We start from the raw sequence: 55,524 nt of genomic DNA, 5'->3' as shown, positions 1-55,524 counted from the left end.
CCCGCCTTCGAGCTCACGAAGCCGACGCCGCCGGGTGAGCCACCCACCTCGCCGCACTCCGAACTGCTCCGCAACCGTGCCGTCGGAATCGGACAGCAACGGAAAGTCGAAGGACCGCTGCAGAGCGAAGTGCTGATTCTTGTCGCGGGTGTCGGTGCTGATCCCTACCCGTTGCGCACCGAATCTGTTGAATTCTGTTCCTAGGTCCCGGAAATGGCAGGCCTCGGCGGTACAGATGGGGCTGTTTGCCGCAGGATAGAAGAACAGCACCACCGGGCCCGATGCCGTCAGCTCGGTGAGCGCACGGGTTTCACCCGAATGATCGGGGAGCTCGAAATCCGGGGCCGTCTGTCCGATTCGCATGACGCAGAGGGTACCGCTCAGTCCTGAACCAATTCGGCGACGAGCCGTCCGCGCAGATGTTCATCGATACCGAGGTGACTCAGGTACGCCTCGAACGATCCGTGATTCGACGTCACAGCCGCCATGCCGCGCTCCAGATAGGACGCGCGGACTCCCAACAACGCTTCCCCGGGCACTCCGGCGTCATCGATACCCGCCCACGTCCGGCGCACGTGGGCGAGCAGAGGCTCCACCGCAGCATTGCTGGCGAGGTAGTCGGCGAGGATCTCGTCCTCGCTCACTCCGACTGCCCGCAGTACAGTCGCGACGGTCCACCCGGCTCGGTCCTTACCTGCGGCGCAGTGCACCAGAACTCCGCCTCGGCCGGCGGCGATGGCCTCGGCCACTTGCTTGATCGCGTACGCAGCCCCGTCCAGCACCGGAAACGACGCGTACGCGCGCAGGAGGTAGTCGACCTGACTCTGTTCTTCGTGGGTCGGAGCCTCGTGCGGAGCGCGCTCACCGCTGTCGTTGTGGAACGGCACCGAGATCGACTGCACGCCGTCCGGAACTCTGTCGACACCACTTCGTGAGATCTCGGAGTCACTGCGAAAATCGAACACCGTGCGTATCCCGAGATCGACGACGGCACGTTGTCCGCTCTCGGTGAGAGCACTCAATTCCGATGCGCGATAGAACTTTCCGGGCCGAATGTTCGAGCCGTCGACAGTGCGAACACCGCCGAGGTCTCGAAAGTTCCAGGCTCCGTCGAGAGCGAACTGGTTGTGCACAGGGGCGTCGGGCATGATCTCGACTGTATAGGCGAGAGGCGGCCTTCAGGCGCGCGGTACGAGCCACTTCCGCAGACGCGAGGTGACGAACGGCATCACCACGTAGACCATCAACGGCGTGCACATCATCACCACGACCGCCGTTCGAAGGGCCACGTTCAACCCTGTCAGATGTGGTGTGAGAACGATGTTGACCAGCAAGCTGACGGCATAGAACGCCACACCGATCGAGATCGCCTGCTTCCACCGGGGTGGCGGTCCGCCGATCACTCGAACTGCGTCGGTCAGGTTGGATTGCGGCTCGAACCATCCCTCCACTCCGGAAAGACGATGTGTTGCAACGTCGTCGGCGATGGGCCGGCCGCTGCTGAGCCAGCGGCGTCGAGAGTCCGAGTGCAGCCATGCGTCGAGGTTGTCGTGGGTCTCGAACCGGTACACCACGTGATAGTCGTTGGATCCGCCGGAACTGCGCAGCCAGCCGCCACCGAGAAAGCCGGGGAAAGTTCGGACGAGATCGATACCACGATCGGTCCATTCGACGAAATCTGCTTCGTATCCCTCGCGAACGCGCCGTGCGACCGAGGTCGTGACGTGATCGAGAGTGTCCGTCGTGGTCATGCGGTACCCCTTCTGCACGTGTTCGTCTCGGCTTCCTGTTCTACACAGAGTGCGGTCCAATAGACCAGCTTTCAAATCAGAGGTAAGAATGTAGATGTATGGCCCCAAGATGTGCCGAATGTGGCATTCTGTCCATACAGACCTCTCGTGAACGACCTGGAGTGGACGGATGGCACAGACCGAGTACGAGCTCGACGACGTCGATCGGCGCATCGTCACCGAGCTGAGCCGCGACGGCCGAATGTCCATGCGCGCCTTGGCCGAGGCAACCCATATCTCCCGGGCACACGCCTACGTACGCGTCGACCGACTCCTCGACGAAGGCGTCATCGAGGGGTTCACCGCACGCATCGCCTACGAGAAGGCCGGAGTCGGCGCATCCGCCTATGTGGCTCTGTCCATCCGGCAGGATTCGTGGCGTGCCGTCGCCGACGACCTGAGTACCTTCCCGTTCGTCGAGCACGTCAGCTTGATGGGCGGTGATTTCGATGCGCTCGTTCTGGTCCGTGCTCCCGACACATCGGCGCTACGACATCTGGTGCTCGACAAGTTGCAGGGACTGGACGGGATACTGTCGACGCGAACCTGGCTGATCTTCGACGAGGCGGTCGGCCCCGGCGCTCAATGGACCGCCCAGCCGACAATGACCCAGCCGAAGAACGGGAGAACTCGATGAGCACGTCTGCTCGCGACACGCCTACCACCGATGTCATAGTTGTCGGCGGCGGAATCGGGGGTGTCTCGCTCGGATACGAACTCGCGAGCGATCACCGAGTCACCCTGCTCGAGCGCGAGAAGACCCTGGCCTTCCACACCACCGGACGCTCGGCCGCTCTGTTTCTGGAAACCTACGGCAACAACACGATTCGTGCGCTGACGACGGCCAGCCGAGACTTCCTGGAGAACCCGCCGGAGCACTTTCGATCCGAACTGCTCGCCCCGCGCCCCCTGCTGCAGTTCGCGTCCACCGGACGAGGCGACGCGCTCGAGGCGATGTACGCCGACGTCAGCCGATTGACGCCCGACGCGCAACTGGTCTCGCCTGCCGACGCGCGCACGTTCTTTCCGCCACTGCGCCCCGAACTGATCGATTGCGCTCTGTACGAGCCGCATTCGATGGAAGTCGACGTACACGCACTGCATCAGGGCTACGTGCGAGGGCTCCGTGCGCGGGGCGGGCGTGTCCACACAGGGACCGGGGTGAGGTCACTGAGGCGCATCGACGGCCTGTGGCACGCGCACACCACCGATGGGTCGACACACACTGCTCCACTCGTCGTCGACGCCGCGGGCGCATGGGCGGATGTTCTCGGTGCGATGGCGGGTGCCGAGCCCATCGGACTCGTGCCCATGCGTCGCTCGGTGTTCATGGTGGCCGCACCCGAGGACCTCGATACCGCGCACCTGGCGACGTTGAGCGACATCGACGAGAAGTTCTACATCAAACCCGAAGGCGCGCAACTATTGTGTTCGCCTGCGGACGAGACACCCATCGAGCCGAGTGATGCCCGCCCGGACGAGTTGGAGATTGCCCGAGCATTCGACGACATTGCCGAGGCAACGACGTTGACAGCGCGGCACGTGCGGTCGTCCTGGGCCGGCCTGCGCAGCTTCGTGCCCGACCGCACTCCGGTCGTCGGGTTCGATCCGAACATCGAGGGTTTTTTCTGGTGCGCCGGTCAGGGTGGGTACGGAATACAGACGTGCGCGGCGCTGGCCCGGGTCGGCGCGTCTCTGGTACGGCAGCAACCACTTCCGGTCGATGTCACCGAGCGCGGACTACGGGCAAGCGACGTGGCTCCGCACCGCTTCGGGTGAGAGGCGCTTCGCGCCACGTGCACGAAAACTCCTCCCCCGCTACGAAGTTCCGTGCACGACGAGACGCTCAGCCGGCGACGACGCGTCGCAGATCGATGAGCGTCGTTCGGTAAATATCCACCAGATCGGCGTCCTGTCCGGCATCTATGCGCTCAGCCCAGTCGTCGAAGGCGATTCGCATGGCCATACCGGCCCCCTCGACCAACAACCGTGCATATGAACGTGATTCGTGACCAGCTAGCTTGGCGGCCACCGAATCGGTGACGCGACACAGCGTCATGGCGTCGGCCGCGAAAGCGGCGGCCCGCAGATGGTCGTCGCGACCGATCAACCGCCGGGTACGCAGGAGACGATCTCTCGCTTCGTAGGGTGCAGCGGAAAATCGTTCGACGGATCGCTCGTACAGTGCTTCGATCGCGGTGAGGGTGATGCCGTCCGGTGCCGTCGATGTCAGCCAGGCGTCGATGTCGAACTCGAACTCCGGGGCGAGGCCGAGAACCGATTCTTCCTTGGATGTAAAACTACGAAAGAACGTACTGGGCGATACGCCGGCCCGGCGGGCGATCTGGTCGACTGTCGTCGCAACGCAGCCTTGTGTCTCGAACAGATCGAGCGCAGCACGGGTGATCTCGAGAAGGGTTTCTCGACGACGTCGCTCTCGCAGATCCGGTACCCGGTCGCTCATCGTCCTCCATCCATCGGTAGCCCGCTTGTTTCGCTGTCAACATACCAGCAAAGTTCAAGTTGACAGTAGCTGTCACCATGATTCAAGCTGTCTTTATAAAAGTCAGCTCCACACCTTGAACCCATACGCGAAAGTTCTCGACACATGACCACACCTGAGACCGACCACGCATCCGACGCGCAGCTCGCGCCGGGCAGCAAGTTACTGATCGGCATTCTTGTCATCGCGGCGTTCGTCATGATCCTGAACGAGACGATCATGAGCGTGGCGCTGCCCACCCTGATGGTCGACCTCGACATCTCCGCGACGACGGCGCAGTGGCTCACCACCGGATTTCTGCTGACGATGGCGGTGGTCATTCCCGTCACCGGCTTCCTGTTCCAGCGCTTCACTCTGCGTCAGGTGTTCGTGGCGGCCATGACACTGTTCACCGTCGGCACTCTGTTCGCTGCCTCCGCCCCGGGATTCGAGCTGCTCCTGCTCGGACGCGTCACCCAGGCCAGCGGCACGGCGATCATGTTGCCGCTGTTGATGACAACGGTGCTCACCGTGGTTCCGGCGCACAAGCGCGGAGCGATGATGGGCGTGATCTCCATCGTCATCGCTGTGGCACCCGCGATCGGTCCGACGATCTCGGGGATCATCCTCGATTCGCTGGACTGGCGTTGGATGTTCTGGCTCGTTCTTCCGATCGCACTCATCGCGTTCGCCATCGGGACCACTCTGGTGAAGAACGTGACCCAGACCAGTCGGCCGTCGTTCGATCCTGTATCGGTCGTGTTGTCCGCGTTGGCTTTCGGCGGCATCGTCTACGGACTGAGCAGCCTGGGACATTCGGCCGAGGAGTCCGTGGTGCCGGCATGGCTGCCGTTGGTCGTCGGCGCTGTCGCCCTCGTGGTGTTCGTTCTCCGGCAGATCTCGCGTCAGGATCGCGGCGGCGCACTGCTGGACATGCGTCCGTTCCGCACTCCCACCTTCAGTATCGGACTCGGCATGATCGCGATTTCGATGATGGCCCTGTTCGGCGCATTGATCCTGCTACCGATGTATCTGCAGAACGTGCGCGGACTCGACACTCTCGACACCGGACTGATGCTGCTTCCCGGCGGACTCCTGATGGGTCTGCTCGCCCCATTCGCCGGACGCATCTTCGATCGAATCGGGCCGCGCCCGTTGGTCATTCCCGGTGCCGTGGTGGTGAGCGGCGCGCTGTGGTCGATGACCGTGCTGGACGCGCAGACTGCACTGCCGAACGTGATCGGTATCCACATGTTGCTCTCGGCGGGTCTGGCTCTCATCATGACGCCGCTCATGACCTCGTCGCTGGGATCGCTACCCACCCAGCTCTACTCGCACGGCAGTGCCATCTTCAGCACGGTTCAGCAGTTGGCCGGTGCCGCTGGTACCGCACTGTTCGTCACCGTGATGTCCAACACCGCAGCAACCAGAATCGCCGACGGCGCAACTGCCGTGGGCGGCTCGGAGGCCGGAATTCATACCGCCTTCCTCTACGGCGGGGCCGTATCACTGGTCGCGGTGGCGGCGTCGTTCTTCATCCGGGCACCGGCACGCAGCGATAGCGAGGCGCTCGCCCCCGCACAACCGGTTCACTAGGTCACCCGACGTCCATCATCCGCACGGCCGCAGCGACGATCTCGTCTTCCGACAGGAGGACGAGATCCGCCGCGCTGCCGAGGGGGACGAACGAATTCTTGCTCGAGACTCGTGCGACGGCACCGTCGTAGCCGCCCTCGACGAGAGCGGTCACGACGCCCTCACCCACTCCCCCGTCGTGCCGGGTCTCGTCGGCGATCAGCACTCGATCGAAGCGTGCCACCCGGTGCAACAGATCCTCGGCCGGCAGGGGAACTATCCAACGTAGGTCCACGACCGTCACCGCAATCCCGCGTTCGCGCAACGTGGACGCCGCGCGTCGGCTCATCACCACTCCATTACCGAAGGTGACGATGACCAGATCATCTCCGTCGAGATGGTGTGCGACGGTGCCGAAATCGCCCGGCGCTTCGTCAGCGCAGCGCAGTGCGCCGTCGCCGTCGAGCAGATCGGTGCGGTGATAGAGCGCAATGGGCTCCAGAAATACGCACACTCGCCCCTCCTCCACGGCCAGTGCCACACAGGTTCTCAGGAGACCGGCGGCCTCGGCCGCCGAACTCGGAACAGCAACCACGATGCCCGGAATGTCGCGCAGGACGGCGACCGCGTTGTCGTTGTGAAAGTGCCCGCCGAAACCGCGCTGATAGGCCAGACCAGCGATGCGCACCACCATTCCGTTGGTGTACTGGGCGTCGGAGAAGAACTTCAGCGACGCGGCCTCACCGCGCAGCTGATCCTCGGCATTGTGCAAATAGGCCAGGTACTGAATCTCGGGTATCGGAACGAAGCCGGCGAGCGCAGCACCCAGGGCGGTGCCGAGCACCGTCTGCTCGTCGAGCAGAGTGTCGAAAACTCTTGCTGCGCTGAACTTCTTGCGCAAGCCCTTTGTGACGCCGTAGACGCCGCCTTTGACGGCCACGTCCTCGCCGAACACGAGCACGTCCGGTCGCGCCGTCATGATGTCGGTGAGCGTCCTGTTGATCATGGCGGCGAGCGTCAGACGCGGCCCGCCCTCTGCGGGTCTCAGGCTCTGCTCGGTGGCAGCCACCGCGGTCGGTCGCCGATCGGTGAGCGGGGCCATCACCGCCTCGGCAGTCGCCAGTCGCGCCGACGTCCCGGAGCGCAGGGAGTCGACCATCGCTTCGGCCTCGGTCATGACGGTCTTGCGCATCGCCTCGTAGCGGCCTTCGACGTCGGCGGCCGTCAAGATCCCGGCGTCGACCAACGCACGAGCGCTGGCCAGCAACGGATCTCGCTCGTAGTCACCGACGATGTCTGCGCTCGAGCGGTAGGCGAGTTCGGCATCCGATCCGGCGTGGCCCATCAGCCGAACCGTCTCGAGGTGAAGCACTAACGGACGCCGCCGATTCCGCACCGTGGCAACGGCGGCATCGACGGTGCGCATCAGCTCGGCCGGATCGTTGCCGTCGGCCCGCACGTACTCGATCGAGGGGAACCGGCCGAGCGATTGCGCAATCCACCCTCGCGGTGATCGGGTACTGATACCGATTCCGTTGTCCTCGCAGACGAACAGGATCGGCATCGGAACGGACTGATGCGCACAGTAGGCAGCCGAGTTGAGCGCGCCCACCGTCGTGGAATGGTTGGCCGAGGCGTCGCCGAAGCTGCACACCACAACGGCGTTCTCGGGCCACGGGGTTCGATGTCGCAGCGCCTTCGCCCGGCCGAGCGCGAAAGCCAAGCCGACCGCGCGCGGAACCTGGGATCCGATGGTCGACGTCTGCGGGACGATGCCCAGAGCCGGATGCCCGAACACCTTGTGGCGACCGCCGGACATGGGATCGCGAGTCGAGGCGACCAGACTCGCCAGCACGTCCCGGATCGGGGTCGAGTCCGAATACTGTTGTGCACGTGCAGCATAGAAACCACCGGATCGGTAGTGCAGCAGTGCCGGGTCGGTGACCTCGGTCGCGGCCCCGACGGCTGCGTTGGCTTCGTGCCCGGACGATCCGATCGTGTAGTAACCGAAGCCCTCGGACTGCAACCAACGGGCCGCGAAATCGAGATGCCTGCTGGCGAGCTGCGCATCGAAGTACCGAAGCAGTCGATCCGGATCGGCGACGAGCGACCCACCGGGCCGGGCGGAGCGAACCTGCTTCAGGAAGTACTCGTCGATCGCCTCGGCCACGCGCGCACCCTTGTCTCCATCGAGCTGTCTCCATCGAGCCGAGCTGCGGAATCAGCTCAGGGCGATCATATCCATGGGAGTGCTGAGCAACCGACCGACGAGGGCGAGGAATTGTGATCCCTGCTGGCCGTCGACGAGACGGTGATCGAACGACAGGGACAGCGTCGTCACCGAACGCAGTGCGATGGCACCCTCGTATTCCCAGGGCATACGGCGGATCGAACCGAAGCACAGGATGGCCGCTTCGCCGGGATTGAGAATGGGCGTCCCGGCGTCGACTCCGAACACTCCGACGTTGGTGATCGTGATCGTGCCGTCGGCGAGGTCGGCCGGACTGCTCTTGCCTTCCTTCGCGGTACGCGTCAGATCGGCCAGTGCACGCGCGATATCCACCAACGAGAGTTCGTGTGCATCCTTGATGTTCGGCACCATCAGGCCGCGCGGGGTCGCCGCGGCGATACCAAGGTTGACGTAGTGCTTGGTGACGATCTCCTGAGCCGCCTCGTCCCAGGACGAGTTGAGGGACGGATTCGATCTCAGTGCAACGAGAACCGCCTTGGACACCAACGCCAGCGGAGTCAGTCGCACGTCCGCGAAGTGGGTCGAGGACCGGAGGGATTCCAGCAGGGTCAGGGTCTCGGTGACGTCCACGGTCACGAATTCGGTGACGTGCGGAGCCGTGAATGCACTGCGCACCATCGCCTCCGCCGTATGTTTGCGCACTCCCTTGATCGGCGTGCGCTCTTCGCGGCCGGTCCGGTGCGGGGCCCACGTCTCCGTCAGGTCCTCACCCTTCAGGTAGGTCTCGACGTCCTCACGCGTGACGTCGCCGTGGCTCCCCGTTGCGGGCACCTCCGCCAAGTCGACGGCGTTGTCCCTGGCGATCTTTCGCACCGGCGGCGCGGCGAGCGGCTTTCCGTTCTGCCCGTTCGGTGTCGCAGTGACCGGCGGCGTTCCCCGACCGCCGCGTCGACTGGAGCCCTCTTTCGCCACGCCGTAGCCGACGAGAACCGGGACGCGTTCATCGCTTTCCTCGACAGGTGCTGGAGCATCCACATCGGCAGCGGCGTGCTCCGGCTCGGCACCGTCCTCGCCACCGACCCGAATGTCGATGATCGGCACCCCGACCTCGACGGTGTCGCCCTCCGAGACATGCAGCGCAACAATGACTCCCGCGAACGGTGACGGAAGTTCGACGGCAGCCTTGGCTGTTTCGACCTCGGCGATGTTCTGATTCAACTCGATCGTGTCACCGACGGCGACGAGCCAGGTCAGCAGGTCGGCCTCGGTGAGACCCTCCCCGAGGTCGGGCAACGGAAAGCTCTTGATGGTGGGCATCGTCGAATCCTGTTCGGTGTCTGTCGGCGGCAGTGAGCGAAAGGTCAGTGGGAGCGGCAGCGGTCGACCGCGTCGAGGATCCGGTCGACGTCGGGGAGATAGAACTTCTCGAGCTTCGACGCGGGGTACGGGGTCCCGAAGCCGCCGACGCGCAGCACCGGTGCCTCCAGGTTGTAGAAGCACCGTTCCGATATCCGTGCAGCGATCTCGGAGCCGAGGCCCATGAACACCGGAGCCTCGTGTGTGACGACCAGTCGCCCGGTCTTGCGTACCGAGGCCTCGATGGTCTCGAAGTCGATCGGGGACAGCGAGCGCAGATCGATGACCTCGATCGAGATTCCCTCGTGGGCAGCAACTTCGGCGGCCTTGCGAGCGGTGGCGACGAGCGGGCCGTAGGCAATGAGGGTGACATCGGTACCCTCGGTGACCACTCGCGCCCGGTGCAGCGGGTAGGACGCGCCCGGATCGGTGGAGTCCAGGTCGAGCGGGCTCTTCTCCCAGTATCGCCGCTTCGGCTCGAAGAACAAGACGGGGTCGTCGCTGGCAATGGCCTGTTGGATCATCGAGTAGCCATCTGCGGAATTGCTGCAGGTGACGACGCGAAGGCCAGCGGTCTGCGCGAAGTAGCCCTCGGGAGACTCCGAGTGATGCTCGACGGCACCGATTCCGCCGCCGTAGGGCACTCGAATCGTCATCGGGATCTTGACGTTGCCACTCGTGCGGTAGTGCAGCTTGGCGACCTGCGAGACGATCTGGTCGAAGGCCGGGTAGATGAAACCGTCGAATTGGATCTCGCACACCGGCCGGAATCCCCGCATCGCGAGTCCGACTGCGGTGCCGATGATGCCGGATTCGGCCAGCGGCATATCGAGTACGCGACCCGGGCCGAAGTCCTTCTGCAGGCCGTCGGTGATGCGGAAGACACCGCCGAGTTTGCCGATGTCCTCGCCCATGAGGAGAACCTTCGGGTCGTCCTCCATCGCTCGTCGCAGACCTGCATTGATGGCCTTGCCCAGCGGAAGACTGGTAGGCCGCTGCTCGAGGGTAGTCATGACGTAGCTCCTTCGAAACCAGCCTGGTATGAGGCGAACTGAGCCCGCTCGTCGTCCAGGAGGGGGTGTGGATCGGCGTAGACGTTGTCGAACACCGACATCGCTTCCGGCTCGACGGTCTCGAGGCACCCACGGCGGAGTTCCGCAGCGACCTCATCGGCGGTGCGCTTCACCGAGGCGGCGAACGCGTCGTCGTACACGCCGATTCGCCGGAGCAACTTCTCGATTCGATCGATCGGATCCTTCGCACGCCATTCGTCGTCGGTGGCACCCGAGCGATATCGCGTCGGATCGTCGGACGTGGTGTGCGGGCCCATCCGGTAGGTGACGGCCTCGATGAGCGTCGGGCCACTGCCCTCTCGAGCGCGCGCCAGCGCTGCTCTGGTCACCGCCAGCACGGCGAGAACGTCGTTGCCGTCGACGCGTACCGACGGAATACCGAAGCCCTCGCCGCGGGCCGCGATCGTCGTCTTGGTCTGTACCGTCACCGGTTCCGAGATCGCCCATTGATTGTTCTGGCAGAAGAACACCACCGGCGCATGAAAACTGGCGGCGAAACCGAGCGCTTCCGAGATGTCGCCCTGACTGGTCGCGCCATCACCGAAGTAGGTGATGGCCGCACCCTCGGCACCCTCGAGCTGCATACCGATCGCGTACCCGGTCGCGTGCAGACCCTGCGATCCGACGATGATCGCGGGTGTGGTCATGCGGTACTCGTACGGGTCCCAGCCGGACAGCGTCGATCCGCGCCAGAACCGCAGCATCTGGGTGGGGTCTACTCCGCGACAGTAAGCGACACCGTGCTCGCGGTAGCTGGCGAACACGAAGTCCTCGGTGTCGAGCGCACGAGCGGATCCGACCTGCGCCGCTTCCTGGCCGAGCAGCGGTGCCCACAGACCCAGTTCGCCCTGCCGCTGCAACGCGGTGGCCTCGGAATCGATGCGCCGGACGACGACGAGATCGCGATACATCTCCATCATCGCGGCCGTGTCGATATCGGCGACGAGAGGCGAGTAGGTCTCGTTGCGCACCACGGTTCCCGATTCTTTGATCAGCTGAACCAGCGAGTTGGTGTTCATGGTCCTGGCACTCTCCGTCCTGATGTGATGTCCTTCACAAGGACACCACCGACATCCAGACTGCACAAGTGATGACATCGGAACTGCGCAGCGTGCACAATATTGGGTGACTACCGGGCTACAGGAAGTGCGCAATGACCGATTTGGACAAGACCGACGCCAAGCTTCTCCTTGCCCTCTGCTCGAAGCCTCGCGCCACCGGGGTCGAACTCGCCACGACACTGGGCTTGTCGCGAAACACCGTCCAGGCTCGTCTCGGTCGATGGGACGACAAGGGCTCGCTCACTCCGATCGATCACCGCATCCCGCCGAAGTCGCTGGGGCGACCGCTGCAGGCGTTCGTCACCGCGCGAGTCAATCAACACATGCTGGCCGCGGTCACCGAGAATCTCCGCACCATCCCGGAGGTGCTTGAGGTGTTCGGACTGTCCGGGGCTGCAGATATGCACATCCGCATCGCCGCCGTCGACGCCGACGACCTGTATCGCATCGCCGGTTTGATTCTCGAGATACCAGGAGTCGAGCGCACCAACATGTCCATCGCCATGTCGGAACTGATCCAATACCGCACCAAGCCGCTGCTCGAGCAGCTCGCAGACGAGGGCCGACGCTGAGCAGGCAGACCAGCTCTGCCAAACCGATTCAGCCCCTACCGTGCAACATGCACGATCTCGGCGACGGCGGTTGACCAGCGTGCACGTTCACGGCACTCTTCGACGGACATGTTCCGGGTACCACCCATTTCCGGGTACCGCCGCCTCATCACCGAAAGAGACCGCCTGTGTCCGTCGTTGCCGACCGCCCCGCCGCCGTAGCCAGCACCCCGCCCCAATTCCCCTCTACGACGGCTGGCGTGTTCGACCGTCCCGACATGCCGCACGACTCCGCGCACGAACGCGTCGTGTTCTGCCAGGATCGCGACACCGGGCTGCGTGCAATCATCGCCGTCCACTCCACCGTTCTCGGGCCGGCCCTCGGCGGAACTCGCTTCTACCCCTACGCATCCGAGCAGGATGCGTTGACCGATGTACTGCGGCTCTCCCGCGGAATGACCTACAAGGCCGCTGTTGCGGGCGTCGATCTCGGCGGCGGAAAGGCCGTAATCATCGGCGATCCCACCGCCATCAAGACACCGACGCTGCTGAACGCATACGGCCGGTTCGTCGAGTCCCTCGGCGGAACCTACGTCACCGCAGGCGATGTGGGCACCAACAGCAACGACCTCGACATCATCGCCGAAGAGACGACGCACGTCGTCGGCAAGAACACCACGGCGGGCGGAACCGGCGACAGCGGCCCGCAGACCGCACTCGGAGTCTTCCTTTCGCTCCGTGCCGCAGCCGAATCGGTCTGGGGCTCCGATGATCTGACCGGCAAGCGCATCGGCGTCGAGGGTGCAGGCAAAGTCGGCTACAACCTTGTCGCCCTGCTTCGTGAAGCCGGTGCCGACGTGATCGTGAGCGACTCCTACGCACCCGCACTCGATCGCATCGCCCTGGACTTCCCCGGGGTCACCATCGGATCCGACATCATCGGTGCCGACGTCGACGTTTACGCACCGTGCGCCATGGGTGCCACCCTCGACTCCTCCTCGGTGGCCCGATTGACGGCGTCCATCGTCTGCGGCGCGGCCAACAACCAGCTGCTCACACCCGACGTCGAAGCGATGCTGGCGGCGCGCGGAATCGTCTGGGTGCCCGATTACGTCGCCAACGCCGGCGGACTGATTCAGGTGGAAGGCGAACTGCGCGGTAAGGATCCGGCCCAGGTGATGGCCACGATCGGGAAGATCCGCGACACCGTCTCCGGAATCTTCGCCATCGCGCGTGCCGAGGGCATTCTGCTGGGAGCCGCAGCAGATCGTCTGGCCGAAGACCGGATCGCGGCTGCCCAGGGCTGACAACAGGCCGGCACGTATCGCTCCACTCCCGGCCGTCGATCGGGGATTCCCGCGCTGACGGTCGGAGAGTGGAGCGCTACGTGCACCGGCTACTGCAGCGCGATGTACTTGGTCTCGAGGTATTCCTCGATGCCCTCAGTGCCGCCCTCGCGGCCGAAGCCCGATTCCTTGACGCCACCGAACGGGGCGGCCGCATCCGAGATCGCGCCACGATTGACCCCGACCATGCCGGTGTCCAGAGCCGCCGACACGCGCAGGGCTCGGTCGAGGTTCTCGGTGTAGAAGTACGCCACCAACCCGTAGCGGGTGTCGTTCGCGGCGGTCACCGCCTCGTCCTCGGTGTCGAATCCGACGATCGCTGCCACCGGGCCGAATATTTCGTCCCGCAACAGATTCGCGTCAGCTGGTACTCGATCGAGAACCGTTGGCCGATAGAAGAATCCGGGCCCGTCCGGCGTCGTGCCGCCGGTGCGCACCCGGGCACCCTTCGCGACGGCATCGTCGACCAGCGAGATGACCGTTCTGCGTTGCTTGTCGTTGATGAGCGGCCCAATATCGGTACCCTCTCGGTCACCCGGACCAACCGTCAAGGCCTCGATTCGCGCCGTCAACTTCGCGGTGAATTCTTCACGTACCGAGTTCGCGACATACAAGCGGTTGGCCGCAGTGCACGCCTCGCCGCCGTTGCGCATCTTGGCGAGCATCGCCCCGTCCACGGCCGCATCGATATCCGCGTCGTCGAAAACGATGAAGGGGGCATTGCCGCCGAGCTCCATCGACGTCCGTAGCAGTCGGTCGGCTGCGTTGCGTACCAACAGCTTTCCCACTCCGGTCGATCCGGTGAACGTGATCTTCCTCAACCTGGGGTCGTCCATCAGCGGTCCGGTGACCGCCGCGGCGTCGGAGGCCGGAAGGATCGAAAGCACACCATCGGGCAACCCCGCGTCGGCGAACACCTGCCCGAGAAGAAGCATCGTGAGCGGAGTGTCCTCGGCCGGCTTGACGATGACGGTGCACCCGGCAGCCAGAGCGGGCCCGATCTTGCGCGTTCCCATGGCCAACGGAAAGTTCCACGGGGTGATGGCAAGCACCGGGCCGACGGGCATCTTGGTCACCAGGATTCGGCCGTTTCCTGCCGGCGCTGGGGTGAACCGGCCGCCGATCCGAACAGCTTCCTCGCTGAACCAGTGCAGGAATTCGCCGCCGTAGTTCACTTCACCGCGGCTCTCCGCCAACGACTTCCCCATTTCGAGGGTCATCAGCAGGGCGAAATCGGCGGCGCGTGCCTGCAGCAGGTCGAAGGCGCGCCGCAGAATCTCTGCCCGCTCGCGGGCCGGCGTCGCCGCCCATTCCCCCTGTGCCGCAGCCGCGAGATCGAGCGCGGTGATTCCGTCGGCCGCCGTGGCGTCGGCGACGGTGGTCAGTTCCTCGCCGGTCGCCGGGTTCAGTACGGAGAATCGGGCACCCGACGCCGACGGTGACTGCGCACCGCCGAGCCAGAGATCGGTGGGCAGCGAGGAGATCAGATCGTGGACCGACATGTCAGTTCCCCTGTGCCACAGAGCGAAGTGCGTCTTCGAGGACAGTGAGCGCGTCGTCCAACAGCTCGTCGGAGATCACCAGGGGCGGCAGCAGGCGGATCACGTTGCCGTAGGTACCGCACGTCAGCACGATCACCCCGGCCTCGAGTGCCGCAGCCGCAACGGCTTTGGTGGCCTCGGGATTGGGCTCGCGTCCACCGGGTACGACCAGTTCGACGGCCAGCATGGCTCCGCGTCCGCGAATCTCACCAATGATGGATACGTCCGGAGTCAACGCGTGCAGCCGGTCGAGCACGATGCGTTCGATGTCGCGGGCGCGGGCATTGAGGTCGAGCGTCTCCATCTGCTCGATGGATGCCAGTGCGGCAGCGCAGGCGACGGGGTTGCCGCCGTACGTCCCGCCGAGTCCGCCGGGGTGCACGGCATCGATCAGGTCGGCGCGGCCGGTGACTGCGGCCAGCGGCATCCCTCCTGCAATGCCCTTCGCCATGGTGATCAGGTCCGGCACGACGCCCTCGTGCTCACTGGCGAACCACGCGCCGGTTCGGGTGAATCCGGACTGCACCTCGTCGGCGATGAAGACGACGTCGTGCTCGCGCGCCCAGTCGGCCAATGCCGGCAGGAACCCCTCGGCCGGCACGACGAAGCCGCCCTCACCCTGGATCGGCTCGATCAGGATGGCCGCGAGATTGGCTGCACCGACCTGCTTTTCGATGACAGAGATCGCTCGCGCCGCAGCCTGCGCGCCGCTGACCGAGGAACCGTCGGCGTTCAGGCCCTCCCGGAACGGGTAGGACATCGGGGCCCGATAGACCTCGGGAGCGAACGGTCCGAAGCCGCTCTTGTACGGCATCGACTTCGAGGTCAGTGCCATCGTCAGGTTGGTGCGGCCGTGGTAGGCGTGGTCGAACACGGCGACGGCCGAGCGTCCGGTGGCGTGCCGGGCGATCTTGACCGCATTCTCGACTGCCTCGGCACCGCTGTTGAACAGGACGGTGCGCTTGTCGTGATCTCCGGGGGTGAGTTCGGCCAACTTCTCGGCGACTGCGATGTAACCCTCGTAGGGCGCGATCATGAAGCAGGTGTGGGTGAAGTGGGCGACCTGATCCTGCACGGCGGCGACGACAGCCGGATTCGAGGCACCGACGGTGGTCACGGCAATTCCGGCACCGAGATCGATCAGCGAGTTGCCGTCCACATCGACGACGACGCCGCCGTCTGCGTCGCCCACGTAGACCGGAAGGGTCGACGCCACGCCTGCACCGACGACGGCCTTGCGGCGCTCCGCCAATGCCGACGACTTCGGTCCGGGGAACGCGGTGACGATCTTGCGCTCCTGTGGAAGTCGGTACTCGATCGAGGCCATGGTCGCACCTTTCGTCTGGGCTGTTTCAGCAAGTATGCGACTGCTCGATCTCCGGGTCAGTTGCCATTTCGTCCATCCCGCGAGCCGATCACACTCCGTTTCGTCGACCCCAGGATTACAGTGCGACATGTGAGCGTGCAGATGTCCTGGCTGCTGAGGCAGCAACACCTTCGACTGAGTCATCGCGGCGGACCCGAGCGCAGTTCTGCGTCCATCACCTTCGCGCAGGCAACCGAGCTCACCGACCCCAGCCCATGGCTGTCGGGCGGCGAGCTGATTCTGACGACCGGGCTGGGTTTCGACTCCGACGGTCCCGCTCTCGACACCTACGTTCGCACCCTCGCGAACGCCGGTGTTGCCTGCCTCGGATTCGGAATCGGTCTGTCTCACAGCGTAATTCCCCAGCATCTCCTCGATGCCGCAGACGACGTAGGCCTTCCGGTCGTGGAAGTTCCCTACGACACTCCGTTCGCTGCCGTCATCCGGGCGGTCATGAAGCGAATCTCGGAGCAGGAGTACGAGCAAGTCGTTCGTGCTACGTCGGTACAGAACCGCATCACGCGGGCAGCTCTCCATGGCGGCGTCGACGCGATCGTCCGCGAACTCGCCGTTGCCACGTCGACATCGGTGGCACTGATCGGTAGGCGCACCGAATCGTTCCATCCAACGGACGCATCGAACCTCGTCGAGCAGGCCCGCGACATCGCTCGCAGCATCCGTCCGTCGGCGTCGCCTGCCACGGTCTCGGTGAGCGAACCGGGCCGCACCGTGAGTCTGCATTCCGTCCCGATCACCGGCAGCGCACCGACTTTCCTGGCCATCCGCACCGCTGGGCCGATGACCGGGGTCGAGCAGATCCTGCTCGGGCATGCCGTTTCACTGGTGACCCTCGAACTCGAGAAGCCGGCGCGCCTGCGCGCCGAACAGTCCAGGCTCAACACCCTGGCGCTGGGGCTGCTCCTCGACGGGCATCTGACAACGGACGAGGCCGTGCACTTGCCCAGCTACCTCACCGACGCTGCCGACGACGACTCTCACATCAGGGTTGCGGTGGTTCGCGGACCATCCGAGCGCATCGTCGACGCGATCGATGCCGAGTCTCGGCTCCTGGCACGGCCCACCTTCGCCCGGACGACCGACACCGGCTGCGTGCTCCTGCTCCGTGGTTCGGACGACGCCACGTTCGTTGCACGCCCGATGGATTCGTTACCCCGATCGACGTGCGTCGGGCTCAGTTCCCGCCTTCACATCACCGAGTCCACCGCGGCGCTTCGACAGGCCTCGCTCGCCTGCGCGGCTGCCGGATCCCACGATCGCATCGTCGAATTCACCGGATCGATGTTGCTGGCCTCCGAACCGGTGCAGGAGTCGTTGCGCGCCATGGCCGCGGTGACCATCGCCGTGCTGGCCGAGTACGACCGCGTCCACTCGGCCGATCTGGTGGCCTCACTCCGGGCTTTCCTCGAGGCCAACGGGCACTGGGAAACCGCTGCCGCACAACTGTCCGTTCATCGGCACACGCTGCGAAACCGGATCACGCGGTGCGAGGAACTGCTCGCGGTCGATCTCACGTCCGCGCGAGTGCGCGCGGAATTGTTGCTCTCACTCCTGGCATCGTCGTGACGGTGGGCAATCGTGTCAGGATCTGTCGATGACCACGCCACGTCCTGAACCCCACATCGCTGCCGCTACCGCGAAGTCGGTTCGACTCGGGGTACTCCTGGCCGCGGTCGGGGGTTTTCTCGACGCCTACACGTACGTCACTCGCGGCGGGGTGTTCGCAGGTGCCCAGACCGGCAACGTGGTGCTACTCGGCGTCGATATCGCCGGCGGGCGGTGGGTCGAGGCGCTCGCGTTTCTACCCCCGTTGGCGGCGTTCGTGCTGGGCGTCGCGACAGCGGAGTTCATCGCGTTGCCCGCGGTGGCAAAGATCGTGCGGCGGCCGGTCCGTGCGGTACTCGTCTTCGAGATCCTCGTGGTTCTGGTCGTCGGATTTCTGCCGGCAACCGTGCCCGACGCCGTCGTCTCGGTCGTCCTCGCGCATGTGGCCGGCGTGCAGGTGACCACCTTTCGCGTACTGGTGGATTCGCCTTTCAACACCACGATGACGACCGGAAATCTTCGCAGCATGGCGATGGCAGCTTTTCATCGTGTCGTCGACCACGATCGCGAGGCAGGGACGCGGGCACGACGGTTCGGCGCGGTGATTTCCGGGTTTCTCGGTGGCGCGCTGCTGGGCGCCGCTGCGGTCGAGCTGTTCGGACTGCGTGCCATCTGGGTCGTGGCACTGCTGCTGACCGTCGCGTTGGCGCTGTTCGTCTTCGACGAGCGAACGCCCCGGTCACTGCCTCCGAAGTCTCAGTCGCCCAACCGAAGCGGTGCGATGGACTCGAAGACGTCGCCCGGTCCCGGATTGCCCTCGGCGGACGAACCGCCCAGATGATGCACGACGCCCCACACCGCGTTCAGTGCCGTATGAATCGCACCCTCCGCCCAACCCGCGGTCCACGAGATGTCGTCGCCCGCCAGGAAGATCCCTCGGTGCCGGGGGTCGAGCTCGTCTTGCATGAAATGGGTGAACAGTCTCTCCTGGTACCGGTAGTGACCCGGCAGGTTCGCTTTGAAGGCACCCATGAAATCGCGTTCGGTCTCCCAGGACAGTGTCACCGGGGTCGAGATGATGTGGCGGCGGAAGTCGACGCCGGGGTAGATCTCCTCGAGCGAGCGCAACATGATGTTCATCCGCTCGGTCGGGTCGAGGGCCAGGAGCTTGAGCGAGTCGTCGGACCAGGTGTAGGACAGGCAGATCAGCCCCGGCTTGCCCTCGCCTTGATCGAGTAGGTAGGTGCCGCGGCTCATTCGATCGGTGAGCGTCATGCTGACCAGGTCTCGTCCGGTGACCGGATCCTTGTCTTTCCAGAACGGCCGATCGACGAGTGCGAACACCTTGGTCGACCCCATGTAGTGGGTGCGTTCGATGGCGGTCCAGTGATCGATGGGAAACAGGCCGTCGTCACATCTGATGTTGCTGAGCAACATCCAGCTCTGGGCCGTCACGACGGCGGCCGCATAAGTGCGGATGTTGCCGCGGTCGTCGTGGATCGTGGTGCCGCCGTCGGTGCGCCTGATCTCGGTGACGCGCGACATCGTGGTGCCGCCGTTCAGTGAGGCCACCGACGTGCCTGCAGGCCAGTGCACCATGTTCGCGGGTGAGTCGGTCCACAGCCGCATCGGCAGTTGCTGTGAGCCTCCGACGATTCCACGATGATGGTCGTCCGCTGCCGTGCTGACGACGCGAAGGATCTCGAGAATCGAGTTGGGATAGTCGGTGTCCCATCCACCAGTTCCGAAACCGACCTGGCCGAACAACTCTCGCATCCGAAACGACGAGAAGTGCTCGGACGCAGCGAGGAAACCGTAGAAGGTCTGGTCGTCGAACTTCACGATCAGCTCGTTCCAGATCCTCTTGATCTCGGCCACGTCCCGCCTGCGAATGGCGCGCTGCAGCGGAATCAACTCGGCGTGTTCCTCGAGCGTGCGGTTCCACGCGTCGGCAACCTCGGCGAAGATCGGCGGTAGATCGTCGAGCTTGCGCGCGTAGTGGCTCTCGCCCTTGAGGTCGATCACCGTGCTCGGTGTCACCTCTGCCAACGGATTCGGAAACGGCGTCGTCTCGAGTCCGACGGCATCGAGGTAGTGGAACAGCGTGGTCGACGACGGTGGAAACCGCATCGCACCCATCTCGGCTACCACTCCGGGGTGCCCGTCGAACGGTACCGAGCGCATCCTGCCGCCGATTCGATCCGATTCGTACACAACGGGTTCGAGCCCGAGGGCCAGCAGCTCGCGGGCGACGACCATGCCCGCGAGTCCACCGCCGATCACGGCGACCTGGGTACCGAGGGCCGCGTCGGGAATGCTGCCGAGACCGGCCGGATGCGCGAGGTAGTCGTCGTACGCGAACGGGAAGTCCGGGCCGAACATGGTGAGCGGCTGTTCGTCCTCGGATTCGATCGAACTGTCCGGGGTGACGGGTGTGGTCATCGGTCGGTCTCCTGCTCGGGCCGCGAGGACCCTGTCGGGTCGAGAACTGTCCGGTACAGATCATGGCGACGATCGGCCAGATGCGTATTGACGGCGCGGGATCGAGCGAGCTCGGCCGGATCCAAGTCCACCGTCAGCAGCTGCTCGTGTGCGCCGAACCGCGCTATGTCGGTACCGTCCGGCGCGACGGCGCAGGTGAGTCCGCAGTACGTCAGGCTGGCCTCGGCACCGCAGCGGTTCACGTAGGTGATGAACAGTTGACTCTCGTACGCCCTCGTCGGGACTACGTGGGTTGCGATGATCTCGAACGGCGTCATCAAACCGGTCGGGACGATCAACCATTGCGTTCCGGCATCGGCATGCGCACGCACAGTTTCCGGAAATTCGACGTCGTAACAGGTGAGCAGGCCGCAGCGCAGACCTCCGAAGTCGAACTGCACCAGCAGTTCCGGTCCAGGAGCGAAGTGCGTGCGATCGAGTTCACCGAACAGGTGGGTCTTGCGGTAGCGCGCGACCGACAGCCCGGATGCGTCGACCACCTGGACCGAATTGAACACGGATTCACCGCTGCTCTCGGGATACCCGTACACGATGGCGACCGCTCGGGTTCGCGCGATCGCGGCGATGCGCTCGAAGATCGGACCGTCGAACGGTTCAGCGCGCTCGCGGACGAGATCTCCGATGTCGTAGCCACTCACCGACATCTCCGGCGTGACAAGGATGGACGCCCCTGCTGCGGCCGCGCCCTCTGCGGCAGCGTCGATCGACACGAGGTTCGCATCCACATCGGCGGAGAACTCCGGCCCTTGAAACAAGGCAACGGTGACACTCATGAGGAAAACTCCTGTTTCGTTGCAGGCAACTCTTCCGGCAACGCCGGGGCCAGTACCCACAGAACCTGCGCGCCGCCGCGACCCTCACTGCGAAAACTGTGTGGTCGCCTTGGCGAGAAGGTGAACGCATCGCCCGCCTCGAGCAGGACGTCGTCGCCGCCGAAGCTGCCGTCGGGGTCGGCTTCGAAGGTCACCCGCACCTCGCCGGACAACACATGCACGAACGTGACGTCCAACGGCAGGGTGTACGCCTCCGCTCCGCTACCGCCGCCCTCCTCGATATGCCCCAGCAACACCTGGACGCGCCGCTCCCCCACCGGAGTCAACAAATACTCCGTCATCGCCTCGCCGCCGAACACGATGCGCGGCAACGACTGTGCCCGTACGACATCACCGGCTGGGGCATCGTCGAACAGGGAGCCGACCGGCACGTCGAGCGCGGCACAGACCCGCACCAACGACGCAACCGAGGCGTTCACCTGATCGCGCTCGAGCTTGGACAAATATCCCTTGGTCACCCCGCACGTCTCGGCGAGCGCGTCCAGAGTCAACCGCTTCTTCTGCCGAGCCTCCCTGAGCCGCGCACCGATACGCGGTGCATCACCGACGACCGACGTAGCAAGGGACACTGCTCTCGCCTTTCAGGAAACTCGTGTTGACAAGATCGAGCATCAGAGTAACGCTTGCCGGGCGAACTGGTCGACCAACCGTGACCGGACTCCTGAAAATTCGGAAGGAATTGTCGATGAACCCGAGCAATCCCGAGCACCCACCGATCGGTCCGGTCGACGCCACCAAGGTTCCCCGCTTCGCCGAGCCCACCACGTTCGCCCGGCTTCCCCGTCTCGACGAGGTGTCCAGGGCCGATGTGACCATCCTCGGCGTCCCGTTCGATTCCGGCGTGAGTTACCGCCCGGGCGCACGTTTCGGCCCGGGTCACATCCGAGCAGCCTCGAAACTGTTGCGGCCGTACAACCCTGCGCTGAAGGTGTCACCCTTCGCCCGTCAACAAGTGGCGGACTTCGGCGACATCGGGGTCAATCCGTTCGACATCACCGAAGCCCTGACCACGGTGCACGACGCGGTGACCGACCTGCGCGCCGACGGCTCGTCGGTGCTCACCCTCGGCGGCGACCACACCATCGCTCTGCCGATCCTGCGGTCCCTCGCGCGCGACCACGGGCCGATTGCAGTGCTGCACTTCGATGCTCACCTCGACACGTGGGACACGTACTTCGGCGCGCCCTACACACACGGGACGCCGTTCCGGCGAGCCAGCGAGGAAGGGCTCATCGACCTCGAACGCTCACAGCACATCGGCATCCGCGGCCCTCTCTACAGTGAGCAGGACCTCGAGGACGACCGGGTGCTGGGCTTCCAGGTGATCCGTTCCGACGACTACGAGGTCGACGGCGTGGCCAGCATCGTCGAGCGGATGCGTCGTCGCCTCGACGGTGGCCCGGTTTACGTCTCGGTCGACATCGACGTACTCGACCCAGCACACGCTCCGGGCACCGGCACTCCCGAAGCCGGCGGCATGACCTCTCGTGAACTGCTGAACACGCTGCGCGGACTGGTCGGACTGAATGTGGTCGGTGCCGACATCGTCGAGGTCGCGCCCGCGTACGACCACGCCGAAATCACCGGAATCGCCGCGGCTCACGTGGCCTACGAACTGCTCTCGGTGCTGGCCCTCAACCGATAGAACGTCACCGACGCGGCAGCACCAGGATCGGTACCGGTGAATGACGAATGATCTTCGTTGCTCGCGAACCGAGGAACACCCGAGAGATGGGCCCCAACGGTCCGGACGATCCGATGGTCAGTACTTCGCCGTCCTGCCAGTGCAGTTCGTCGAGGGCTTCGCGCCAACTGCCGGCCGAGGCCAGCTCGGTTGTCACCTGTTCGGCCGGAAGTCCTACCGCAACAGCGTCGTCCACCGCACCGGTGAGTGCCTCGCTCAGCCCTCGGACGAGTTCGGCGGCAACGTCGTCCTCGGCTCGCAGTCCGATCTCGGGTGGGTACATCGTTGCCCCGCGCACGACGAACGACGCCAATCGCAGTGGAATGCCCGCATCCCTGGCCAGTTCCGCGGTGGGTCCCACCACACGCGAGGCCTCGCTGTCACCGGAGAACGCGCAGGTGATCCGCGTCAGCGTCGCACGGTCGCGCATGCGGTAGCCGCGCGGAGCGAGCGCTACGGTCACCGGCGAGGAGTGCAGGAGCTTGTCCGCGGTCGACCCGACGACGACCTGCCCGAGCGCACCGTCGCCCGAGGAACTCAGTACCAGCACGGATGCCGAAAGGTTCTGTGCCGCTTCGGTCAACGCAGTCGACACCGAGCGATGCGCCAGGCGATGGAACGATGCGGTGATGTCCGGGGCCCGGTCCTCCAGGTAGTGCCGCGCCTTCGCCTCGGACTCGGCTGCAGTCACCGCCGCCCAATCCGCGAACTCGGCATCGACGCGTGCCATCGACGGCGTGGACCACGGCTTGGGCACAACAGTCGCAACGTCGATGTCGGTACCCGACGACCGCGCGAGTTGGGCACCGAGATCGAGGGCACCGACACTGCCTTTCCCCGGCGCGAACGCGATCAGAACGCTCATTCTGCGTCCTTTCCAACCGATCGGAGCGCCGAATGATGCCGACCCCACAGGAAGTAGAACGCGAGAACCACGGCGAGCCAGAGCCCGAACCAGAACCACGTGGTCCACCGCAGACCGGACAGGATGTACACGCATGCGGCGACCGACAACACCGGCGTCACCGGGTAGCCCGGCACCTTGAACGGACGCTCCAGGTCCGGCATCGTCCGACGAAGCACGATCACCCCGATCGCCACGACGATGAACGCGACGAGGGTGCCGATCGATACCAGATCGGCCAGCTTGTCGAGCGGAATGAACGCAGCCAGAATCGAGATGATCACCGCGACCACGATCGTGTTGTTGACCGGGGTGTGCGTGCGCGGACTGACTTTGGCAAACGCCTTCGGCAACATGCCGTCCCGGCCCATGGCGAACAGAATGCGAGTCTGCCCGTACATCGTCACCAGGGTCACCGAGAAGATCGAAATGACCGCGCCGGCAGCCAGAATCGTTGCCGGCCAGGCCCGCCCGGTGACGTTGCGAAGAATCTCGGCCAAGCCGGCTTCCTCCTGACCGGCGAAGGCGGTCCATGGCTGAGTCCCCAGCGCTGCCACTGCGACCACGAGGTAGAAGACGATGACGACGATGAGCGCAGCAATGATGGCCCGCGGCATGGTCTTCTGGGGATTCTTCACCTCGTCGCCCGCGGTGGACACTGCGTCGAGTCCGATGAACGAGAAGAAGATGGTGCCTGCGGCCGCCGTGACACCGGCAGTACCCAGCGGCATGAAATCGGAGAAGTTCCCTGAGTCGAAGGCCGAGAATCCGACGACCGCGAACAGTGCGAGCACACCGAGTTTGATGACGACCATGACCGCATTGACTGCTGCGGATTCACTGGCACCGCGGATCAGCAGCACGGCACACAACACGATCAGCACCACAGCGGGCAGGTTCATGACCCCAGGATCGGCGTCACCCGGTGCGGCGGACAACGCATGCGGGATGGTGAAACCGAAGAGGTTGTTGAGCAGTTCGTTGAGATATCCACTCCACCCCACCGCGACGGCGGCACTCGACACCCCGTATTCGAGCAGCAGACAGGCCGCGACCCCCATCGCGACCACCTCACCCATCGTCACGTAGGCGTACGAGTAGGTAGAGCCGGAAACCGGTACTGCCGACGCCATTTCGGCGTAGCAGATAGCGGCGAGACCGGCCGCGATACCGGCCGCCAGGAACGAGAGCACCACCGCGGGACCGGCCTCGGGAACGGCGAGCGACAGGACGAAGAAGATACCGGTGCCGATAGTGGCACCGACGCCGAACATCGTCAGCTGAAACATGCCGATGGTGCGTTCCAGCCCGCCACTGCTCTGCTGGTCCGGGTCCGCGATCGGTTTCTTGCGCAACAGCTGTGATCGCAGACTCGATGCGGGTTTGTTCGACGAAGTCATGGTCGGCTCTCCCACCGTGGAGGCGAACGTGCGGATCGGCTGATTGTGCTCCCAGATAGTGCCCGTCGCACATCGAACACGCCGCGAAATGTCTCGATTGACGCGGCGACTCGTTTCGGGGCTGCCACTGCGATGCCTACCATTGACCTTCGATCGGATGGGAGACGCGCGAACACATGGCCACACAGGAGGGCGGGGCACGGCTCGACACGGTCGCTACGCTGGCTGCGTCGGACGCAGGCGGCCTCGACGTCGTGTTCCTCGGCAACTTTCTCGACGTTCTCACCGACGCGGTGAACGCGGGCGTCCCGCTCAGACGACAACAGCTCAGAGCGTTCCGGGCACAGGGTGATGCTGCCGCGCGTGCCGGAGTCGCATTGCGCGCACTGCTCGATCTGTATCTGTCCTCGGCATGGCGGCTGTGGCGAGAACTGCCCGCAGTGACGGCAGCCGCCGACAATCCGGCCGGCGTCGTGACGGCAGGCGAGGTGATGCTGCGGGCCGTCGACGACGCAGTGGCCGAACTCGCCGAAGGGTTCCAACTCGCCCGTCGCACGCTCGTTCGTGCCGAGGTACTCGCCCGCCGCGAGTTCGTCGACGATCTGCTCTCCGGAACCTCCGACGTCGCCGGGGTACTCGGACGCGCCCAGACATTCGGACTGGACCTGTCGAGTCCGCATGCGGTAGCGGTGGTCACGTCGAGCAAGCCGTTCACCGACGCGAGCTCGGCGATCGGGCTCGTCGAGCGCAGCGTGCAGGGCAGCAAAGGTGACGCGGAGTTGCTCGTCGCAACCAAGCAGGGCCGGTTGATTCTGGTCTTCCCCGCACCCGACCGCGAGGCCGTCGAGCATGTTCTCGCCAGAGCGGGACGCGTACTCGGTACGTCCGCCCACACCCCGACAGACTCCGTCGACCTCCGTCGCGACGGTGAGTACGGCAGGACGCAGATCGGGGTCGGTCGCCCACGCGGTGGAGCAGCGGGCGTCGCCGCGTCGTACCGGGAGGCGCTCGATGCTCTCGAACTCGCCTCTGCGCTCGGGCTCGATACACCGGTGGTCGATGCCCGAGACCTGCTCGTCTATCGAGTTCTCATCAGTGACCGGGCCGCCATCGCCGATCTGGTCGACACGTTGCTGACGCCGCTACTGGTCGCCCGCGGTGGTGCGGGTCCGTTGTTGGAAACGTTGCAGGTGTACTTCGACACCGGCGCGAACTCCGCGTCCACCGCGCGACGTATGCACTTGTCCGTGAGGGCGGTCACGTACAGATTGTCGCGAATACATGATTTGACCGGTCAGGATGTGGGCAATCCCGTAGAAGCATTTGCGCTGCATACGGCCGTACTCGGTGCCATGCTGCTCGACTGGCCGGGCGGTCGCCTGTCGTCATGACAGGTACAGTCGGCTAACTTGCCGGATTCCGGCAAAGAATTCCGAGGAAACATGTCCGCATAACGACCCTGCCTGCACGAAACCGAACAGTCACACTGGAGTAGTCGCGGTCGGACCCACCCGATGTGGAGCCCCGCGGAACGACCCACGATTCCCGTCGAGCAGGACGCTCGGCCAGAACACGACCAGATCAGACGAACGAGAACGCAAGGAGCATGTGACAGATGTCGTCGTTGGTACAGAAGTTGACCACATTCGCTCGCAGCCCACAGGGCAAGAAGATGGTCGATCAGGCACGTAGATACGCAACCAAGCCGGAGAATCAGGCGAAGTTGAAGCAACTCGGTAGCAAGTTCACCGGTAAGGGTGGTCGTTCATGAACGTCGTTCCGTGGTGGGCGTGGGCGGCTTTCGGTGCCGTCGTCCTCATCCTGCTGGCAATCGACCTGCTTGCGCACCGCGGTGCCCACATCATCGGCTTCAAGGAAGCCGCATGGTGGAGCGCGCTGTGGGTCGGCGTGGCCATCATCTTCGGCATCGTGGTGTTCTTCACACTGGGAACAACGGCCGGAGTCGAATACACCACGGCCTGGCTGCTGGAGAAGAGTCTGTCCGTCGACAACCTCTTCGTCTTCGCGCTGATCTTCGGTTACTTCAAGGTTCCCCGTGAGTACCAGCACCGAGTGCTGTTCTTCGGTGTGATCGGCGCCCTGGTCTTCCGTGCGATCTTCCTGGCCGCCGGTGTGGCAATCGTCAGCAAGTTCGCTGCCGTTCTGTTCGTCTTCGCAGCCATCCTCCTCTACAGCGCGTACAAGTTGATGAAGGACGAGGACGACTCGTACGACCCCGGCACCTCCATCGCAGTGCGCTTGCTCAAGAAGATCGTTCCCGTGCAGGACGAGTACTCCGGTACCAAGTTCTTCGTCAAGGAAGCAGGCAAGCGGGTGGCCACGCCACTGCTCGCCGTCGTCGTAGCTATCGAGGCCGCCGACCTGGTGTTCGCAGTCGACAGTGTTCCTGCTGTTCTGGCGGTGACCGACGACCCGTTCATCGTGTACTCCTCGAATGCGTTCGCCATCCTCGGACTACGTGCTCTGTACTTCTTGCTTGCAGGGTTGCTCGAGAAGTTCCACTACCTGTCCAAGGGTCTGGCAATCATCCTCGCCTTCATCGGCGTCAAGCTGATCCTGCAGGCCGGACACAAGGTGATCAGCACGTCGATCCCCGAGATCCCGTCTCTGGTCAGCCTGGTGGTCATCATCGTGGTCCTGGCAGGCTCGATCATCCTGAGCCTGAAGAATCCTCCGGAGGAAGACAGCGCCGACGCGATCGACAAGGCTGCGGCCGACAGTCCGATCGTCGATCCGACGGACGGAACATCCACCGCAGGCACCTCGTCGACGGGAACGTCGGGTACGGATTCACCGAGACTCGACAAGTCCTAGCACCGCACGACGCATGCCCCGCCGATCTGTTCGGCGGGGCATGTTTGTGTTCGGGAGCGTTGGGGCAAACACTGATCATGGCTGAAAAGAACTCGTACACCGTTCCCGGACTCACCTCGGAAAAGGGCGCGCGCGTCGCCGAAATTTTGCAAGATCGACTGAACGCGTACAACGACCTACACCTGACGCTCAAGCACATCCACTGGAATGTCGTCGGACCCAACTTCATCTCGGTGCACGAGATGCTCGACCCGCAGGTCGAAGCGGTTCGCGGTTTTGCCGACGACGTCGCCGAGCGCATCGCCACCCTAGGCTCGTCGGCCAAGGGCACGCCGGGCACCATCGTCTCCGAACGTAGCTGGGACGACTACTCGATCGGCCGCGCGACGGCCATCGAGCACCTCGGAGCTCTCGATCTCGTCTACACAGGCGTCATCGAGACCACCCGTAAGAACATCGAAGAGGTCGGCGAGATCGACCCCATCACCGAGGACATGCTCATCGGTCAGAGCGCACAGCTCGAACTGTTCCACTGGTTCGTTCGCGCGCACCTGGAGAACTCCGGCGGACAGCTGTCCACCGCGAGCGCGACCAGCGAGGTCGAGGCGGCAATTCAAGCAGGCTGACACTTCTCGACCCCAGCACCGACCCCGCCGCTATAGGCGGGGTCGGTGTTTTCGTGCGGGCGACGTCAGTCGGTCGGCCTGGCCTCGTGCCCGCGGCGGCCATGGGTACGACGCTGCTCCTTCATCTCTGCCTCGAAGATGTGCCGCCGACCGTCGAGCAGTTCGTCCCGCACCGCCCGCTCGTGTTCGCGTAGAGGACTCCAGTAGCCGTCGTCGAATTCCTCGACGAGCTGGAATGTCCAGCGTCCGGGAGCGATGTTCCTGCCGATCATGTCGTCGTCGATTCGCTGTGCGATCGCATCGTGGTCTGCTTCGGCGAGTGCTTCGACGGCTTCTCCGAGCAACAGGTCGGAGTGACCCATCAGTTGGTGGAACGAGTAAAGGTGCCCGCGGGCCCGCTCGACGCATTCGAGCGCCTCGGACATCTTGCCCACCGCGGCCACGGTCGCGTCGTCCACACCGCTCGGACGCCGATGCTCCGGAGACGGTGTCTCGTGGGTGGGCTGGGCGTCGCTGTCTGAGTTCATGGTCGACGGTTACCCGGATCGCATCCGTACAACCGCACCTGCACGCACAACGGGGATTACCGCGTCCGATCGTGGGTATAGCTCTTCGCGAACAGGTAGGACAATCTATTTCGAGGAGTTCACATGGCTGATTTCATCGACAAGGCAAAGCACAAGGCCGAAGAGCTGGTGGGCGAAGCCAAGGAAAAGATCGGTCACAAGACCGATAACGACGATCTTGCTGCCGAAGGCGCGAAGGATCAGGCCTCGGGCAAGACCAAGCAGGTCGGCGACGACGTCTCCGACGCTGCAGGCAACATCAAGGACAAGTTCACGAACTGATTTTTTCGGTTCGGTCGATCAGGACCCCGCATCTCGAGCTGTTCGAGATGCGGGGTCCTTGGTCTGTGCGTCATCACCGGCGTCAGATCGGCGGATTCGGGAGCGGCATAGGCCGGCCGAAAAGCCAGCCCTGCCCCAGGGTCGCGCCCAATGCCATGGCGCGACGCAGATGCCGACGAGTCTCGATTCCTTCCGCCAGCAGGGTGGCGTCGCTCGTGTGCAGGTAATCTCGCACCTGCCGCATCGCTGCGCGCGATCGGTATGGCGACCGGACGATCAACGCGTCGAGTTTGACTATGTCCGGCCGGACCGAGGCCAGCAGACCGAGCGTTGCCGGGGTCGCCCCGACGTCGTCCATCGCCACCGACATCCCGCGCGCGCGGGCACCTCGTACCAACGCCATCAGCATCGGTACGCTTCGATCGAGATCTCGCTCGGCGATCTCGAGGACCACGTCGAGGTCGTCGCCGATTGCATCGAGGTGGATGTCGACATCCCGTTCGTCGACGAAGCAGCCCGGCTCGATATTGAGAAAGAACCGGACTCGGCGCGAATACGCGTGCTCACGAGCCGCCCGCAGCGCGGCCGCCCGGCATGCGACGTCGACCCGGCCCACCATGCCGCGTTCACGGGCGAGGGCGAACACGGTCTCGGGAACAGCCAGGCTGGGAGAGGGCCACCTGGCGAGCGCCTCGTAGCCGACGACAGCCCCGGTCGACAGTTCGACGACGGGCTGAAACATCGCAGCCACCGACTCGACCGAATCGAGCGCCGCCGATGCTGCCAGTACCGCACCGTCCGACACGGTCACGATATTCGCTCGTCAACCGGAGCGCGGCGCGCCTCGAGGCGGTCGGCGATCAGAGCCGCGTGGAGTCGGCGCAGCCCCGACGGCTTCATCGGATCCAGTCCGGTGAGCTGCTCCACGCGCTTGAGGCGGTAGTCGACCGTGTTGGGGTGCACCGTCAGCCAGGTGGCCGTCTTCTTCCGGTTGGAGTCCGATTCGACGAAGGCCTGCAGCGTCGGCAACAGATCGACCGAATCGCGGAGCGGATCGATCAACGTCACGAGGTGCTTGCGGCCCAGACCGGGCCTGCTCACCTGATACTCGAACACCAGATCTGCAATCCGATACGTTCCCGGCGCGTATCGCAACCGACGAACGAGACTCAGCAGCTCGTAAGTACACCGTGATCGGTACCAAGTACGACGAGGTAGTCACCCCCTACAAGACGACGTTCCTCACCGCAGGCCCCGGTGCCACGGTCAACAACGTCACCCTGCAGGACGGCTGCGGAATCGACCTGTCCGACCACCTGTCGATCTCGGTCTCGCAGCGCGCGATCGGAATCGTGAAGAACGCGCTGGATCCGAAGGGCTTCCCCACGAAGTCGATCCCGTGCGCCGTACAACTCCCCCATCACCGGCGGATAGTCACCCGCTCAGCACTACACCGATGAGGACGACGGGCCGTACGGTCGGTCGTCCTCATTGCGGTGCGGGTTTCCACCCCAGGGCCGGACCCAGCTCGAGCGCTATGTCGGTGAGGATCTGCACGTAGTCCTCATGGTCGAAGCTGAACGGCAATGCGAACGCCACCTCGTTCACCTCACGAAACGACTTGTTGGCATACAACTGCTCGGCAATGTGATCCGAGGTGCCGACCAGGTCTGGTGCGAACATCATGCGCGCCGGGCCCTGCGGCTCGTGCGTGCGCACCGATCGGCCCCGCGCGTACTCCTCGTACTTGGCGATCTGACCGGCACTGGCGCTGTCGGTCGGAATCACGACCAGTCCCTGCGACACCCTTGCATCGCGCCCTGCCGGATGGAACTGCCGGAACCGCCCGATGTGCGAGAGCTGAATCTCGTCGAACTCGGTCGATTCCTCGGCACGCACCACGCTGCTCACCAGAAGATTCATCGCGTTCTCACCGGCCCACTGCGCCGACCGAAGGCTTGCGCCGCCGTACCACATCCGACTGCGCAAGCCGGGCGAATGCGGTTGCACACGATCGGAATACGATTCGATTCCTTCGGTTCCCGCCCACGTCGAGGCCGGCTCACCGGCCACGAAACCGAGCAACCTCGATACCCGTCCGTACCCGAAATCCTCGTCGTTCGCGGTGTCGGGATACAGCGAGTACTTGACGCGCTCGAACTGCATCGGTGGACCGACACTGACACCGGGATTGATCCGTCCACCAGAGAGCACGTCGACCGTCGCGAGATCCTCGGCCAATCGCAGAGGGTTCTCCCAACCCAACGGGGTCACCGCCGTGCCGAGCGCTATCCGGTGGGTCCGCTGCGAGGCGGCAGCCATCACAGCAATCGGTGAGGAAATTCCGTACTGCAGATGTCGGTGGCGAAGCCACGCGCTGTCGAAGCCGAGCCGCTCGCCGAGTTCGATGATGCTCAACGTCGATTCGTGCCCGCGCGCGGGATCTGCTTCGTCGAACAAGCCGATCGTGAGGAAGCCGAGCGAACGCAGTGGCTGAGAAGGCTGGGGCACTGGCTTACTCCTCCGTGCGAATGTCCGACCAGCCTAGGCGACGTGACCGGATGTGCGCCGAATCCCGGAGTCGCCGAACTCGATGAGCCCGCGGGCCGCGAACGCGTCGAGCCAACCGACCATCGGCCACCGACCCCATCGATCGAAGAACCTGCGCGCGTTGGCAACGATGTCGTCGAGATGTTCTATCGGAGGATCGGAGACCGGATGCCACTGGTGATACGCATGCGCCCCGCCCACCCACCGCAACCCCATGCCCGACGCCACCGCGGTGGCTGCGAAATCGGTGTCCTCGCCGCCGTAGCCGGTGTAGTCCTCGCAGAAACCACCCAGTTCGGTCCAGGTCTGTGTGGTGACGGCGAAGGACAGCGACCAGAAGAGGTCGAAGTTGTCTCCGTGCGCGACGGTTCCGGCGGGCGGATTCGGGCGCGCCGGATGTGGCGCGGTCAGTGCCGCCAAAGCCGGACCCTCGGTACCGACGTCGCGTTCTTTCAGGTAGGTCACCGGACCGCACAGCAGGGATCGTTCGTTGCCCGCAGCGGCTGCCGCGCAACGGTATCGCTCCAGCAATCCCGGCCCCGGGATGCAGTCGACGTCGAGGAAAACCAACAACTCTGCCCCGCGGTCGACGGCCTCTGCCGCGCCGAGGTTGCGCGCACGGGCCAGCGGTAGCGCGCCGTCCGCGGGGATCTCGATACAAGTGGCGGCCGAACCGGTTCGGGTGAGTACGTCGGCAATCGCGTTGTCACCCATGGATACGACGATGTGGTCGACCTGTTCCACGGTGATCGGTCGCAGACCGCGTACCTGAGCGCCCAGGTGCTCGTGTCTACCGGCCACCACGGTGACGACCGCGATCTTCACTGCCGGCTCCGTCGAAGTACGGATTGCTCGATGGCCCGGGCGGCTCGAGTTGGCGCACCGTCGGTGCGAAGTGCCGACCACCGGGCACCCCCGAGATCGAGAGCGCGGTCCGCCGCTGCATGCCATCGGGCTACGGACGGCCATGTATCGAGCACCTCGGCGATCGACCCGTCGGCGAGGGCCCGTCCGGTGGCCGATTGCTCGTCGAAGGGCCGAGCCTGTGGGACGACGATGGCGGGCGCACCCGACGCAGCGACGTCTGCGACGGCGTTCTGCCCGGCGTGTGTGACGACGAGAGCGGCCGAACACAGCACCGGCCATACGTCGTCGATCCAGTCGCCGCCGGCTACGCCGAGGGCGCGAAACTCGAAGCGGGCGTCCACCGCGGACCACGAGTCCACCAGATCGCGGGTGAGTGACGTACCGCCTGCAGCACCCAACACCACGACCGTCGGATCGCTCGGAAGCGAGGTTCGCTCGCGTGCGGCGAATCGGCTGATCGAGCCCGAGAACGTCGTCTTGTCCGCGTAGGGCAGCAGCCAGCTGGGGTCGTAGACCTCGCGGGACCACGGCGCGACGATGTGTGTTGCTGACCGGTAGGCGAGGCCGTGGATCGGATCCGTCCGCTCCCCCGGTATTGCCATGACGATCACCCGAACTCCCATGAGACGCAGGAACATCGACACTTCGACCGATACGTCGACCACTACCGCCGACGGTTTCTCACGCGCCACCCACTGCGCGATGATCGCCATCCGCTCGGTCAGACCGTCCACGTCGTGCGGCGCCCAGTGCAGCACGCCTCCCGCCGAACTATCTTGTGCCACAGAGCCTGTGGATTCGTCCACATCGAACGGTAGCGAGAGCCATTCGGCCGCCGCATGCCCCGGCGGTCGAGTTCTCGAGGACAGAACGGTCATCGGTTCCGACATCGAGCGTGCGATGGCGTCGGCGCGGGTGACGTGACCGACCCCGTGATGGTGCGCGTAATAGCCGATCATGCGATCGCGAGCCGATCGTCTACCGGGTCTGCGACTGCCTGGAGCGTCGAGCGGTACAACGCCTCGTACTCGTCGACCATCCGATCCATCGAGCACACCGCTTCGGCGCGTGCCCTGACGTCGCTTCTCTTCAGGGCGGCTGCTCGAGGGATCGCCGCAGCGAGGCCCTCCACGTCGTCTGCCGGTACGAGAACCCCCGACGATGCGTCGACGATCTCCGGAATGCCGCCCCGCGCGAACGCGGCGACGGGAGTGCCGCAGGCCAGCGCTTCCGCCACCACGAGGCCGTACGGCTCGGACCACACCGGCGAAACCAGCGCGACCTCGGCACCGGCCACCAACGCCGCCAACGCAGGCTGATCGAGGTGCCCGACGTAGCGAATGTCCTTGTCGAGCAGCGGTTCGACGACGTCGTGGAAGTAGTCGAGATTACTCAGCGGACCCGCGATGCGCAGTAAGCGTCCTGCTTGCTTCGCGGCGGCGATGGCCAGGTGCAGTCCTTTTTCCGGAACGATCCGGCCGGACCACACCACGTAATCACCACCGCTACCGAAGGGCCACTCCTCCAACGAAATTCCGTTGCGAATGACGACGGTGCCGGTAGTGACATCGGCCCACTGCGAGGCTGCGAACTCACTCACCGCGGCGAAGGTGTTGGCCCCGGCCGGGGCCAGCGCCACGGCCGACTCCAACCATGCGAACGGCGGTGTGTGCAGAGTCGTCACCATCGGCACCGACAACGTCGAGGACATGGCCAGCGGCAGGTAGTGCAGGCTGTGGTTGTGCACGATGTCGAAAGACTCGGACAATGTCCCGGCCAGTTCCATCATGACCGCGAGATAGGCGTGGTGTTCGCGAATGGCGGTCGGAGTGATCGAGACGTCGGCAATGGATATCGGCGTCAGATCCAATGTTCGGACCGGCAGCAGCGTCGCGTCCAGATCGACGCTCGAGCCGTCCGCTGCGAACAAACTCACCCGGTGTCCGCGCTCGGTGAGCGCACGCACCAGGTTGTAGACGTGTGCCTCCAGACCGCCTGCGAAAGGCTGGGCCACCGGAAAACTCGATGACGCCAGCACCGCGATGCGAAGTGGGTTCTCGTTCAACGCATCTCCTTTGTCACTACCGAATAGATTGCTGCGTGGGTTTCTGCGATCGTTCGTCTCTGCTGCGCTCGGACGTCGGAATCGAGTGCGGGCGTTCGATCGTCGTGCGCTGCCCGCACGGCCGCAACGAGGCCGGCCGCGTCGAAAGAGTCGATTCCCATTCGGAAGCTGTGCACCGGGGCTTGGTCTGCATAGAAGCCACAATCCGACGCGACCACGGCCGTCCCGAGATCGCGGCATGCCTCCAGCCAGCCCGAGTGGGTGCCGAATCGATACGGCAGCAACGACACGTCGATCTCGGTGAGATAGTCCCAGAGCGCATCGTCGTCGAACCGCCGATGGACCCGCACATCGACGTCGGGAAACATGTTGTAATCCAACAGCTTTGCGCCGGCAGTGGGGCTGTACCAGTGGCTCGTGGACTCGAAGACATCCTCGTCGATATCCAACCGAACCGTCGCGTCGGGCAGCGATCTCGCAGCCTCGATCACCGCGTCCATCACCGCCAGCGGGTCCATGTTGGATCGTAGGTTCTTGGCATGGACACCGATGACGAACGAGTCCGACCGGGGGCGGGCGCATTTCATTCGCTCGAGCGGCACCACGTGAGGATGCTCCACCACCGTCGCGCGCACCCCCCACCGATCGTGGATCCAGGCGGCTGCGCCCTCCGTCAAGGTGATCACCGCATCGGCTCCGCGAACCAGGACGTCCAGTTGCCGGAGGTGATCGGTGTTGTCGGCGACGTGGGGATTGTGCAGATCATGGACGGTCAGAACCAACGCCTGCCGGTGGGTACGGAGGTGTTCGACGGTGCGAGCGAGCTCCTCGGGACCGAAGGACTCGAACCCGAAATGCACGTGCAGAACGTCGAACCGAACATCGGTCTGCTCGGCAAGCCACTGAGCATCGAGAAGCCGCGGCGGCCACCACTGACCGGGTGCATCCACGCGGACGGGAGGAGGGTCGGGCAGCAACGTGACGGACTCAGGGGTGAACGCCGCACCGTCGCCGCGCACTGGCTGCAGGTGCTGGACGTAGACATGCGAGGACGGAACCGAGGCAACACGAATCATGACTTCCTTCGGGTACAGGCAGGACAATCGTGCCTGGTCCCGACACGCGATACGTGTCCAATACCCACTTTCGCCCGGGTTCAATCGGGGTTGGCGCAGCAGGTCTTCCGGGGCTACGTTGGCGAGGAAATGGTTCACTACGAACGAGCACACTACGTCGGGGCAAGCATGGACGGGCGCACCCGCCACTACGGCGAATTCTACGAAGTAGACGAACGACAACAGGGCCGTGACGCCCCTGAACACGACGACCGGCCGCTCCTTCTGGTCTGGGGAAACTGTCAGGCCGAGGCACTGCGCATTCTCCTCGATTCCGATCCGGCCATGCCGCTGCGGACGGTGCGCATACCACCCGTCCACGAGCTCGAGTCCTCGGACTTGCCCTATGTCGACCGGCTCGTGCGCGAGGCGGCGGTCTTTCTCACCCAACCGGTTCGGGCCGGCTATCGTTCGCTACCGCTCGGGGTACCCGACCTTGCCGAGACCTTGCCGCCCGAGGCCACCGTCGTGCGATGGCCGGTGCTCAGACATGCGGGGCTGCATCCCTTTCACGTGATCGTTCGACATCCGAGCAATCCTGCCGCCGTTCCGAGCCTGGTGCCGTACCACGACTTGCGCACGATACTCGCCGCTGAGAGCGGACTCGGCGAGGACGACGACTGGGACCGCTCCGTCTCGGGCGATGGCCTGAGACACGCAGCCGAGGCAAGCCTCGACGAGTTACGCCGACGCGAGACCCGAGATACCGACATCGCAGCGTCCGACCTGTTTTTCGATGCCGGGCGCGCTGCCACCCACACGATCAATCACGCGACCAATGTGGTGTTGACTGCGCTGGCCCAGCGGATACTCGACCAGCTCGGCACCGGCTGCACCGCCGCGGATCCGGGTCGCGAATTGCTCGGTGGCGTGAGGGCACCGGTCGAGCGACGAGTGCTCGACGCGCTCGGTCTCGACGGCGATCCACGGACCGAGTGGTCGGTCGACGGCACGCCGCATTCACCGAGGTCGGTGCACCGTGCCCACCTGCGTTGGTACGCAGCTCATCCAGAATTCGTCGATGCGGCGCTGGAGCGGCATTCGGAACTGATTCGCATCCTGGAGCTGGTGCCGTGACCCAGCCTGTGCACCATCTCGTCATGGGCCCTCCTGAGCACGGGGTGATTCGCTGCGCACGCGAATTGGCCTCTGCAACAGCCAGTCCGGTGATCTCGGACTTCCATGATCTGCGCGACGACATTCCGATACACCTGCATTTCACCGACCGGCTGTTCGGCCGAACCGCGGGTGAGGCCGCCAATGCGTTCGTCTCCGCAGTGAAGCGGCACCGAGCCCCGATCACCGTCACATTGCACGACATCCCGCAGGTATCGGACGGACACGCGTTCGAAGCGCGAACGAGATGCTATCGGCAGGTGATCGACTGCGCGTCTGCAGTCGTCGTCTCCAGCATGCACGAGCGGCTGCTGCTCGACGACATAGCGAACCACCCCGTCGATGTTCGCATCGTTCCGCTCCCGATCCACAGCGCGACGCCGCACCCCGGACGGCGCGACGCCATGCGCAACGTCGTCGGCGTACTGGGGTTCGTGTACCCGGGCAAGGGGCACGAGGAAGTACTGGAGGCCATGAGATCTCTCGACGCTGCTGTCGACCTGCTGTCGATCGGATCCGCGTCGCCGGGTCACGAGACCATGATCGACGAACTCGCTTGTGCCGCTATACAACTCGGCCGTTCGTTCGACTCCACCGGATTCGTTCCCGACGCCGGCCTGGACGAACTCCTTCGGTCGGTCGCGATACCCGTCGCGTTCCACCGACACCTGTCGGCATCCGGTTCGATCAACTCCTGGATCGCGGCAGGCCGTAGGCCGCTGGTCCCCCGCGGTCGGTACGTGGAGGAGATCGAGGCCAATTCTCCCGGGACACTCTGGATCCACGAGAACTCCATCGACGGCCTCGCTGCGGCCATGATCGAGGCGCTGGATCATCCCGACAGGACCTGGCGGCAACCCGGCGCCGTTCCCTACCCGACACTTCACCAGGCAGCGGCGCTGTATTCCGCACTGTTTCGCGAACAGAGCGTGCTGAAGGCGCAGGAGCTGCCCGATGGCCGCTGGGTGGTACCGGGCAATCGGTGGGACCTGGTGCCACCCGTCGACCGGAACCCGTCGGTGTCGGTGGTGATTCCGTACTTCGAGCAACAACGCCGGTTGGAGTTGGTTCTGACTGCCCTGACCGTGCAGACGCATCCGGCCTCTCTCATTCAGGTGATCGTGGCCGACGACGGGTCCCCCATAGCGCCCGACGTCGATGCCTTTCGTTCCGCGCTCGATATCACCGTCGTACGACAGTCCGATCTCGGGTTTCGTGCGGCAGCGGCACGCAATCTCGGAGCCTCGGCCGCCCACGGTGAGATTCTGTGTTTTCTCGACGCCGACACCGTTCCCGAACCCGGGTACATCGCGGAATCGGCCCGGCTGCTCGCGGCCCTGCCCGATGCCCTCGCCGTGGGACGTCGACGCCACGCCGATCTGGAGGGCTGGGCCGCAAGGGATGTGACGGAGTGGCTCGGAGGGCGATCGGCCGGACCGCCGGAGCTGACGGAACCGCTCTGGCTCCGAGACGGATACACGCACTCGCGCGACTTGCTCGACGCCGATCGACGCTCGTACCGGTACATCATCAGCGCGGTCATGTCGTGCACCCAGCAGCTCTTCACGGAGATCGGCGGGTTCGACGAGAGCATCGTCGGATACGGCGGAGAGGACTGGGATTTTGCGCACCGCGCCTACGACGCCGGAGCCGTCCTGGCACATTTGCCGCGCGCAATCGCCTGGCACGACGGGCCGGAATGGGCCGAGCGGACGGGCGGAGACCGCGAACGTAAGAACCTGGAGGCCATGATGTTGGCCTCACGCATCACCGACCCGGCGGCGCGCACCCACGGTCTGCTCTACGCCGTGCCCGAGATCGTTGTGGTCGTGGATTCCGCGGGACACACCTCGGCGTCTCTGCTGCGCACCGTCGGATCCGTTCTGCGCGAAAGAGATTGCGCGGTATGGATTCACGGCCCCGACGCAGCCGAGTTGCGGCGGCCGTGGGGGGACGTCGATCCGCGGGTGAAGCAGGGGCAGCCCAGCGATACCGGCCGCAGCCACGCCGTCGTGCACGTACGCGGCCCGGTGCTGTTCGGCGAGCACGCTCTGCGTCGACTGCTCGCCACCGGGGCCGACCGGATGACTGTGGACGTCGGGGGTACGGGAGTCGTGGAATTGAGCACTTCTCGGTCGAATAAACGTGCGGCACGGTGGGCAGCGGCCCTGGGGCGGGCACCGGAGGACGTGGCCGACGATTTGTTCGGCTGTACGCACCGCACAGGTGTCGAATTCGGGTTCTCGATCGGCGAGCAGCAGCCGAACCTGGCCTGGTGACGGGTAATACCGTGTCGGAGCGAATGATTCAGTGAAGATCGATGGAAGATACGTGTCGAGGCTCGTCGGGACGAAGTGAAGAGCAAGGTCGGATGAAGATGAACAGAACGCTGTATTCGATGATCTGCATGATGGCGATCATCGCTTTCGTCGCATTGCTATGGGGCACAGTCGGTTACGTTTATGCCGACACCCACCCGTTACGCCGCGCGGCGTTCGTCGGTGGCGGAGTACTGATCTCGGGATGGCTGATCGTGCTCGTCGCCGCGGGCGTCAAGGTCTCTCGGCTGAAGGCCCGCAGACGAGAGAGCAACTCCGACAACGATTGAGAACGACGGCGACGGGTACTCGGGATGCAAGTCTCGACGTACATCCTCCAATTCGGTTGCTCGTCGGGTCCCTCGTATCGGGTGCCGAGCAAGGATTGTCGATGGTCAGTCAGCGCAGTGTGTCCAGTCAGCGGGATTCCCCGGTTCGCCCGGCGACTCGCGACGAATACCTGTCGACGTGGTCGACGCTGCACAACGGCATCGATCCGTCTTCGTCGGTGTTGGTCAGATGGTGGCTCCGAGTGGTCTACACACTGAGCGCCCCGCTGGTTCGCGCATCCGTGTCCGCCCATGCCGTCACCTTCACCGCCGTCCTCGTGGCCGGCGCAGCGGTCGCTCTGTCTCGGCCCGGCACCTCGGCTCCCTTGCTTGCCGCTGTGCTCATTGCTCTCTCGGGCCTGCTCGACAGCATCGACGGCGGCGTCGCCATGATCGGCCGATCCCAATCGCAGTGGGGTTATCTCCTCGACACGGTCGCAGATCGCTGCAGCGATCTGCTGCTGCTTGCGAGCGGATTCGCGCTGGGAGCCCCGATGCCTCTTGTCGTCGCGGTCGGGGTGACGACACTGCTACACGAGATGGCCCGGGCCCGGGCAGTCGGTGCTGGTATACCCGACGTCGGTTTTCTGACGGTGTGGGAGCGCCCTTCCCGAGTGATCGCTGCCGCGGTCACTGCCACCGTTGCCGGAGCCGCTCCGGCGAGTGCCGGTACCTCGGCGACGATCGGTATTTCCGTGACGTGCACACTGGCCGTTCTCGGCTTCACTCAGTTGATGTTCGGGCTGCATCGCCGGGCCGATCGAACTCCGCGGTGACCAGCCAGCCTGCGAGCGCCAATATATGGAACACGAACATCCACAGCATGATTGCCACGGCCCCGCCGATCGCGGTGAGGCCACCGAACGGCGCGCCGAGATCCACCGGAATCGCCAGGAACAGAATGAAACCGTGCACGAACCCGGTGACGATGGACGAGGTGACCAGCGATCCCACGGTCAAAGCCCGCCAACCCACCGCCCGTGGAGCAATCACTCGGTAGGTCCACGCGAGGGGAACCGACAGAATCAGCCATAGACAGTTGAAACCGAGGAACACGCGTAGCGTGATCGCACCGATCCCGCCGTCGCCGGTCGTTGCCTCGAGCAGCCGCGCAACGCTCAGCACACCGGCCAACAGCACCGGGGCTGCGGCGAAGAACGGCACCATCGCCAGTCGGCCACGCCAGCCGGTGAACGATTCTCGAGTCGGAGCGAACCGCACGATCGCCCGGCGCAGGCCTTCCCCGTAGAACGTCGCGGGAAAGATCGAGATCAGGACCCCGAGCGGACCGAGTTCGATTCCGGCCGTAGCCAATCCGTCGACCGCAGCCCGTGCGTCGAGCGCGTCGGGCAACAATGCCGCCACCGCATCGAACCCGGACCGTACCCACTCCGCCGAAACCAGAAAAGTAGTGGCGCGAATCGTGAGCAGTAACAGCGGCACGACGGCGATGACGGCGTAGAACGTGAGTCCTCCTGCGATCAGAGTGGTGTCCTCGCGGGCGAACCCTGCTCTGATTGCGCCGAGTCCTGTACTCGCCCGCGTACGAATTGTCGTCACGACTGGAAATGTGTCACAGAACGCCGTCGCGGCGTCATTCGAGGACTACGTCCACTGCGTCGATCACCTTGAGAAACGGGCAGATCGACGTCGCCTGCGCCAAGATCGCCTCGGGATTCTCCGTGCCCGGCAGTGACACCGCCAAAGAGAACTTCGCGTCGTACCCGGATGCGTCGGAGTCGGTGAGAACGACAGTGCCCTTGACGGCCAGTTCGTCGACACTGCCGCCGACTGTTCCGAGCGCGATGCGCAACGATTCGACCAGGCAACTCGACAGGGCCGCGGCCATGAGCTGCTCGGGGTTGGTGCGTTCGCCGGGGCCACCGAGTTGTTGGGGTTCGCGCACACCGAGCGACAGGACGCCGTCATCGGATGTGACGCCGGTCGCGGTGGCGGAAACGATTGCTGTGTAGAGCTCGGTGTTCATCGGTCACGGATGTCCACTCGGTACGCGATCGAAACCGGCGTACGTCGCGATCTCCCCGCCCATCCGACAGCGACGTGTCCCTGTTCACACATCCGCGACTCCTGTTTGACCGAACCTACCGACGGGTAACGAACAGAACAGGGCCGAGCATCACGCTGCGACCCGCAGGCATCGCCACAGAAAATCGATTACCCAACCGAAAGGGGAGCACCATGAGCACATCCACTTTGATCGCCCAGTTGCGCGTCGCACTGCAGCTGACGAACACGGAAATCCAGATTGCGGAAACTCGCGTCGTTCAGGCGCGCACCGAGGCGGTTCGTCGGGAATTGACCCAGAACGCCGCCAACGGGCGTGATCGCGCTGCAGCCATCGAGGAAGCCCTCCGCGGTCTCGGCGGTCTGCCCGACCTGGTGTCGCCGTTCTTGGGACGCACACTCGCTGCCGTCAAGGCCGTCGCCGAGCAGGCTCAGCCGTTCGACGAGGCTCTGTTGGGCGATCTCGCACTCGAGCAGCAGTTGCTCGGACGCGCAAAATACATCAAGGCTCTGGCCACGGCAGCGAACGAGCCCACCGTCGTCGCACTGGCGACCCGGCTGGCCACTGCTCACACCGCCACGGTCGAGTGGCTCGAGACGGTACTTGCCGAAGACGCTCTGGGCGGACCCGCAGCACTGCGTCGCACCCCGTTCCAGGCCGCCGCAGGTACAGCGGTCAAGATCGTCAATGCACCGGCAACGTGGTCGGCACGACGCCTCGACCGCGCACTGGACGCCGCTCGCGCCACCCCGGACCGCCTCAGCGCACTGCTGGGCCGCGGTGCACATGCCGGTGACGTCGCAGTCAAGACGCTGACCGCGAGCCGCGATGCAGCACTCGAGGCTGCTGAGGACGTCACCCGCAGCGAAGGTGTCGATGCGGTCGCCGACGCGATCCACACTGCTCGCTCCGCCAGCGGAACCCTCGACGCCGACGAACTGCCGATTGCGGACTACGACGATCTCAACGTCTCGGACGCCGTCGCCGCAATCAAAGACCTCACCAACCCGACCGACGTTCGCACCGTCGTGACGTACGAAGAGGCACACAAGAACCGCCATGGAGTCGTGTCCGCAGGACAGACGCGCGTGGCAGCAATCGCCAAGGACGTCATCTCTGTCGACTGATCCTTCTGCGAATACCGATGCGGCCCGTGATTTTCCGGGCCGCATCGCTGTATTCGAAGCCCTATGGCTTCAGCCGAACTATCCGCGCCGCGCGGACTGTGATTGGTACCGCCCGGCGGTGGGTAGCCTCAGGTATGACCGAGCTTCTGTCCGCCCGCCCGACCGCTGCACGCTCACCCGTCCTGCCGGTACCGTGCGGGCCGATTTCGAATGCCGTCGTGCGGTGCTTGACCACAGGTGACCCGGGCAATACCTCGATCTTGCCGACACTCGCAGACGTCGATTCCACGTCACGCGATGTACAACTCGCCCTGCTGATCTGCTACGAATTGCACTATCGCGGCTTCGACGGTGTCGCCGACGCGTGGGAGTGGGACCCCGATCTTCTTCGCCTGCGAGCCACTCTGGAATCTGCTTTTCTCGAATACGTTCGGGCGCACGTCGAACCCGGGCATGATGCGGCCGCAGAGATGGACTCCCTGTCCGTCGAGGCGACCTCGGGAACCGGCCCATCGTGGTTTCTGCGCGACGAGGGTTCGTGGGAGCAGATGCGCGAGTATTTCGTGCATCGGTCGATCTACCATCTCAAAGAAGCCGACCCGCACGCCTGGGCGATCCCCCGGTTGACCGGTCAGGCCAAAGCATCTTATGTAGCAGTCGAATTCGACGAGTACGGCGGCGGACGGGGTGATCGCGTCCACCAGAAACTCTGGGCCGACTCCATGGTGGCCGCCGAGCTGGATGCGTCGTACCTCGGATACGTCGACCGGGTGCCCGCGCAAACTCTGGCGTGGGTGAACCTGATGTCGCTCTTCGGTCTGCACCGAGGACTCCGTGGTGCCACAGTCGGACACCTTGCCGCAACCGAGATCACGTCGTCGCCGGGCTCACAGCGGTACGTGCACGGTCTGAAGAGGTTGAAGGCACCCCAGGCATGCATTGCGTTCTACGCAGAGCACGTCGAGGCGGATGCAGTGCACGAGCAGGTACTCCGGCACGATGTCGTCGGCAATTTACTCCGCGACGAGCCCGAACTCGAGGCCGATGTGGTGTTCGGAATGCGCGCACTGGATTTCGTGGAGAACGAGCTCGCCGATCACGTGATGTCGCGCTGGTCTGCCGGTCGGTCCTCGCTGGACTGAGCCGACCGCTTCTTGGCGCGATGGCTGGTGTCGCACAACGGATAGTTCTTACTCCGTCGACATGTGCACACCGCAACCGCGAATCGGTCGGAACACACTCGTGTGCCGTCGTCCAACTCGATCTCGACAGGGCCGTCGATGACAATCGGCCCACCCTTGACGATGCGGACCGTGGTGCGTTTCGTTGTGGACGCCGCCGTGCCATCGTTGCCCCCGATGGCACCGCCCTCATCGTCGGTCGGCACGAATGACCACCAGATCCTCGATGTCGCGGGATGCTTCGAGCAGTCCGACCTGCTGAAGCCAGGCAGCCCTCTCTGTCATGACCGGGCCGAACGAGATCGATCGACGTGCGGCCACGGACACCGTCATGCCCGTACGGCGTAGCATCGCCTCGGTTCGTGCAGGGTCGGAGTACTCCGACTGCACCACCATCAGGGTCCCGCCGGGAACGAGCAGGTCATGAGCGACATCGCACAGCGGATCCAGCACCACTCGGCCGTCGTGGCCGCCGTCCCACGCTCGGTGCGGACCGACACCCTCGGGCACCGCTTCCGAGGGCACATACGGCGGATTGCACAGAACCACGTCGAACGGCTCGAGCACCGACGCATCCGCGAACGACCCGAGGCGGACGTCCACGTCGACATCGAGAGCAGCTGCGTTGCGACGAGCGCACGCCACCGCGAGCGGCGAGATGTCGAACGCCAGCACTTCGCGTGCGCCCAACGAGGCCGCAGCGAGCGCCACGGCACCGCTACCGGTGCACATATCCAGCACACGGGCACCCCGCACCACCCCGGCCCGCGACGCCATCTCGCACAGGAGCCATGAATCATCCTGCGGCTCATAAACTCCGGGATCTGCGTGAACCGCGCGGGTGGATCTGAACGTATCGAATTCCGCCGTCGTCATCGAGGTGTCCTCTCGGAGATCGTCATCGCAAGACGTGCCCTCTCGGGCTGTGTGCCGAGCGTGGACTCCACTCGAAGGTGGCCACTGTATGCCCGATTGCACCGGCCGCAAACAAGCCGCTTGAAACCGCACGAATCGGGTAGTCCAATGACAACCTGCGGTGAAGAAAACGCCGCCGTTCGCCCGTGTCGGGCCCACACGTCTGCGTCGGCATCACTGCCCCGCGTCGTTCATCGAGGAGATTCTCTTGTCGGTTCTACCGTCCATCGACCCTGTTCCCGCCGTCGTCGTACCGTCGCTTCGGCAGGTGTTTCCGGCACCGGCTGCTGGTGCCGGCATCACCGTCACCGAATTCGGCGGTGCCACCGTCATTCGTGTCGCCGGAGACTTCGGTCGTCAGGATCTCGGCGTACTGGCCGAGACGCTCGGTGACGCATCGGTCGAAGGTTCTCGGTTGGTGCTCGATCTGACCTCGATCGACGCGGTTCCGGCAGGCACGGCGTCGATTCTCGATGCCACGTCCATGCATCTGAGCCGGTGGGGCACTCGACTGGCTGTGGTCGGCTCGATCGAGTTGACCCGAGCGCTGACCGCGGACGCACTCGGCCGCACCGCATTTCACACCACTCTCGACGCTGCACTCGCATACAGAGAGATGTCGGCTTGACATCGGCCGGCGTCGACGGCCGTCACGACGTCCTCGTTCTCGGCGGCGGCAACGCGGGCGTCAGTGCGGCCGCACGCGCCATTCGTCTCGGTATCAGCGATGTAGCAGTCATCGAACCCCAGTCCGTGCACACCTATCAGCCACTGTTGTCGTACGTCGGTGCCGGCCAAGCCCGACTCAGCGACGCCGAGCGAACCCAACGCTCTGTGATGCCGAAGAACAGCACCTGGATCCAGGATACGGTAGCCCGAGTCGACCCCTACGAGAAGGTGGTCACGACCGCGTCCGGTCGGCGCTACGGCTATCGGGACCTGATCATCGGGACCGGTCTGGTGCCCGATCACGACGCTCTTCCCGGAATCACCGCGGCCGCCGACTCGGACGCGGTGACGAGCAACTACCTGGGTCGAGCAGAGAAGACCTGGCAACTGATCTCCCACTTCCCGCAAGCCCAGGTCGGCGACGCCCCCAAGCGCGCCACAGCCGTGTTCACAGTGCCGCGGCCACCCGTGGGCTGCACCGGCACCACGCTCAAACCACTGTTCCTGGCTGCCGCCCACTGGCGGTCGACAGGGCAACTCGCCGACATCGACATCACCCTGGTGATCGACCGCGAGGTGCTGCTCGATGTGCCTCGGCTGGATTCGGTGTTGCTCGATCATCTCCGCGATCTCGGCGTCCGAATACTGCACCGCACAGCAGTGACCGCGGTTTCCCCCGAAACTCGGCAGATCACTGTCACCGATCACCTCGGCGCACAGCAGATCATCGACTACCGAATGCTGCACCTGGTGCCCCCGTTTCGCGGACAGCCGTGGGTCGAATCGTCCAATTTGACCGGAGACGGACAGCACGGTCTCGTCGACATCGACCCCCACACCCTGCGGCACCGCGAACACAGCGAGATCTGGGCCGCCGGTGACGGTGCCGGAATCGACACCGATTCTTCCGGCGGTGCGCTGAGAAAGCAGATAGCCGTTCTGATCGACAATCTGCTGGCCGCCAGAGCCGGGCGAGAAATGTCCTCGTACGACGGGTACACCGTGGCACCGGTGACGATCGACGCCCACCGTCTCATTGCGGCCGAATTCGACCGAACCGGGTCACTCACACCATCTTTACCGTCGTTTCTCGATCCGCTGAAAGCACGACGATCAGCCTGGCTGTTCGACCGCTACGGCCTGCCCCTCAGTTACTGGAACATGATTCTCCGCGGACGGCTCTGACGGCAACGCAACCGATCGATCGAGTTCGAGTACTGCCATCAGTCGGTGCGGATCATCGATGTCGACGTCGTGGCCGTCTTGGCGCAGACGAGCGACTGCGCGCGATTCAGTGCTCGCGCTCCGAGCTCGTCGTCGATGCGCTCTGAAACATTTCCAGGAAGGATCCGAAGCTCTGGGCACCCGTCGCAGTGTTCTCACGTGTGTCCTGTGCGGGTCCGACCGCCGCGTTGTCTGATTCCATGTCGTAGATGATGCCGTCCGGACATGTCAGCGGATCTGGGAGCAATATCACGATAGGGCAACAAAATATAACGAAGCGATAACGGCCACCGAGGTACCGCCGTCGTGACGAGTAACAAGCGGCGGAGGGAGTTCTCGGGTTCGCGAAAGACCGAACCTCGACGTGCACGTTTTGTCGGATCGGCGACTGTAAAGTCGGGCCCGACCGAAAGGACGATGTGACGCACGCGATACCTGGACGGCGCACCGTATCGCGTCGCTCTTTCTTCACCGCTGTGGTGGCCGGCTCGACATTGATGCTCGTGACGCGGAGAACGGCCTCTGCAGAGGCGCCCTCCAGTGACGAACCCGAACAGGTACTCACCACGCTTCCCGCCGACTCCAACCTGGTGATACTCGAGGTGCGCGGGGACGGATCCGTGCACTGCGCCTTGCCCCGCGCCGAGATCGGACAGGGGCTCACCACCTCGGTGGCGATGCTGATAGCAGAAGAGCTGGACATCCCACTCGACAAGACCGTCGTGTCGCTCTCAACTGGCCGGCAGGAACTGATCGGAAACCACTACACGGGCGGCTCCAACTCCATCCAATCTCTCTGGGAGCCCGCTCGATCCATCGCCGCGACGGCACGGGCGCGGCTGCTGCGCGCTGCCGCCGACCGCTGGGGTGCGGACGTGAGCACGCTGACTATCGTCGACGGCGTCGTCATGGCACCGGACGGACGATCGGCGCACTTCGGCGAGCTGGCAGCTGCTGCAGCCGCTCCGGAACTGCGCTTCGAGGCGGTGGACCCGAAGTCGGAGGAAAATCTGACGGTCGTCGGCACTCCGACCACGCGCCAGGATGCTCGCGCGATCGTCACCGGTCGGCTCACTTACACGCTCGATCTCGACGTCCCCGACGCCATGCCTGTCGTCGTCCGACGCCCACCGACGATCAACGGAACCGTTGCCTCGGTGGACGAGGCGGCGTTGCGAGCGATGCCAGGGGTCATCGATGTTGCCGTCGTGTCCACCGGGGTCGCCATCATGGCGCGCACCTTCGGATACGCGCTCGCCGCGAAGGACGCCGCGGTGGTCACGTGGAACGCCGGAACGATCGACGACGAGTCCACTGATTCCATCCAGGACAGGCTTCGGCGGAGCACCCCTGCGTTCACGGGTTTCGGCGGAGTGGGTAGGCCCGAGCTGCCGGGCGAAACGAAACTGAACGTCGATTTCGACTTTGCTCCCGTCTCGCATGCCGCGATGGAAACCAATTCGGCAGTCGCCGACGTGCGATCCGATCGCGCGGACGTCTGGGCATCGATGCAGCTACCCAACTACGCCGGGCAGAAAATTGCTCTGACACTGGGCATTCCGTTGAATCGGGTCACCACCCACGTGATCAACGGAGGCGGCTCGTTCGGCCGGCGGCTCTACTTGGACGGCCCGCTGGAGGCCGCCGTGATCTCCCGAGCAATGGGCAAACCGGTGCGGCTGATGTGGTCGAGGGTGGACGACATGCGGCACGGCCGCGCCCGACCCGCGGTACACACCAAGTTCGATGCGGTCCTCGCGCGCGGCACGGTGATCTCCTGGGAGCAGCGCGTGGCCGCAGTGTGCACCGATTTCGACGGCGGTTTCGGTGACCTCGTCACCGACGCATTGGCACCGTCCCCGTTGATCTCCCAGACGCTGTTCCACAGCACCCGCGACCCGTACTCGTTCACCGACGCCGGCATCAGGACCCTCGTCGAGGTACCGGTGAAGATGCCCACCGGCAGTTGGCGATCGGTGTTCTCCGGAACGGTACGTACCGCGGCCGAGATCATGGTGGACCGCATCGCCGACGCCCTCGATACCGATCCGCTGGAGCTACGCATGGGGGCGGTGGCGAGCGACCGCCACCGTGACGTGCTGGGTACGCTCGCCGCCGAGGGCAACTGGGGTGCAGATCTCGGCCCCGGCCGGGCGCAGGGCATCGGGTTCCATGCCGAATTCGGTTCCAGTGCAGGATATCTCGTCGAGATCGATGCGCAGGACCCGCGAGCGCCCCGCGTGAGAAAAGCCGTCATAGTCGTGGACGTCGGCCGCGTGGTCAACCCCCGCAGCCTGGAGGCTCAGATGATCGGCTGCCTGATGGACGGCATCTCGACCACCCTCAGGGCCGGACTGCACTACGAGCAGGGGCTGCCGCTCGAAGGTAGTTACTCGCAGTTCCACTACGCCCGTCAACGCGATTCACCACCGGATGTTCGGGTGGTGATCCTGCCGCCCACCACCGAGAATCCGGGTGGCGCAGGAGAATTGGGAGTGCCCGCTGCGGCCGCCGCAGTGGCCAACGCGTACGCGCGAGCCACCGATACCACCCCCACCAGCTTCCCGATTCTGTTCGACGTCGACTTCGACCCGTTCCCGAAATGAGGATCCATGGCTGAACAGAAGTTTTTCGTCAACGGGGCTGCGGTGTCGGTCGATCTACCCGACGACATGCCGTTGCTCTGGGCCCTGCGGGACGAGCTCGGTGTCCGCGGCCCCAAGTACGGGTGCGGCATCGGCGTGTGTCACGCCTGCACGAGCCATCTCGACGGGGTGGAGGTACTCCCCTGTGTCACACCGGTGTCCGATGCCGTCGACAAAGAGGTCACGACCATCGAAGGACTCGCGGACGGCGACGTGCTCCATCCGGTGCAGCAGGCGTGGATCGACGAGGACGTCTCTCAATGCGGTTACTGTCAGCCGGGCCAGATCATGGCTGCCGTCGCACTGCTGAAGCGCATCCCCGACCCGACCGACGAGGACATCGACACCATCGAGAACGTCTGCCGGTGTGGTACCTATCCCCGAATCCGACGGGCCATCAAGGCGGCCGCGAAAGCGATGTCGCAGCGCTGATCGAAAACTTTTCTGCCACAGCACAACACCCCGCGAACAACAGGTTCGCGGGGTGTTGTATGAACTACCTGATTCAGCTCAGTTCGAAGCGATCGAGCATCATGACCTTGTCCCAGGCCGCGACGAAGTCCCGGACGAACTTCTCCTTGGCGTCGTCGCAGGCGTACACCTCTGCGAGAGCGCGCAATTCGGAGTTCGAGCCGAAGACCAGATCGTTACGAGTTCCGGTCCACTTCTTCTCACCGGTCGCGGCATCCTTGGCCTCGTAGATGCCGTCCTCCGCGGTGGGAACCCACTCGGTGCCCATGTCGAGGAGGTTGACGAAGAAGTCGTTGGTGAGCGTGCCGACCTTGTCGGTCAGGACGCCGTGCGACGACTGCTTGTAGTTCGCGCCGAGCACGCGCAGACCACCGACGAGCACGGTCATCTCGGGTGCACTGAGCGAGAGCAGGTTTGCGCGATCGACGAGGTTGAACTCGGCCGGCAACTTCTGGCCCTTGCCCAAGAAGTTACGGAAACCGTCGACCTTGGGCTCCAGGTCGGAGAACGAGTCGACGTCCGTCTTCTCCTGCGTGGCATCCATGCGGCCCGGAGTGAAGGGAACCGTGATGTCGACGCCGGCATTCTTGGCGGCCTGCTCGACGGCTGCGACGCCACCGAGCACCACGAGGTCGGCGAAGGACACCGTTCCGGAGAACGACTGCTGGATTCCTTCGAGGACGCGGATGACCTGTGCGAGCTCGTCGGGCTCGTTGACCTCCCAGCCGGCCTGCGGCTGCAGACGCAGACGGCCACCGTTGGCACCACCGCGCTTGTCACTGACGCGGAACGACGAAGCCGCCGCCCACGCAGCCGAGATCAGCTGCTCCTGAGTCAGTTCGGATCCGAGGATGGCCTGCTTCAGTTCGGCGATCTGTGCGTCACCGATCAGCTCGTGATCGACGGCCGGGATCGGGTCCTGCCAGAGCAGGGGCTCCGCTGGGATCTCGGGGCCGAGGTAACGCGTGACCGGTCCCATGTCGCGGTGCGTGAGCTTGAACCACGCCTTCTGGAACTCCTCTGCGAGCTCCTCGGGGTGATCGAGCCAGCGACGGGTGATCTGCTCGTAGATCGGGTCGACGCGCATGGCGATGTCGGAAGTCAGCATCGACGGGTGGCGACGCTTGGACGGATCGGCTGGGTCGGGAACGAGATCCGCGCCCTCACCGTTCTTCGGACGCCACTGGTGCGCGCCACCGGGGCTCTTGTAGAGCTCCCACTCGAACCCGTAGAGGGTCTCGAGGAAGCTGTTGTCCCACTGGGTGGGCGTGGGCGTCCAGATGACTTCGAGGCCACTGGTGATCGCGTCCGCGAGGACACCGCTCTGGTAGCTGTTCTTCCAGCCGAGACCCATCTGCTCGATGGGGGCACCCTCAGGCTCGGCACCGATGTGCGCGTCGGGGTCCGCTGCGCCGTGTGTCTTGCCGAAGGTGTGTCCGCCGACGGCGAGTGCCGCGGTCTCGATGTCGTTCATGGCCATCCGGCCGAAGGTCTCGCGAATGTCCATGGCGGACTGCACGGGATCCGGGTTGCCGTTAGGGCCTTCGGGGTTGACGTAGATCAGACCCATCTGGACTGCGGCGAGCGGGTTCTCGAGGCTCGTGCGATCACCGGCGTAGCGCTCGTCACCGAGCCAGGTCTGCTCGGGGCCCCAGTAGACGTCCTCGTCCGGCTCCCAGGCGTCGACGCGTCCGCCGGCAAAGCCGTAGGTCGGCAGGCCCATGGACTCGATGGCGACGTTTCCGGTGAGCACGATGAGGTCGGCCCAGGAGAGCTTGCGGCCGTACTTCTGCTTGACCGGCCAGATCAGGCGGCGCGCCTTGTCCAGCGACGCGTTGTCGGGCCAGCTGTTGAGTGGCGCGAAGCGCTGCATGCCCGCTCCGGCACCGCCGCGGCCGTCCTGCTTGCGGTACGTGCCCGCTGCGTGCCACGCCATGCGAATGAAGAAGGGGCCGTAGTGACCGAAGTCGGCCGGCCACCAGGACTGCGAATTCGTCATCAGGGCTTCGATGTCACGCTTGACCTCGGCGAGATCGAGAGAGTTGAACTCGGCTGCGTAGTCGTAGTCGGGTCCCATGGGGTCGCCGACTGCCGGGTTCTTCTTGAGGATCTTCAGATTCAGCGACTTGGGCCACCACTCGCGATTGCTTCCGCCTTCGACGGGCATCGGCATCGAGTCTTGCATGACCGGACACTTGCCGCCGCTGTCCTGCGGCTGATCCTCGTTCATCTCTTTTTCGCGTGTTACGTGATCTTCAGACACGTGCTTCCTTCCAAGGTATGACGATCGGGCTGTGATCGGTGGTCACGAACTCTGCTGTGTTCGAGACCGGGGAGGGAACTGAACGGGAACCGCCGGCTGCTCACGAGCTGCCGAACACTGTGCGCAGAGGCCCCAGTAGATGACCTCTGCCTCGTCGATAGTGAAACCGACGGAGTCGGATGCCGTGAGACACGGCGTCTCGCCGACCGCGCAATCCACATCGGCGATGACGCCGCACGAGCGGCATACGGCGTGATGGTGATTGTCGCCGACGCGCGATTCGTACCGCGCGGGCGAACCCGCCGGCTCGATCCGCCGAACGAGGCGCGCAACCGTCAGCGCGTTGAGGACGTCGTAGACCGTCTGCCGCGACACCTCGGGCAACATGGATCTCACGAGCCCGAGAATGGTGTCGGTATCTGCGTGCGGATTGGTTTCGACGACCTCGAGTACCGCGACCCGGGGACGGGTCACGCGCATATCGGCAGTGCGCAGTTGCTCCGCATGCGGCGAGATCGGCATCACGGTCCCAGTATCGTCCCGCTTTCTGGACCAAGTCAAGTATTCGGCCGAATCTTCCGGCCTCGACCACACACGTTCACCGCACACCGTCGTCAGGCCAACGCCAGAAACAGCTTTTCGAGTTCCGCCTCGGTCATCGGCTTCTTGTCGCCTGCACTCTCACCCGTCATGCACTCACGCAGACCTGTCGCCACGATCTTGAATCCGGCTTTGTCCAGTGCGCGAGAGACAGCGGCGAGCTGGGTGACGACGTCCTTGCAATCGCGACCGTTCTCGATCATCCCGATGACGCCGGCAAGCTGACCGTGTGCGCGCTTGAGTCGGTTGAGTACCAGTGCGATGCTGTCTTCGTCGCCGATCATGTCGATCCCCTCGATGGTGGTGGTGTCGAACTCGATGGTACCCCCGGGGGCATCAGGCAGAGTGGGATCCACGCCCGCCCAGTGCTGCAATCGCTGCCTTCAGTTTCGCAGTGGCCTCGGAGGCGACCGCACCCAACTCGGGCTCGCTGGTGACCTCGACCATGATGGCCGGGTTCATCGCCTCGACGATAACCGATCCCGGTGTCGCCGTGTCGTCACGCACGATCACGTTGCACGGCAACAGCAACCCGATCTGCTTCATGACACAGACCGCACGGTGAGCCAGTCCGGGGTTGCATGCACCGAGAATCATGTAGCGCTCCATGTCCTCGCCCAGCTTCGCTTTCAGAGTTGCCTGCATATCGATCTCGGTGAGGACTCCGAAACCCTGTTCCGACAGTGCCCTTTTCGTGCTGTCGATCGCGGTGTCGAAATCGGTGTCGGTCAGTGTGGTGGACAGTGCGATGTTCATGGTGCCTCCTCGAAAGCTGTTGTTCAGTGGGAAAGACGGATGGAGGGCAAGGCGGCGGTTCTGCTATACGGGTGGGGGTATCGACAAGGGCAGACGAAACCCCGCCGATCGAACGTGCCCACCGTCTCATATACCCAAGGGGGTATACAAGTACCCCTGGGGGTATTACCCCAGGGGTACTCGAATCACAGCAGACGTGCCGCTGCAATCAGTCGCCGATCAGTGCCGACCGTTCCACTGCTTCTCGATCCCCCGCAGAACCTCGAGCGTCTGTACGGAGTCTGCATCGACCGCCATCCTCGACCGAGCGCGCTCGAGCGCACGCTCGGCGCGCGTCACGGCGCGGTGGCCCGAGTCGGTGGCCTCGACCAAGTACTGCTGCCGATTCCGCGGATTGACGCTACGCACCAACAGTCCCACATCGACGAGACTGGCCGTCGTGGCAGTGATGCTTGTTCTGTGCCGCACCAACTCTCGCGACAGCGTGCTGTACGACGTCGGCCCTCGCCTGCACACCGATTCCAGAACCTCGTACCTTGCCCAGCTCAGCCCCTGGGCGTCCAATGCCTCCGCCAGACGGACCCGCGCGGCCGACGCCATGCGCAGCACCGTCGACACGATTTCGAGCTCGGTCGAATGCGCCGGAGAGGTATCACCGTCGAACGATTCAGCGAGGGCAGTCATCGGATACTCCCTATTTGATTTCTGTGAGGACGGTGCCTTGGGTGATGGCGTCGCCTGCGGTGACGCTCAGGCCGGTGATGGTGCCGCCTTTGTGGGCGGTGACGGGGTTTTCCATTTTCATCGCTTCCAGGACAGCGATGAGGTCACCGGATTCGACACTCTGGCCTTCGGTGACGGCGACCTTGACCACGGTCCCCTGCATCGGTGCGGTCACGGAGTCGCCGGACGCGGCTCCCGCGCCGGCACCGCCTCGGGTGCGGGCTTTCGGTTTACGCCGCACCGCACCCGCAGGCCCGCCGCCGTTGCCACCGCCGCCGAGGGAGAGTTCCCCGGGGAGGGAGACCTCGACGCGGCGGCCACCGACCTCGACGACCACCTGCTGGCGGGGCAGTGGGTCCTCGTCGTCGATCGGTTGCCCGGCGGTGAACGGAGGAACCTGGTTGTCCCATTCGGTTTCGATCCACCGGGTGTGCACCGAGAACGAGTCCCCGTCGCCGATGAACGCCGGATCGCAGACCACCGCAGCGTGGAACGGGATCACCGTCGCCAAGCCCTCGACGGTGAATTCGGCCAACGCCCGACGCGACCGAGCCAACGCCTCGTCGCGGGTGGCTCCGGTGACGATGAGTTTGGCGAGCATCGAATCGAACTGGCCCCCGATCACACTGCCGGATTCGACACCGGAATCGACGCGCACGCCCGGCCCGGAGGGGGCGGTGAAGGTGGTGACCGGTCCGGGGGCGGGCAGGAACCCACGCCCGGCGTCTTCACCGTTGATCCGGAACTCGAACGAATGTCCCCGCGGTTCGGGATCTTCGGTGATGGACAGTTCCTCGCCGTTGGCGATCGCGAACTGTTGCAGCACCAGGTCGATGCCGGAGGTTTCCTCGGTGACGGGATGCTCGACCTGCAGGCGGGTGTTCACTTCCAGGAACGACACGAGCCCGTCCTGGCCGACGAGGTATTCCACGGTCCCGGCGCCGTAGTAGCCGGCTTCGAGGCAGATGGCTTTGGCGGAGGCGTGGATTTCTTTGCGTTGGGCGTCGGTGAGGAACGGGGCGGGGGCTTCTTCGACG

General features: G+C 64.6%; 57 protein-coding genes and 1 pseudogene (1 of these 58 only partly in view). 24 read left to right on the top strand and 34 right to left on the bottom strand.

Features of this window, described 5'->3' with window-relative positions; genetic code table 11:
- The 3 genes in view from QM797_RS24625 to QM797_RS24615 are tightly spaced (at most 30 nt apart) and all read right to left on the bottom strand, a layout consistent with a single transcriptional unit that may run on beyond the window.
- On the bottom strand, positions 1–363 hold the 5' portion of the coding sequence (locus tag QM797_RS24625; protein ID WP_283278317.1) for a peroxiredoxin. It extends 162 nt beyond the left edge of the window; only the first 363 of its 525 coding nucleotides appear in the window; its start codon is at positions 361–363; its stop codon lies off the left edge, out of view.
- A 17-nt stretch (positions 364–380) separates the two neighbouring features.
- Complete coding sequence (locus QM797_RS24620; RefSeq protein ID WP_283278316.1) at positions 381–1,148, bottom strand: tyrosine-protein phosphatase; 768 nt, start codon at positions 1,146–1,148, stop codon at positions 381–383.
- A 30-nt stretch (positions 1,149–1,178) separates the two neighbouring features.
- Positions 1,179–1,751: an antibiotic biosynthesis monooxygenase gene (locus QM797_RS24615; RefSeq protein WP_283278315.1), complete on the bottom strand. Its 573-nt coding sequence runs from the start codon at positions 1,749–1,751 to the stop codon at positions 1,179–1,181.
- Positions 1,752–1,920: 169 nt separating this feature from the next.
- On the opposite strand from QM797_RS24615, the gene QM797_RS24610 reads away from it, so the two are divergent.
- Positions 1,921–2,427: an Lrp/AsnC family transcriptional regulator gene (locus QM797_RS24610; protein ID WP_283278314.1), complete on the top strand. Its 507-nt coding sequence runs from the start codon at positions 1,921–1,923 to the stop codon at positions 2,425–2,427.
- Positions 2,424–3,569 (top strand): NAD(P)/FAD-dependent oxidoreductase, encoded by a 1,146-nt coding sequence (locus QM797_RS24605; protein ID WP_283278313.1) that lies wholly within the window; start codon positions 2,424–2,426, stop codon positions 3,567–3,569. Before QM797_RS24610 ends, QM797_RS24605 begins: the two co-directional genes overlap by 4 nt.
- Positions 3,570–3,636: 67 nt before the next feature.
- Here QM797_RS24605 and QM797_RS24600 read toward each other — a convergent pair whose 3' ends face one another.
- Entirely contained in the window at positions 3,637–4,254 is a 618-nt protein-coding gene (locus QM797_RS24600; RefSeq protein WP_283278312.1) for a TetR/AcrR family transcriptional regulator, read from the bottom strand.
- Positions 4,255–4,398: 144 nt separating this feature from the next.
- On the opposite strand from QM797_RS24600, the gene QM797_RS24595 reads away from it, so the two are divergent.
- Positions 4,399–5,868, top strand: a complete 1,470-nt coding sequence (locus tag QM797_RS24595; RefSeq protein ID WP_283278311.1) for an MDR family MFS transporter — start codon at positions 4,399–4,401, stop codon at positions 5,866–5,868.
- Position 5,869: 1 nt separating this feature from the next.
- On the opposite strand, the gene QM797_RS24590 is transcribed toward QM797_RS24595, so the two are convergent.
- From QM797_RS24590 to pdhA, 4 genes are read right to left on the bottom strand one after another with little or no spacing between them, the layout of a single operon-like run.
- Positions 5,870–8,017, bottom strand: coding sequence for a thiamine pyrophosphate-dependent enzyme (locus tag QM797_RS24590; protein ID WP_283278310.1), 2,148 nt, complete (start codon positions 8,015–8,017; stop codon positions 5,870–5,872).
- Between the two features lie 51 nt (positions 8,018–8,068).
- Positions 8,069–9,355 (bottom strand): dihydrolipoamide acetyltransferase family protein, encoded by a 1,287-nt coding sequence (locus QM797_RS24585; RefSeq protein WP_283278309.1) that lies wholly within the window; start codon positions 9,353–9,355, stop codon positions 8,069–8,071.
- Positions 9,356–9,399: 44 nt separating this feature from the next.
- Entirely contained in the window at positions 9,400–10,407 is a 1,008-nt protein-coding gene (locus QM797_RS24580; RefSeq protein ID WP_283278308.1) for an alpha-ketoacid dehydrogenase subunit beta, read from the bottom strand.
- Positions 10,404–11,486, bottom strand: a complete 1,083-nt coding sequence (pdhA, locus tag QM797_RS24575; protein WP_283278307.1) for a pyruvate dehydrogenase (acetyl-transferring) E1 component subunit alpha — start codon at positions 11,484–11,486, stop codon at positions 10,404–10,406. The genes QM797_RS24580 and pdhA overlap by 4 nt, the downstream gene beginning before the upstream one ends.
- Positions 11,487–11,620: 134 nt before the next feature.
- On the opposite strand from pdhA, the gene QM797_RS24570 reads away from it, so the two are divergent.
- The gene (locus tag QM797_RS24570) at positions 11,621–12,100 is read left to right on the top strand and encodes an Lrp/AsnC family transcriptional regulator (protein WP_269608397.1); all 480 of its coding nucleotides are present in this window, start codon (positions 11,621–11,623) and stop codon (positions 12,098–12,100) included.
- A gap of 257 nt (positions 12,101–12,357) precedes the next feature.
- A complete protein-coding gene (locus tag QM797_RS24565; RefSeq protein WP_283278305.1) occupies positions 12,358–13,386 on the top strand; it encodes a Glu/Leu/Phe/Val family dehydrogenase in 1,029 nt (342 codons plus the stop codon).
- A gap of 89 nt (positions 13,387–13,475) precedes the next feature.
- On the opposite strand, the gene QM797_RS24560 is transcribed toward QM797_RS24565, so the two are convergent.
- Entirely contained in the window at positions 13,476–14,927 is a 1,452-nt protein-coding gene (locus QM797_RS24560; protein ID WP_283278304.1) for an NAD-dependent succinate-semialdehyde dehydrogenase, read from the bottom strand.
- A gap of 1 nt (position 14,928) precedes the next feature.
- Positions 14,929–16,293 carry a 4-aminobutyrate--2-oxoglutarate transaminase gene (gabT, locus tag QM797_RS24555; protein WP_283278303.1) on the bottom strand — a complete coding sequence of 455 codons (1,365 nt, stop codon included), beginning with the start codon at positions 16,291–16,293 and terminating at the stop codon, positions 14,929–14,931.
- 129 nt (positions 16,294–16,422) lie between these two features.
- On the opposite strand from gabT, the gene QM797_RS24550 reads away from it, so the two are divergent.
- Positions 16,423–17,916 carry a PucR family transcriptional regulator gene (locus QM797_RS24550; RefSeq protein WP_283278302.1) on the top strand — a complete coding sequence of 498 codons (1,494 nt, stop codon included), beginning with the start codon at positions 16,423–16,425 and terminating at the stop codon, positions 17,914–17,916.
- Between the two features lie 28 nt (positions 17,917–17,944).
- A complete protein-coding gene (locus QM797_RS24545) occupies positions 17,945–18,736 on the top strand; it encodes a YoaK family protein (RefSeq protein ID WP_283278301.1) in 792 nt (263 codons plus the stop codon).
- Here QM797_RS24545 and QM797_RS24540 read toward each other — a convergent pair.
- The 3 genes from QM797_RS24540 to QM797_RS24530 are packed head-to-tail and all read right to left on the bottom strand — an operon-like array spanning position 18,652 to position 21,799.
- Positions 18,652–20,337 (bottom strand): flavin monoamine oxidase family protein, encoded by a 1,686-nt coding sequence (locus tag QM797_RS24540; protein WP_283278300.1) that lies wholly within the window; start codon positions 20,335–20,337, stop codon positions 18,652–18,654. The two genes, QM797_RS24545 and QM797_RS24540, sit on opposite strands and share 85 nt — an antisense overlap.
- Positions 20,334–21,170 carry a carbon-nitrogen hydrolase family protein gene (locus QM797_RS24535; protein WP_283278299.1) on the bottom strand — a complete coding sequence of 279 codons (837 nt, stop codon included), beginning with the start codon at positions 21,168–21,170 and terminating at the stop codon, positions 20,334–20,336. The genes QM797_RS24540 and QM797_RS24535 overlap by 4 nt, the downstream gene beginning before the upstream one ends.
- The gene (locus tag QM797_RS24530) at positions 21,167–21,799 is read right to left on the bottom strand and encodes a helix-turn-helix domain-containing protein (RefSeq protein ID WP_283278298.1); all 633 of its coding nucleotides are present in this window, start codon (positions 21,797–21,799) and stop codon (positions 21,167–21,169) included. Before QM797_RS24530 ends, QM797_RS24535 begins: the two co-directional genes overlap by 4 nt.
- A gap of 116 nt (positions 21,800–21,915) precedes the next feature.
- On the opposite strand from QM797_RS24530, the gene speB reads away from it, so the two are divergent.
- Positions 21,916–22,875, top strand: a complete 960-nt coding sequence (gene speB / locus QM797_RS24525; protein WP_032405057.1) for an agmatinase — start codon at positions 21,916–21,918, stop codon at positions 22,873–22,875.
- A 4-nt stretch (positions 22,876–22,879) separates the two neighbouring features.
- On the opposite strand, the gene QM797_RS24520 is transcribed toward speB, so the two are convergent.
- Positions 22,880–23,779, bottom strand: a complete 900-nt coding sequence (locus QM797_RS24520) for a universal stress protein (RefSeq protein ID WP_283278297.1) — start codon at positions 23,777–23,779, stop codon at positions 22,880–22,882.
- Positions 23,776–25,218 (bottom strand): amino acid permease, encoded by a 1,443-nt coding sequence (locus tag QM797_RS24515; protein ID WP_283278296.1) that lies wholly within the window; start codon positions 25,216–25,218, stop codon positions 23,776–23,778. The genes QM797_RS24520 and QM797_RS24515 overlap by 4 nt, the downstream gene beginning before the upstream one ends.
- 176 nt (positions 25,219–25,394) lie before the next feature.
- Between QM797_RS24515 and QM797_RS24510 the strand changes: the two genes are divergently transcribed.
- The 4 genes from QM797_RS24510 (at position 25,395) to QM797_RS24495 (ending at position 28,679) form a co-directional block, all read left to right on the top strand.
- Positions 25,395–26,609, top strand: coding sequence for a PucR family transcriptional regulator (locus tag QM797_RS24510; protein ID WP_283278295.1), 1,215 nt, complete (start codon positions 25,395–25,397; stop codon positions 26,607–26,609).
- A gap of 224 nt (positions 26,610–26,833) precedes the next feature.
- Entirely contained in the window at positions 26,834–26,989 is a 156-nt protein-coding gene (locus tag QM797_RS24505) for a hypothetical protein (RefSeq protein ID WP_269608410.1), read from the top strand.
- Positions 26,986–28,053: a TerC family protein gene (locus QM797_RS24500; protein WP_283278294.1), complete on the top strand. Its 1,068-nt coding sequence runs from the start codon at positions 26,986–26,988 to the stop codon at positions 28,051–28,053. Before QM797_RS24505 ends, QM797_RS24500 begins: the two co-directional genes overlap by 4 nt.
- Before the next feature lie 77 nt (positions 28,054–28,130).
- The gene (locus QM797_RS24495) at positions 28,131–28,679 is read left to right on the top strand and encodes a Dps family protein (protein ID WP_283278293.1); all 549 of its coding nucleotides are present in this window, start codon (positions 28,131–28,133) and stop codon (positions 28,677–28,679) included.
- Positions 28,680–28,744: 65 nt separating this feature from the next.
- Here the strand turns inward: QM797_RS24495 and QM797_RS24490 are convergent, their stop codons facing one another.
- Entirely contained in the window at positions 28,745–29,206 is a 462-nt protein-coding gene (locus QM797_RS24490) for a hypothetical protein (protein WP_283278292.1), read from the bottom strand.
- Positions 29,207–29,329: 123 nt separating this feature from the next.
- Here QM797_RS24490 and QM797_RS24485 point away from each other — a divergent pair, with 123 nt between their 5' ends.
- Positions 29,330–29,527 (top strand): CsbD family protein, encoded by a 198-nt coding sequence (locus tag QM797_RS24485; RefSeq protein ID WP_027496220.1) that lies wholly within the window; start codon positions 29,330–29,332, stop codon positions 29,525–29,527.
- Positions 29,528–29,609: 82 nt separating this feature from the next.
- Here the strand turns inward: QM797_RS24485 and QM797_RS24480 are convergent, their stop codons facing one another.
- On the bottom strand, positions 29,610–30,338 hold the full coding sequence (locus tag QM797_RS24480; protein ID WP_283278288.1) for an EAL domain-containing protein: 729 nt from the start codon (positions 30,336–30,338) through the stop codon (positions 29,610–29,612).
- A complete protein-coding gene (locus QM797_RS24475) occupies positions 30,335–30,682 on the bottom strand; it encodes a PucR family transcriptional regulator (RefSeq protein ID WP_283278286.1) in 348 nt (115 codons plus the stop codon). The genes QM797_RS24480 and QM797_RS24475 overlap by 4 nt, the downstream gene beginning before the upstream one ends.
- Positions 30,683–30,711: 29 nt before the next feature.
- On the opposite strand from QM797_RS24475, the pseudogene QM797_RS24470 reads away from it, so the two are divergent.
- Positions 30,712–30,961 (top strand): annotated as a pseudogene (locus QM797_RS24470) (esterase/lipase family protein); the annotation flags it as partial.
- A 54-nt stretch (positions 30,962–31,015) separates the two neighbouring features.
- On the opposite strand, the gene QM797_RS24465 reads toward QM797_RS24470, so the two are convergent.
- The 5 genes from QM797_RS24465 to QM797_RS24445 are packed head-to-tail and all read right to left on the bottom strand — an operon-like array spanning position 31,016 to position 36,085.
- Positions 31,016–32,038 carry an LLM class flavin-dependent oxidoreductase gene (locus QM797_RS24465; RefSeq protein WP_283278285.1) on the bottom strand — a complete coding sequence of 341 codons (1,023 nt, stop codon included), beginning with the start codon at positions 32,036–32,038 and terminating at the stop codon, positions 31,016–31,018.
- 33 nt (positions 32,039–32,071) lie between these two features.
- Positions 32,072–32,902, bottom strand: a complete 831-nt coding sequence (locus QM797_RS24460; protein WP_283278284.1) for a glycosyltransferase family 2 protein — start codon at positions 32,900–32,902, stop codon at positions 32,072–32,074.
- Positions 32,899–33,903: a glycosyltransferase gene (locus QM797_RS24455; RefSeq protein WP_283278283.1), complete on the bottom strand. Its 1,005-nt coding sequence runs from the start codon at positions 33,901–33,903 to the stop codon at positions 32,899–32,901. The genes QM797_RS24460 and QM797_RS24455 overlap by 4 nt, the downstream gene beginning before the upstream one ends.
- Positions 33,900–35,009, bottom strand: a complete 1,110-nt coding sequence (locus QM797_RS24450; RefSeq protein ID WP_283278280.1) for a glycosyltransferase — start codon at positions 35,007–35,009, stop codon at positions 33,900–33,902. Before QM797_RS24450 ends, QM797_RS24455 begins: the two co-directional genes overlap by 4 nt.
- The gene (locus QM797_RS24445; RefSeq protein WP_283278279.1) at positions 35,006–36,085 is read right to left on the bottom strand and encodes a glycosyltransferase family protein; all 1,080 of its coding nucleotides are present in this window, start codon (positions 36,083–36,085) and stop codon (positions 35,006–35,008) included. The genes QM797_RS24450 and QM797_RS24445 overlap by 4 nt, the downstream gene beginning before the upstream one ends.
- A gap of 168 nt (positions 36,086–36,253) precedes the next feature.
- Between QM797_RS24445 and QM797_RS24440 the strand changes: the two genes are divergently transcribed.
- The 4 genes from QM797_RS24440 (at position 36,254) to QM797_RS24425 (ending at position 40,663) form a co-directional block, all read left to right on the top strand.
- Entirely contained in the window at positions 36,254–37,201 is a 948-nt protein-coding gene (locus QM797_RS24440; RefSeq protein WP_283278278.1) for a WcbI family polysaccharide biosynthesis putative acetyltransferase, read from the top strand.
- The gene (locus QM797_RS24435; RefSeq protein ID WP_283278277.1) at positions 37,198–39,519 is read left to right on the top strand and encodes a glycosyltransferase; all 2,322 of its coding nucleotides are present in this window, start codon (positions 37,198–37,200) and stop codon (positions 39,517–39,519) included. Before QM797_RS24440 ends, QM797_RS24435 begins: the two co-directional genes overlap by 4 nt.
- 98 nt (positions 39,520–39,617) lie before the next feature.
- Entirely contained in the window at positions 39,618–39,848 is a 231-nt protein-coding gene (locus QM797_RS24430; protein WP_283278276.1) for a hypothetical protein, read from the top strand.
- Positions 39,849–39,949: 101 nt separating this feature from the next.
- Positions 39,950–40,663, top strand: coding sequence for a CDP-alcohol phosphatidyltransferase family protein (locus QM797_RS24425; protein WP_283278275.1), 714 nt, complete (start codon positions 39,950–39,952; stop codon positions 40,661–40,663).
- On the opposite strand, the gene QM797_RS24420 is transcribed toward QM797_RS24425, so the two are convergent.
- Both QM797_RS24420 and QM797_RS24415 read right to left on the bottom strand, forming a co-directional pair.
- Positions 40,611–41,447 carry a YihY/virulence factor BrkB family protein gene (locus QM797_RS24420; protein WP_283278273.1) on the bottom strand — a complete coding sequence of 279 codons (837 nt, stop codon included), beginning with the start codon at positions 41,445–41,447 and terminating at the stop codon, positions 40,611–40,613. The genes QM797_RS24425 and QM797_RS24420 overlap by 53 nt on opposite strands.
- Positions 41,448–41,481: 34 nt before the next feature.
- Positions 41,482–41,874 (bottom strand): OsmC family protein, encoded by a 393-nt coding sequence (locus QM797_RS24415; protein ID WP_283278271.1) that lies wholly within the window; start codon positions 41,872–41,874, stop codon positions 41,482–41,484.
- 212 nt (positions 41,875–42,086) lie between these two features.
- On the opposite strand from QM797_RS24415, the gene QM797_RS24410 reads away from it, so the two are divergent.
- Both QM797_RS24410 and QM797_RS24405 read left to right on the top strand, forming a co-directional pair.
- Positions 42,087–43,040, top strand: a complete 954-nt coding sequence (locus QM797_RS24410) for a ferritin-like domain-containing protein (protein WP_283278269.1) — start codon at positions 42,087–42,089, stop codon at positions 43,038–43,040.
- 134 nt (positions 43,041–43,174) lie between these two features.
- On the top strand, positions 43,175–44,182 hold the full coding sequence (locus tag QM797_RS24405; protein WP_283278267.1) for an iron-containing redox enzyme family protein: 1,008 nt from the start codon (positions 43,175–43,177) through the stop codon (positions 44,180–44,182).
- Here QM797_RS24405 and QM797_RS24400 read toward each other — a convergent pair.
- Both QM797_RS24400 and QM797_RS24395 read right to left on the bottom strand, forming a co-directional pair.
- A complete protein-coding gene (locus QM797_RS24400; protein ID WP_317566344.1) occupies positions 44,137–44,427 on the bottom strand; it encodes a CDGSH iron-sulfur domain-containing protein in 291 nt (96 codons plus the stop codon). The genes QM797_RS24405 and QM797_RS24400 overlap by 46 nt on opposite strands.
- Complete coding sequence (locus tag QM797_RS24395) at positions 44,411–45,097, bottom strand: HemK2/MTQ2 family protein methyltransferase (protein ID WP_283278266.1); 687 nt, start codon at positions 45,095–45,097, stop codon at positions 44,411–44,413. Before QM797_RS24395 ends, QM797_RS24400 begins: the two co-directional genes overlap by 17 nt.
- A 160-nt stretch (positions 45,098–45,257) precedes the next feature.
- Here QM797_RS24395 and QM797_RS24390 point away from each other — a divergent pair, with 160 nt between their 5' ends.
- Both QM797_RS24390 and QM797_RS24385 read left to right on the top strand, forming a co-directional pair.
- Positions 45,258–45,764, top strand: coding sequence for a hypothetical protein (locus QM797_RS24390; RefSeq protein WP_283278264.1), 507 nt, complete (start codon positions 45,258–45,260; stop codon positions 45,762–45,764).
- Positions 45,761–46,990, top strand: coding sequence for an NAD(P)/FAD-dependent oxidoreductase (locus QM797_RS24385; protein WP_283278263.1), 1,230 nt, complete (start codon positions 45,761–45,763; stop codon positions 46,988–46,990). The genes QM797_RS24390 and QM797_RS24385 overlap by 4 nt, the downstream gene beginning before the upstream one ends.
- Before the next feature lie 106 nt (positions 46,991–47,096).
- Here QM797_RS24385 and QM797_RS24380 read toward each other — a convergent pair whose 3' ends face one another.
- Positions 47,097–47,231 carry a hypothetical protein gene (locus QM797_RS24380; RefSeq protein WP_283278261.1) on the bottom strand — a complete coding sequence of 45 codons (135 nt, stop codon included), beginning with the start codon at positions 47,229–47,231 and terminating at the stop codon, positions 47,097–47,099.
- 295 nt (positions 47,232–47,526) lie between these two features.
- Here QM797_RS24380 and QM797_RS24375 point away from each other — a divergent pair, with 295 nt between their 5' ends.
- Both QM797_RS24375 and QM797_RS24370 read left to right on the top strand, forming a co-directional pair.
- On the top strand, positions 47,527–49,635 hold the full coding sequence (locus QM797_RS24375; RefSeq protein WP_283278325.1) for a molybdopterin cofactor-binding domain-containing protein: 2,109 nt from the start codon (positions 47,527–47,529) through the stop codon (positions 49,633–49,635).
- A 6-nt stretch (positions 49,636–49,641) separates the two neighbouring features.
- Entirely contained in the window at positions 49,642–50,106 is a 465-nt protein-coding gene (locus tag QM797_RS24370; RefSeq protein WP_283278260.1) for a (2Fe-2S)-binding protein, read from the top strand.
- A 73-nt stretch (positions 50,107–50,179) separates the two neighbouring features.
- On the opposite strand, the gene katG is transcribed toward QM797_RS24370, so the two are convergent.
- The 6 genes from katG to QM797_RS24340 all read right to left on the bottom strand — a co-directional run.
- On the bottom strand, positions 50,180–52,375 hold the full coding sequence (katG, locus tag QM797_RS24365; RefSeq protein ID WP_283278324.1) for a catalase/peroxidase HPI: 2,196 nt from the start codon (positions 52,373–52,375) through the stop codon (positions 50,180–50,182).
- A gap of 75 nt (positions 52,376–52,450) precedes the next feature.
- Positions 52,451–52,930: a Fur family transcriptional regulator gene (locus tag QM797_RS24360; RefSeq protein ID WP_269608444.1), complete on the bottom strand. Its 480-nt coding sequence runs from the start codon at positions 52,928–52,930 to the stop codon at positions 52,451–52,453.
- A gap of 92 nt (positions 52,931–53,022) precedes the next feature.
- Positions 53,023–53,292: a metal-sensitive transcriptional regulator gene (locus QM797_RS24355; RefSeq protein ID WP_283278323.1), complete on the bottom strand. Its 270-nt coding sequence runs from the start codon at positions 53,290–53,292 to the stop codon at positions 53,023–53,025.
- Between the two features lie 52 nt (positions 53,293–53,344).
- Complete coding sequence (locus tag QM797_RS24350; protein ID WP_283278259.1) at positions 53,345–53,764, bottom strand: DUF302 domain-containing protein; 420 nt, start codon at positions 53,762–53,764, stop codon at positions 53,345–53,347.
- A gap of 219 nt (positions 53,765–53,983) precedes the next feature.
- The gene (locus QM797_RS24345) at positions 53,984–54,448 is read right to left on the bottom strand and encodes a MarR family transcriptional regulator (RefSeq protein WP_283278258.1); all 465 of its coding nucleotides are present in this window, start codon (positions 54,446–54,448) and stop codon (positions 53,984–53,986) included.
- A 10-nt stretch (positions 54,449–54,458) separates the two neighbouring features.
- Positions 54,459–55,524, bottom strand: a 1,066-nt coding sequence (locus QM797_RS24340) for an ATP-binding protein (RefSeq protein WP_283278257.1), incomplete at its 5' end; no start/stop codon positions are given.

Origin of the sequence: Rhodococcus sp. IEGM 1381 (assembly GCF_030056795.1) — a bacterium.
Taxonomy (GTDB): domain Bacteria; phylum Actinomycetota; class Actinomycetes; order Mycobacteriales; family Mycobacteriaceae; genus Rhodococcoides.
The sequence above is the reverse complement of the archived record's forward strand: the minus strand, read 5'-3'. Positions and strand labels throughout refer to the sequence as shown.

What these genes read in the sequence shown, in the direction of transcription:
- QM797_RS24620 (WP_283278316.1), bottom strand. Translation starts at nt 1,148, where the DNA reads ATGCCCGACGCCCCTGTGCACAACCAGTTCGCTCTCGACGGAGCCTGG.
- QM797_RS24615 (WP_283278315.1), bottom strand. Translation starts at nt 1,751, where the DNA reads ATGACCACGACGGACACTCTCGATCACGTCACGACCTCGGTCGCACGG.
- QM797_RS24610 (WP_283278314.1), top strand. Translation starts at nt 1,921, where the DNA reads ATGGCACAGACCGAGTACGAGCTCGACGACGTCGATCGGCGCATCGTC.
- QM797_RS24605 (WP_283278313.1), top strand. Translation starts at nt 2,424, where the DNA reads ATGAGCACGTCTGCTCGCGACACGCCTACCACCGATGTCATAGTTGTC.
- QM797_RS24600 (WP_283278312.1), bottom strand. Translation starts at nt 4,254, where the DNA reads ATGAGCGACCGGGTACCGGATCTGCGAGAGCGACGTCGTCGAGAAACC.
- QM797_RS24595 (WP_283278311.1), top strand. Translation starts at nt 4,399, where the DNA reads ATGACCACACCTGAGACCGACCACGCATCCGACGCGCAGCTCGCGCCG.
- QM797_RS24585 (WP_283278309.1), bottom strand. Translation starts at nt 9,355, where the DNA reads ATGCCCACCATCAAGAGCTTTCCGTTGCCCGACCTCGGGGAGGGTCTC.
- QM797_RS24580 (WP_283278308.1), bottom strand. Translation starts at nt 10,407, where the DNA reads ATGACTACCCTCGAGCAGCGGCCTACCAGTCTTCCGCTGGGCAAGGCC.
- pdhA (WP_283278307.1), bottom strand. Translation starts at nt 11,486, where the DNA reads ATGAACACCAACTCGCTGGTTCAGCTGATCAAAGAATCGGGAACCGTG.
- QM797_RS24570 (WP_269608397.1), top strand. Translation starts at nt 11,621, where the DNA reads ATGACCGATTTGGACAAGACCGACGCCAAGCTTCTCCTTGCCCTCTGC.
- QM797_RS24565 (WP_283278305.1), top strand. Translation starts at nt 12,358, where the DNA reads ATGCCGCACGACTCCGCGCACGAACGCGTCGTGTTCTGCCAGGATCGC.
- QM797_RS24560 (WP_283278304.1), bottom strand. Translation starts at nt 14,927, where the DNA reads ATGTCGGTCCACGATCTGATCTCCTCGCTGCCCACCGATCTCTGGCTC.
- gabT (WP_283278303.1), bottom strand. Translation starts at nt 16,293, where the DNA reads ATGGCCTCGATCGAGTACCGACTTCCACAGGAGCGCAAGATCGTCACC.
- QM797_RS24545 (WP_283278301.1), top strand. Translation starts at nt 17,945, where the DNA reads ATGACCACGCCACGTCCTGAACCCCACATCGCTGCCGCTACCGCGAAG.
- QM797_RS24540 (WP_283278300.1), bottom strand. Translation starts at nt 20,337, where the DNA reads ATGACCACACCCGTCACCCCGGACAGTTCGATCGAATCCGAGGACGAA.
- QM797_RS24535 (WP_283278299.1), bottom strand. Translation starts at nt 21,170, where the DNA reads ATGAGTGTCACCGTTGCCTTGTTTCAAGGGCCGGAGTTCTCCGCCGAT.
- speB (WP_032405057.1), top strand. Translation starts at nt 21,916, where the DNA reads ATGAACCCGAGCAATCCCGAGCACCCACCGATCGGTCCGGTCGACGCC.
- QM797_RS24520 (WP_283278297.1), bottom strand. Translation starts at nt 23,779, where the DNA reads ATGAGCGTTCTGATCGCGTTCGCGCCGGGGAAAGGCAGTGTCGGTGCC.
- QM797_RS24515 (WP_283278296.1), bottom strand. Translation starts at nt 25,218, where the DNA reads ATGACTTCGTCGAACAAACCCGCATCGAGTCTGCGATCACAGCTGTTG.
- QM797_RS24510 (WP_283278295.1), top strand. Translation starts at nt 25,395, where the DNA reads ATGGCCACACAGGAGGGCGGGGCACGGCTCGACACGGTCGCTACGCTG.
- QM797_RS24505 (WP_269608410.1), top strand. Translation starts at nt 26,834, where the DNA reads ATGTCGTCGTTGGTACAGAAGTTGACCACATTCGCTCGCAGCCCACAG.
- QM797_RS24500 (WP_283278294.1), top strand. Translation starts at nt 26,986, where the DNA reads ATGAACGTCGTTCCGTGGTGGGCGTGGGCGGCTTTCGGTGCCGTCGTC.
- QM797_RS24495 (WP_283278293.1), top strand. Translation starts at nt 28,131, where the DNA reads ATGGCTGAAAAGAACTCGTACACCGTTCCCGGACTCACCTCGGAAAAG.
- QM797_RS24490 (WP_283278292.1), bottom strand. Translation starts at nt 29,206, where the DNA reads ATGAACTCAGACAGCGACGCCCAGCCCACCCACGAGACACCGTCTCCG.
- QM797_RS24485 (WP_027496220.1), top strand. Translation starts at nt 29,330, where the DNA reads ATGGCTGATTTCATCGACAAGGCAAAGCACAAGGCCGAAGAGCTGGTG.
- QM797_RS24455 (WP_283278283.1), bottom strand. Translation starts at nt 33,903, where the DNA reads ATGATCGGCTATTACGCGCACCATCACGGGGTCGGTCACGTCACCCGC.
- QM797_RS24445 (WP_283278279.1), bottom strand. Translation starts at nt 36,085, where the DNA reads ATGATTCGTGTTGCCTCGGTTCCGTCCTCGCATGTCTACGTCCAGCAC.
- QM797_RS24440 (WP_283278278.1), top strand. Translation starts at nt 36,254, where the DNA reads ATGGACGGGCGCACCCGCCACTACGGCGAATTCTACGAAGTAGACGAA.
- QM797_RS24430 (WP_283278276.1), top strand. Translation starts at nt 39,618, where the DNA reads ATGAACAGAACGCTGTATTCGATGATCTGCATGATGGCGATCATCGCT.
- QM797_RS24425 (WP_283278275.1), top strand. Translation starts at nt 39,950, where the DNA reads ATGGTCAGTCAGCGCAGTGTGTCCAGTCAGCGGGATTCCCCGGTTCGC.
- QM797_RS24415 (WP_283278271.1), bottom strand. Translation starts at nt 41,874, where the DNA reads ATGAACACCGAGCTCTACACAGCAATCGTTTCCGCCACCGCGACCGGC.
- QM797_RS24410 (WP_283278269.1), top strand. Translation starts at nt 42,087, where the DNA reads ATGAGCACATCCACTTTGATCGCCCAGTTGCGCGTCGCACTGCAGCTG.
- QM797_RS24405 (WP_283278267.1), top strand. Translation starts at nt 43,175, where the DNA reads ATGACCGAGCTTCTGTCCGCCCGCCCGACCGCTGCACGCTCACCCGTC.
- QM797_RS24395 (WP_283278266.1), bottom strand. Translation starts at nt 45,097, where the DNA reads ATGACGACGGCGGAATTCGATACGTTCAGATCCACCCGCGCGGTTCAC.
- QM797_RS24380 (WP_283278261.1), bottom strand. Translation starts at nt 47,231, where the DNA reads ATGGAATCAGACAACGCGGCGGTCGGACCCGCACAGGACACACGTGAG.
- QM797_RS24375 (WP_283278325.1), top strand. Translation starts at nt 47,527, where the DNA reads ATGCTCGTGACGCGGAGAACGGCCTCTGCAGAGGCGCCCTCCAGTGAC.
- QM797_RS24370 (WP_283278260.1), top strand. Translation starts at nt 49,642, where the DNA reads ATGGCTGAACAGAAGTTTTTCGTCAACGGGGCTGCGGTGTCGGTCGAT.
- katG (WP_283278324.1), bottom strand. Translation starts at nt 52,375, where the DNA reads ATGAACGAGGATCAGCCGCAGGACAGCGGCGGCAAGTGTCCGGTCATG.
- QM797_RS24360 (WP_269608444.1), bottom strand. Translation starts at nt 52,930, where the DNA reads ATGCCGATCTCGCCGCATGCGGAGCAACTGCGCACTGCCGATATGCGC.
- QM797_RS24355 (WP_283278323.1), bottom strand. Translation starts at nt 53,292, where the DNA reads ATGATCGGCGACGAAGACAGCATCGCACTGGTACTCAACCGACTCAAG.
- QM797_RS24350 (WP_283278259.1), bottom strand. Translation starts at nt 53,764, where the DNA reads ATGAACATCGCACTGTCCACCACACTGACCGACACCGATTTCGACACC.
- QM797_RS24345 (WP_283278258.1), bottom strand. Translation starts at nt 54,448, where the DNA reads ATGACTGCCCTCGCTGAATCGTTCGACGGTGATACCTCTCCGGCGCAT.